The 57,671-nt window shown below is 72.6% G+C and carries 42 protein-coding genes; 26 read left to right on the top strand and 16 right to left on the bottom strand.

Annotation, left to right across the window (positions count from 1 at the left end; genetic code table 11):
- Positions 1 to 141 precede the first annotated feature (141 nt).
- Positions 142 to 588, bottom strand: a complete 447-nt coding sequence (locus ACZ4W9_RS01725; RefSeq protein WP_467932483.1) for an ATP-binding protein — start codon at positions 586 to 588, stop codon at positions 142 to 144.
- Positions 589 to 806: 218 nt separating this feature from the next.
- Here ACZ4W9_RS01725 and ACZ4W9_RS01720 point away from each other — a divergent pair, with 218 nt between their 5' ends.
- The 5 genes from ACZ4W9_RS01720 to ACZ4W9_RS01700 all read left to right on the top strand — a co-directional run bounded on the left by ACZ4W9_RS01720 (position 807) and on the right by ACZ4W9_RS01700 (position 6,321).
- The gene (locus ACZ4W9_RS01720; protein ID WP_467932482.1) at positions 807 to 2,444 is read left to right on the top strand and encodes a restriction endonuclease fold toxin-2 domain-containing protein; all 1,638 of its coding nucleotides are present in this window, start codon (positions 807 to 809) and stop codon (positions 2,442 to 2,444) included.
- 27 nt (positions 2,445 to 2,471) lie between these two features.
- Positions 2,472 to 2,906 (top strand): hypothetical protein, encoded by a 435-nt coding sequence (locus ACZ4W9_RS01715; RefSeq protein WP_467932481.1) that lies wholly within the window; start codon positions 2,472 to 2,474, stop codon positions 2,904 to 2,906.
- A 72-nt stretch (positions 2,907 to 2,978) separates the two neighbouring features.
- On the top strand, positions 2,979 to 3,455 hold the full coding sequence (locus ACZ4W9_RS01710; RefSeq protein ID WP_397952148.1) for a hypothetical protein: 477 nt from the start codon (positions 2,979 to 2,981) through the stop codon (positions 3,453 to 3,455).
- Positions 3,452 to 4,849: a KGGVGR-motif variant AAA ATPase gene (locus ACZ4W9_RS01705; RefSeq protein ID WP_467932479.1), complete on the top strand. Its 1,398-nt coding sequence runs from the start codon at positions 3,452 to 3,454 to the stop codon at positions 4,847 to 4,849. Before ACZ4W9_RS01710 ends, ACZ4W9_RS01705 begins: the two co-directional genes overlap by 4 nt.
- Complete coding sequence (locus tag ACZ4W9_RS01700) at positions 4,846 to 6,321, top strand: hypothetical protein (protein WP_467932478.1); 1,476 nt, start codon at positions 4,846 to 4,848, stop codon at positions 6,319 to 6,321. The genes ACZ4W9_RS01705 and ACZ4W9_RS01700 overlap by 4 nt, the downstream gene beginning before the upstream one ends.
- On the opposite strand, the gene ACZ4W9_RS01695 is transcribed toward ACZ4W9_RS01700, so the two are convergent.
- Positions 6,264 to 7,340 carry a hypothetical protein gene (locus ACZ4W9_RS01695; RefSeq protein WP_467932477.1) on the bottom strand — a complete coding sequence of 359 codons (1,077 nt, stop codon included), beginning with the start codon at positions 7,338 to 7,340 and terminating at the stop codon, positions 6,264 to 6,266. The two genes, ACZ4W9_RS01700 and ACZ4W9_RS01695, sit on opposite strands and share 58 nt — an antisense overlap.
- Positions 7,341 to 7,567: 227 nt before the next feature.
- Here ACZ4W9_RS01695 and ACZ4W9_RS01690 point away from each other — a divergent pair, with 227 nt between their 5' ends.
- Both ACZ4W9_RS01690 and ACZ4W9_RS01685 read left to right on the top strand, forming a co-directional pair.
- Positions 7,568 to 8,410, top strand: coding sequence for a helix-turn-helix domain-containing protein (locus ACZ4W9_RS01690; protein WP_467932475.1), 843 nt, complete (start codon positions 7,568 to 7,570; stop codon positions 8,408 to 8,410).
- Positions 8,407 to 8,607 (top strand): DUF397 domain-containing protein, encoded by a 201-nt coding sequence (locus tag ACZ4W9_RS01685; protein WP_467932474.1) that lies wholly within the window; start codon positions 8,407 to 8,409, stop codon positions 8,605 to 8,607. The genes ACZ4W9_RS01690 and ACZ4W9_RS01685 overlap by 4 nt, the downstream gene beginning before the upstream one ends.
- Positions 8,608 to 8,656: 49 nt before the next feature.
- Here the strand turns inward: ACZ4W9_RS01685 and pglX are convergent, their stop codons facing one another.
- The 6 genes from pglX to ACZ4W9_RS01655 all read right to left on the bottom strand — a co-directional run bounded on the left by pglX (position 8,657) and on the right by ACZ4W9_RS01655 (position 20,944).
- Complete coding sequence (pglX, locus tag ACZ4W9_RS01680; RefSeq protein ID WP_467932473.1) at positions 8,657 to 12,574, bottom strand: BREX-2 system adenine-specific DNA-methyltransferase PglX; 3,918 nt, start codon at positions 12,572 to 12,574, stop codon at positions 8,657 to 8,659.
- A 44-nt stretch (positions 12,575 to 12,618) separates the two neighbouring features.
- A complete protein-coding gene (locus tag ACZ4W9_RS01675) occupies positions 12,619 to 13,827 on the bottom strand; it encodes an LIM domain-containing protein (RefSeq protein ID WP_467932471.1) in 1,209 nt (402 codons plus the stop codon).
- 218 nt (positions 13,828 to 14,045) lie between these two features.
- Positions 14,046 to 18,452: a BREX system serine/threonine kinase PglW gene (gene pglW / locus ACZ4W9_RS01670; protein WP_467932470.1), complete on the bottom strand. Its 4,407-nt coding sequence runs from the start codon at positions 18,450 to 18,452 to the stop codon at positions 14,046 to 14,048.
- Positions 18,453 to 18,643: 191 nt separating this feature from the next.
- Positions 18,644 to 19,351 carry an ester cyclase gene (locus tag ACZ4W9_RS01665; protein ID WP_467932469.1) on the bottom strand — a complete coding sequence of 236 codons (708 nt, stop codon included), beginning with the start codon at positions 19,349 to 19,351 and terminating at the stop codon, positions 18,644 to 18,646.
- 75 nt (positions 19,352 to 19,426) lie between these two features.
- Positions 19,427 to 20,200 carry an SDR family NAD(P)-dependent oxidoreductase gene (locus ACZ4W9_RS01660; protein ID WP_467932467.1) on the bottom strand — a complete coding sequence of 258 codons (774 nt, stop codon included), beginning with the start codon at positions 20,198 to 20,200 and terminating at the stop codon, positions 19,427 to 19,429.
- Between the two features lie 75 nt (positions 20,201 to 20,275).
- Positions 20,276 to 20,944 (bottom strand): MOSC domain-containing protein, encoded by a 669-nt coding sequence (locus ACZ4W9_RS01655; protein ID WP_467932466.1) that lies wholly within the window; start codon positions 20,942 to 20,944, stop codon positions 20,276 to 20,278.
- An 81-nt stretch (positions 20,945 to 21,025) separates the two neighbouring features.
- Between ACZ4W9_RS01655 and ACZ4W9_RS01650 the strand changes: the two genes are divergently transcribed.
- Positions 21,026 to 21,925, top strand: a complete 900-nt coding sequence (locus ACZ4W9_RS01650) for a LysR family transcriptional regulator (protein WP_467932465.1) — start codon at positions 21,026 to 21,028, stop codon at positions 21,923 to 21,925.
- 127 nt (positions 21,926 to 22,052) lie between these two features.
- Here the strand turns inward: ACZ4W9_RS01650 and ACZ4W9_RS01645 are convergent, their stop codons facing one another.
- Positions 22,053 to 22,385: a WhiB family transcriptional regulator gene (locus ACZ4W9_RS01645; protein ID WP_467932463.1), complete on the bottom strand. Its 333-nt coding sequence runs from the start codon at positions 22,383 to 22,385 to the stop codon at positions 22,053 to 22,055.
- A gap of 381 nt (positions 22,386 to 22,766) precedes the next feature.
- On the opposite strand from ACZ4W9_RS01645, the gene ACZ4W9_RS01640 reads away from it, so the two are divergent.
- From ACZ4W9_RS01640 to ACZ4W9_RS01625, 4 genes are all read left to right on the top strand, one after another.
- The gene (locus ACZ4W9_RS01640) at positions 22,767 to 23,378 is read left to right on the top strand and encodes a response regulator transcription factor (protein WP_003948568.1); all 612 of its coding nucleotides are present in this window, start codon (positions 22,767 to 22,769) and stop codon (positions 23,376 to 23,378) included.
- Positions 23,379 to 23,916: 538 nt separating this feature from the next.
- Positions 23,917 to 24,504 carry a sigma-70 family RNA polymerase sigma factor gene (locus ACZ4W9_RS01635; protein ID WP_030601058.1) on the top strand — a complete coding sequence of 196 codons (588 nt, stop codon included), beginning with the start codon at positions 23,917 to 23,919 and terminating at the stop codon, positions 24,502 to 24,504.
- A 163-nt stretch (positions 24,505 to 24,667) separates the two neighbouring features.
- Positions 24,668 to 26,176, top strand: a complete 1,509-nt coding sequence (gene guaB, locus ACZ4W9_RS01630; RefSeq protein WP_467932462.1) for an IMP dehydrogenase — start codon at positions 24,668 to 24,670, stop codon at positions 26,174 to 26,176.
- Positions 26,177 to 26,314: 138 nt separating this feature from the next.
- Positions 26,315 to 27,439 carry a GuaB3 family IMP dehydrogenase-related protein gene (locus tag ACZ4W9_RS01625; RefSeq protein WP_467932461.1) on the top strand — a complete coding sequence of 375 codons (1,125 nt, stop codon included), beginning with the start codon at positions 26,315 to 26,317 and terminating at the stop codon, positions 27,437 to 27,439.
- A gap of 366 nt (positions 27,440 to 27,805) precedes the next feature.
- Here ACZ4W9_RS01625 and ACZ4W9_RS01620 read toward each other — a convergent pair whose 3' ends face one another.
- Positions 27,806 to 29,014: a nucleotide sugar dehydrogenase gene (locus ACZ4W9_RS01620; protein WP_467932459.1), complete on the bottom strand. Its 1,209-nt coding sequence runs from the start codon at positions 29,012 to 29,014 to the stop codon at positions 27,806 to 27,808.
- Between the two features lie 280 nt (positions 29,015 to 29,294).
- Here ACZ4W9_RS01620 and ACZ4W9_RS01615 point away from each other — a divergent pair, with 280 nt between their 5' ends.
- Complete coding sequence (locus tag ACZ4W9_RS01615; RefSeq protein WP_467932458.1) at positions 29,295 to 31,001, top strand: glycerol-3-phosphate dehydrogenase/oxidase; 1,707 nt, start codon at positions 29,295 to 29,297, stop codon at positions 30,999 to 31,001.
- Positions 31,002 to 31,088: 87 nt separating this feature from the next.
- Here ACZ4W9_RS01615 and ACZ4W9_RS01610 read toward each other — a convergent pair whose 3' ends face one another.
- Positions 31,089 to 32,156 (bottom strand): serine hydrolase domain-containing protein, encoded by a 1,068-nt coding sequence (locus ACZ4W9_RS01610; protein WP_467932457.1) that lies wholly within the window; start codon positions 32,154 to 32,156, stop codon positions 31,089 to 31,091.
- Between the two features lie 170 nt (positions 32,157 to 32,326).
- On the opposite strand from ACZ4W9_RS01610, the gene ACZ4W9_RS01605 reads away from it, so the two are divergent.
- The 7 genes from ACZ4W9_RS01605 (at position 32,327) to ACZ4W9_RS01575 (ending at position 45,831) form a co-directional block, all read left to right on the top strand.
- Positions 32,327 to 34,387, top strand: a complete 2,061-nt coding sequence (locus ACZ4W9_RS01605; RefSeq protein ID WP_467932455.1) for a serine/threonine-protein kinase — start codon at positions 32,327 to 32,329, stop codon at positions 34,385 to 34,387.
- A gap of 163 nt (positions 34,388 to 34,550) precedes the next feature.
- Positions 34,551 to 37,304 (top strand): protein kinase, encoded by a 2,754-nt coding sequence (locus ACZ4W9_RS01600; protein ID WP_467932454.1) that lies wholly within the window; start codon positions 34,551 to 34,553, stop codon positions 37,302 to 37,304.
- Between the two features lie 161 nt (positions 37,305 to 37,465).
- A complete protein-coding gene (locus ACZ4W9_RS01595; protein ID WP_467932453.1) occupies positions 37,466 to 39,265 on the top strand; it encodes a serine/threonine-protein kinase in 1,800 nt (599 codons plus the stop codon).
- Positions 39,266 to 39,386: 121 nt separating this feature from the next.
- Complete coding sequence (locus ACZ4W9_RS01590) at positions 39,387 to 41,117, top strand: serine/threonine-protein kinase (protein ID WP_467932452.1); 1,731 nt, start codon at positions 39,387 to 39,389, stop codon at positions 41,115 to 41,117.
- A 48-nt stretch (positions 41,118 to 41,165) separates the two neighbouring features.
- Positions 41,166 to 42,203 carry a serine/threonine-protein kinase gene (locus tag ACZ4W9_RS01585; protein WP_467932450.1) on the top strand — a complete coding sequence of 346 codons (1,038 nt, stop codon included), beginning with the start codon at positions 41,166 to 41,168 and terminating at the stop codon, positions 42,201 to 42,203.
- Between the two features lie 126 nt (positions 42,204 to 42,329).
- Positions 42,330 to 43,943: a succinic semialdehyde dehydrogenase gene (locus ACZ4W9_RS01580; protein WP_467932449.1), complete on the top strand. Its 1,614-nt coding sequence runs from the start codon at positions 42,330 to 42,332 to the stop codon at positions 43,941 to 43,943.
- A gap of 82 nt (positions 43,944 to 44,025) precedes the next feature.
- Positions 44,026 to 45,831 carry a GMC oxidoreductase gene (locus ACZ4W9_RS01575; protein ID WP_467932447.1) on the top strand — a complete coding sequence of 602 codons (1,806 nt, stop codon included), beginning with the start codon at positions 44,026 to 44,028 and terminating at the stop codon, positions 45,829 to 45,831.
- 548 nt (positions 45,832 to 46,379) lie between these two features.
- Here ACZ4W9_RS01575 and ACZ4W9_RS01570 read toward each other — a convergent pair.
- A complete protein-coding gene (locus ACZ4W9_RS01570) occupies positions 46,380 to 46,637 on the bottom strand; it encodes a chorismate mutase (RefSeq protein WP_467932446.1) in 258 nt (85 codons plus the stop codon).
- A 290-nt stretch (positions 46,638 to 46,927) separates the two neighbouring features.
- Here ACZ4W9_RS01570 and guaA point away from each other — a divergent pair, with 290 nt between their 5' ends.
- On the top strand, positions 46,928 to 48,508 hold the full coding sequence (gene guaA / locus ACZ4W9_RS01565) for a glutamine-hydrolyzing GMP synthase (protein ID WP_467932444.1): 1,581 nt from the start codon (positions 46,928 to 46,930) through the stop codon (positions 48,506 to 48,508).
- Positions 48,509 to 48,511: 3 nt separating this feature from the next.
- On the opposite strand, the gene ACZ4W9_RS01560 is transcribed toward guaA, so the two are convergent.
- Positions 48,512 to 48,979 (bottom strand): pyridoxamine 5'-phosphate oxidase family protein, encoded by a 468-nt coding sequence (locus ACZ4W9_RS01560; RefSeq protein WP_467932442.1) that lies wholly within the window; start codon positions 48,977 to 48,979, stop codon positions 48,512 to 48,514.
- A 139-nt stretch (positions 48,980 to 49,118) separates the two neighbouring features.
- Between ACZ4W9_RS01560 and ACZ4W9_RS01555 the strand changes: the two genes are divergently transcribed.
- From ACZ4W9_RS01555 to ACZ4W9_RS01545, 3 genes are all read left to right on the top strand, one after another.
- Positions 49,119 to 49,913, top strand: coding sequence for a class II aldolase/adducin family protein (locus tag ACZ4W9_RS01555; protein WP_467932441.1), 795 nt, complete (start codon positions 49,119 to 49,121; stop codon positions 49,911 to 49,913).
- Positions 49,914 to 50,172: 259 nt separating this feature from the next.
- A complete protein-coding gene (locus ACZ4W9_RS01550; RefSeq protein ID WP_467932440.1) occupies positions 50,173 to 51,453 on the top strand; it encodes a hypothetical protein in 1,281 nt (426 codons plus the stop codon).
- Between the two features lie 123 nt (positions 51,454 to 51,576).
- Positions 51,577 to 52,101, top strand: a complete 525-nt coding sequence (locus ACZ4W9_RS01545) for a DoxX family membrane protein (protein WP_467932439.1) — start codon at positions 51,577 to 51,579, stop codon at positions 52,099 to 52,101.
- Here ACZ4W9_RS01545 and ACZ4W9_RS01540 read toward each other — a convergent pair.
- Entirely contained in the window at positions 52,092 to 52,307 is a 216-nt protein-coding gene (locus ACZ4W9_RS01540; RefSeq protein ID WP_467932438.1) for a hypothetical protein, read from the bottom strand. The genes ACZ4W9_RS01545 and ACZ4W9_RS01540 overlap by 10 nt on opposite strands.
- Positions 52,294 to 53,790: a PspC domain-containing protein gene (locus tag ACZ4W9_RS01535; RefSeq protein ID WP_467932436.1), complete on the bottom strand. Its 1,497-nt coding sequence runs from the start codon at positions 53,788 to 53,790 to the stop codon at positions 52,294 to 52,296. Before ACZ4W9_RS01535 ends, ACZ4W9_RS01540 begins: the two co-directional genes overlap by 14 nt.
- Positions 53,791 to 54,011: 221 nt before the next feature.
- Between ACZ4W9_RS01535 and ACZ4W9_RS01530 the strand changes: the two genes are divergently transcribed.
- Together ACZ4W9_RS01530 and ACZ4W9_RS01525 are read left to right on the top strand one after the other, a co-directional pair.
- Entirely contained in the window at positions 54,012 to 55,301 is a 1,290-nt protein-coding gene (locus ACZ4W9_RS01530) for a PspC domain-containing protein (protein WP_467932435.1), read from the top strand.
- The gene (locus ACZ4W9_RS01525) at positions 55,298 to 56,041 is read left to right on the top strand and encodes a LuxR C-terminal-related transcriptional regulator (protein ID WP_467932434.1); all 744 of its coding nucleotides are present in this window, start codon (positions 55,298 to 55,300) and stop codon (positions 56,039 to 56,041) included. The genes ACZ4W9_RS01530 and ACZ4W9_RS01525 overlap by 4 nt, the downstream gene beginning before the upstream one ends.
- Positions 56,042 to 56,071: 30 nt before the next feature.
- Here ACZ4W9_RS01525 and ACZ4W9_RS01520 read toward each other — a convergent pair whose 3' ends face one another.
- The gene (locus tag ACZ4W9_RS01520) at positions 56,072 to 57,136 is read right to left on the bottom strand and encodes a C40 family peptidase (protein WP_467932433.1); all 1,065 of its coding nucleotides are present in this window, start codon (positions 57,134 to 57,136) and stop codon (positions 56,072 to 56,074) included.
- Between the last annotated feature and the right edge of the window lie 535 nt (positions 57,137 to 57,671).

The raw sequence follows: 57,671 nt of genomic DNA, 5'->3' as shown, positions 1-57,671 counted from the left end.
AGGGAGGAGACAGTGAGCGCTTGCGGCACGGGGGAGCATGGGCGGCCGGCCCCGAGGCCGGCGATCAGGGCCCCGGCGCTCCTTGTCGGCCGTCCGGCTCGGGCGTCCAGCGCCTCGGGCCGGTGCGTCGGCCGGGTTCCGTCACCGGGCCTCACCGGACACGACGGCCCACACGGTCTTGCCGGGCGCTCCGGCGCGGGGTGCCGTGCCCCACTCCTTGGCGAGTGCCGCGACCAGGACGAGACCGCGACCACCGTCCCCGTCGGCCGGGACGGCCCGGGCGACGGGCAGGCGCTCCCCACGGGTGTCGCTCACCTCCACCCGCACCCGTCCGGCCTCGGCGCTCAGCCGCAGCTCGGCATCGCGCCCGGGGACCCGTCCGTGAGTGACGGCGTTGGCGGCCAGCTCGGCGACGAGCAGCTCGACCGTGTCGTGCACGGGTGTGCCGTAGTGCCAGCCCCAGGCGTCCATCTGCTGGGAAGCGAGACGCCTGGCGAGACGGGCGCCGCGCGGAGTCGCCGTGAACCGCAACGTGAAGCCGGTCTCGCGGCCCGGCCCTGGAGTGATGTTGTGGGGAGGGGTGGTCATGCACCCAAGGTTTTCGTTCCCGGACGCGCCTGACCAGGGAAGACAGCCCCACGGCCCCAGGTTGTAGAGGTGGGGTGGCTTGGTGTGGGGGTTGTCGGGGAGCGATTGCTGGAGAGAGATCCTCTTTGGCTTGCCGCGGCGCCGCCTTCCGGACCTCTGTGCGATAGAACGGAGATCTGATCATCCTGCTTGCGGGCGAGTGAGTACTGGGGGAACGCGTGGGGCTGTCACCAGACCTGAAGCTGATCGTGGAGGGCATGGTCAAGGCGTCCATGGGCATGGTGGACACGGTCATGGTCGGCACCCGGGACACGGCCATCGCGCTCTTCCACGAACTCGACCGGCAGCACGGCATGGCCGGGGACGACGACGCGGGACGCGCGTTCGCGAAGGTGTACGAGTCCGCGGCCGCCACGACACTCGACATGATCGGCTTCAGCGCCTACGTGATGGGCGAGACGGGCAAAGGGCTGATGCGCACCTGCCGGGAGCTGATGGCGCAGGAGAGCAGCGTCGCCTCGGCGATCCTCGGCCGGCAGGTGGACGTGACCTACCGGATGGGTGACCCTGCTGCGGACTGCTCCGAGAGTTTCCTGGGGCGCGGGCAGGAGCTTCCGGAGGTCGTCGGCGAAACCGCCTGGTACGACCAGTACGCGCCTGCCGGAATGAGTGACCGCTTCCGCGGTTCTCCGGAGAAGCTGCGGGACGTGGCGGGTACCTGGCGTCGCGGCGCGAAGCTGATGACGCGCTTCCTGGAGGACGCGCAGGCGTACGCCCATACTGCGGACAAGGCCCATTCCGGAGAGGCCGCGGACGCGTTCCGTAGCTACTTCAAGGGCTTCGTCGGCTTCGCCGCGCCGCCGGAGCGGGCCCATCCGGACGAGCCGCTGGTCGCCAACCTCGTGGCGGCCTGCACCCAGCTGGCGAAGGCGTGCGAACGGTACGCCGATCACGTCGAGGCGGCCAAGAGGCAGATCACCGAGGACCGGGTGGACCCCTTCCACGTGGACATGCCGTGGGACTCGCCCATGTTCGGCGGCAACGGTGATGACGGCGGTCTCCTCGACGCCGTGCTCGGCGACCCGTGGATCCACCGGCTCGGCGACGTGGCGCATTCCCTCGACGACTCCGAGAAGCGCGTCAAGCTCCCCCACGGCTCGGCCGGCTCTCCCGGCCTCCCCGGTCTGCCGCTGCTCCCACTGCCCGAACCGGTTCCCGTCCCCGTCCCGCTGGCTCTCGCGTCGTACAAAGGCGGCCTGCCGGGCGTGATACCGGCCGTCTACCGGGACCCCGACCCCAGCCTCCCGTTCAAGGACCCCCTGCCGCCGGAGCCGGGTACCACCCGCTTGCTCAGTACCGGCGAGCGGAAGGAGTTCGAGGCATGGGTGAACACGCTGCGGCCCATGGGATTCGGTGGAAAGGGCACCAGCACGACCGACCCCGCCAACGCCTATCAGTTGCGGACAGCCGGGTATCCCGAACGGCTCATACCGCTCCCCGCGGAAGCTCGTAAGGGAGCCATCGCCGCCGACGGAATGCGGCCGGCCGACGGCTACATGATCGACGCGAAGTACGTCAAGGACACCGACGACGAGTGCAAGAAGAACTCGTGGCGCACGCCCGACACCTTCGCGCTCGAAGACAAGTACGACAAGAACGGCAAGAAGAAGTGGAGCAAGAAGGACATCCTCGTCGGTAAGGACGAGGACGAACTCGACGACTACCGGCAGGCGATGACGCAGCACGAGCAGATCCGCGGCCTGGAGATCGTCACCAACGACAATGACGCTGCCGCGTACTGGCAGACGCTCATGGCGGCACAGGGGGTCAAGGGCACCTCCCGGTACGTGCCCTGACCCCGACGAAGAAGGACGCCTCCCGCTGTGGACCTCGACGAATACCAGACGACCTTCCTGCTCTACGCGCCCGCCAAGGACCCCGCCGGCTGGAACCTGGACCTGGCTGCCTTCGGCGCCGCCCTCGACGCCGCGTTTGCCGAAGTGCGGTACGAGACCCGGCAGGGCAGGCAACTGCGCCTGGCCTTCTGGGCGGTGACGGACGAGGGCATCGAGTTCACCGGCTTCGCCAGCAACGAAGGCAGGGACACGGTGGTCCTCGTGGACAACACCGCCGAAGAGGCGGCCGTGTTCATCGCCTGGCTCCGGGACTCGTACGTCGCTTCCCCGGACCTGATCCGCTTCAGTTCCGAACCGGCCGTGGAGGCGGGCATCGAGACGGACTGGCGCCTACCCCCGACCGGCGACACGGCGAGCATCGCCGAGGAACTGAAGCACCATATCCGCGTCGTCGAACGCTGAGCCGCGGTCCGGGAACCTCTCCGGGGAGCTTCCTTGGGCCGTTCGAGCGAATCAGGCCCTAAGATCCGGAACGTGTCGGTGAAACCAGCGGAGCACCACTTCGCACATGCGGCCCTTCGTCACTTCAAGGACGCCGTCTTTCTCCATGACGCGGCGCGGCTGCCCAACGCGGACCATCACTTCGGGTTCGCGGTCGAGTGCGCCCTGAAGAGTCTGCTGCTCCGCTTCACGGCGGTCTCGATGGATCCCAAGCCCAACGGGAAAGCCGCCACGATGCCCTGGGGCGAGAACCCCACGACCGGCAAGGTGGTCTCCTACAGCCACCTTCCGTGGGTGGCCACCGACGTGGCACTCCTGACGCACGGCAGGTCGGCGACGCGCCTGGCCGCCGCGCTCGGCGGTCTGACGGCTTTCGACACCTGGTCGGTGCACGACCGCTACCGCGACGGCAGCGACGTCGTCGAGGCGGACGTGCGGCAACGGCGTACCGTGGCCGAAAACATACTTCGTCTGCACGAGCAGGCGCTCATCACCGGAAGGCTGCCGTGACCCTCGCTTCAGACCCGTCCGGCGAACCCGTGCGGTTCGCGCAGGCGCGCGTGCGCGCCCTGGACCTGGCCCACGAAGTGGCGGCAGCGGGGGTGGACGTGCTCGCCGTACGGGACGTGCTGGGCCGGTTCACCCTCATCGTCGACGACCGCGCGCAGCCGCTGCCGCCCGCGCTCGCGGGCCTGGAGGACGACTACGGCCCCCGTCTCGCCCGGGAACTCGGCCGGTACGCCGCCGACCGTCCGCTGATGCGGGCGTCCGGCCTCTTCTCCGCCGACGGCCTGCTCGACTCGGAGCGGGCCGTCCGGGACCCGGAGCGGCCCGCGGGCCGGGTACGGATCCTCGACAACACGGTGGTGGGCGAGGACTGGGCGCAGGTGTCCACGCCCGCCCCGGAGGCGGACGGCTCCCGAACCCACCGCACCGCGCTGTACGGGTTCAAGGGCGGTGTCGGCCGCAGCACGGCCACCGCCGTCCTCGCCCGACACCTGGCCGACCAGGGCCACATCGTGCTCGTCGTGGACCTGGACCTGGAGTCGCCGGGTGTCGGCCCGCTGGTCGCCGCCGGGACGGAACTGCCCCCGCACGGCGTCATCGACCAGCTCGTCGAGTCCGCCGTCGGCAACGCGGAAGGCCTGGAGCTGGTGGTCCGCACCGGCTACGAGCCGCGCGGCGGACGGGGCGAACTGTGGGTGGCGCCCGCCCGGGGCCGGGGGACGCCGGGCGTGCCGTACGCCTACGTCGACAAGTTGAACCGGGTGTATGCGGACGTCCCCGGCGCCGACTTCGCCGACCGGCTGGAGCAGGCGGTACGCGCCTGCGAGGACGCGGTGGCCCTGGACGGGGACAGCGGCCGCCGTCCCGACGTCGTGCTGCTCGACAGCCGCGCCGGCATCCACGACATCGCCGCCGTCACCATCTCCCGCCTGTGCGACCTGGCCCTGCTGTTCGGCACGGACAACGCACAGACCTGGGAGGGCTACGGCGACCTCTTCGAGGCGTGGCTCCTCTCCGGGCAGGCACCGGCGATCCGCGAGAAGCTGCGCATGGTGGCCTCGATGGTGCCCGACTCGCCACTGCGCCCCAGGGACGCCTACCTGGAGTCGTTCCGCGAGCACGCCTGGGAGGCGTTCTCGCTGCTGTACGACGACGACGTCCCGGACCCGGAGACGAACGAGCTGGACCTCGACACGTTCTCCCCCTTCCTGGAGGACGAGGCGGCGCCGCACCACCCCATTCCGATCCTGTTCGAACCCGGACTCGTCGGCCTGGATGCCGTCTCCGTCCCCGGCTGGCAGGACCGGGCTTTCGTGCAGGCGGCGTACCGGGACTTCCTGCCCACCGCTACGCTCCTGATCACCGCAGATCCGCAGAGCAGCGAAGGACCGCGATGAGCACCCCACTGGGCGTCGAGGAGTACCGCGACCTCCTCGCCGCGGCCCTCCCGGAGGCCACGGACGCCGACACCGCCGAGCCGAACGTCCGGAGCCTGTTCACGCCGGACACTCACCGTGCCGCCCTCTACGTGGACAGCACGGTGGTCCGCGGCGGCCGCGGCGTCGGCAAGACCTTCTGGTACCGCTCGCTGCTCGACGAGACGCTGCGCGAGGTCGCCGCCCAGGAGTACGGCATCGAACGCCTGCGGCGCGTCAGGGTGTCCCGCGGCTACGGGGCGGCCCTGGAACCCGATCTCTACCCCGGGCCGGGCAACCTGAGGCAGCTGGTGGAGGAGGGCGTCCGCCCCTACGACCTCTGGTACGCCGTCCTGCTGACCGCCTTCGGCCAGCCGGAACTGCGCGAGCTGTCCGAGTGGCGGGACAGGGCGACCTGGGTGCGCAACAACCCGGGCGCGGCCGAGCGCACGGTGCAGACCGTCGACCGGGAGGCGCACGGGAAGGGGATCACCCACCTCATCCTCTTCGACGCCCTGGAACACCTGCACCGGGTCCGCTCCCAGGCCGACCGGCTGGTGAGCGGCATCCTGGAGCTGGCCCTCGCCATGCGCCTGGGCACGCGCAGCATCCGCTTCAAGGTGTTCATCCGCCCCGACATGTACGACGGCGCGCTGCTGCACTTCCCGGACGCGTCCAAGCTGACCTCCAACGCGGCGGCCCTGACCTGGTCCCGCGCCAACCTCTACGGGCTGCTCTTCCACACCCTGGGCAATCACGACGGCGAGCTGGCCGCCCGCTTCCGTGCCCTGACGGGTGGCTGGCAGCCCGAGGCCGACGGCCGGCGCTTCGTCCCCCCGGCACTGCTCAGCGGTGACGAGCAGTCCCAGCAGGAGCAGTTCACCGTGATAGCGGGCCCCTACATGGGCTCCAACTTCCGCAAGGGCCACACCTTCACCTGGTTGCCCAACCACCTGATGGACGGCGTCGAGCAGGTCAGCCCGCGCAGCTTCCTCAGCGCGTTGCAGAAGGCGCTCTCGGAGACCCGCGACCAGTACGCGGGCCACGAGTTCGCCCTGCACCACGAGGGCATCCGCCGGGGCGTGCAGACGGCGTCCGAGACCCGGGTCGCCGAGGTCAGTGAGGACATGCCGTGGGTACGCCTGGCGATCGAGCCGCTGGCCGGCCACCAGGTGCCGATCGAACGGGACAAGGTGGAAGCCCTCTGGCGTGAGCACCGGCTGGTCGACGCCCTGCACAAGGAAGCCGAACGGTACGTGCCCAGCGACCCGGACGACGACTTCCTGGTGCGCACCGGACCGCGCTACCCGGAGGACCCGGCCCTGCTGATCGAGGAACTCGTCGGCCTGGGCGTGATGCGCCAGCGCCGGGACGGCCGCATCGACCTGCCGGACGTCTACCGCATCGCCTTCGGCGTGGGCCGCAAGGGCGGCGTTCCGAGGGTGGCCAACTGAGCCGGTTGGTCAGGCAGCGCTGACAGGGCGTCGACTGCGGCGCAGCGCGGGCAGAGCATCTCGTCCCCGACCGGCCGGAAGAGGACGGACTGGACGTGGTCGCCCTCGCATTCACGGGTGCCGTGGAGGCGGGGGGAGAGGGGGCGGACGGGCGTGGGTTCCTGGGCTGGGGTGGGCTGGGGCTCGGGTGCGGCCGGGGTAGGGACTGGTGGCACCTCGCGGAGCAGGTAGCGCAGCAGACCGCCGGGGCGGTGGACGGGGGCCCCGTCGCCGGGGAGGCCGCGAAGGATGTGCCCGCGGATGGCGGTGGGCGGATGCCCGGCGGCCAGCCAGCGCGCGGTGAGGTCCGTCAGCTCGGCATCCATGGCCCGGGGGATGTGGCGCAGGGCCGGGTCCAGGTCGCGGTAGGCGTGGGCGAGGGCGCGGGACGCGTCTAGGTGAGGGCCGGGATCGGGGCGCTCGCTGCCCCGGTCCACCTCCGGGGCTTGCGCGGCTTGCGGGGCTGCCGTGGCGTGCGCGGCTTCGGGGGCTTCGGCGGGTGCGGAGGCATCGGCGGCGTCCTCGGGGGGCTTGGGGGGTCGGTTGGGGGTGTTCACACAGGTGTCGCCATAGGGATGACCGTCGGCGGGCCGACCGGTCCGCTCACCGACCGCCGGATTGCGGGGACCCGGTGCGACGTGCGCGGATACGGGCATCCGCCCGAGGAGCTTAGCGGCCTCAGCCTCGCTCAACGGCACGTTGGAGACGAGTTGTTGGGTCACCCAGCGACCGCCGGGACCCTGGACGCGCCGCTCGTGCACAAACCCCTCGTCCTTGAGCTGGCGCTTGGCGCGGGTGAAGGCGCAGGCGCCGATGTTCGCGCGTTCAGCCGTACGGGACAGGGATTCTCGCGCCCCCTGGGGGAGCGAGAGTTGCCAGGTGAGAAGGCGTACGGCGTCGGAGGAGAGCCGGGGGTGCCGGATGATGTCGTGGGAGAACTGGGTGTAGGCGCGCAGGGGCGCGATATGGTGCCGGTACATCACTGTGGGAGCCCTACTTCCACTGGTGGTACAGGCCCTCGCTGACGGGTGCAAGCCGTCGCGGGGGCCGTTTTGTGTGTTGCTGCTGGGAGTGACGGTAGCGCACGCAAAGTGGCCGCGCGGACGCGTTGAGTGAAGAAAGCTTTCGTGGGGAGTCGTTCACTCACACGAGGCAACTTGTGCCTGTTGGGGCGTGGGTTGGCGTACTGGCGTCCTAGTGTGCGGCCATGGATACGGGTGCCGATTCGGGTACGGGTGGTGCCGAGCCGGACTCGAACGTCGGGTTCCTGCGCTGCTTCGGCCGGCAGATGAAGCTTCTGCGGGAGGCGGCCGGGCTGACTCAGGCGGAGCTGGGGAGCCTGGTCGGGTACGGCGAGGCGCAGATCGCGGCGGTGGAGCAGGGGCGGAGGATTCCCAAGCCGGAGCTGATCGACGCCGTGGACCGGGTGGTGGGGGCGCGGGGCGTGCTGGTGGCCATGAAGGACGAGGTGGCCAAGGCGCGGTATCCGTCGTTCTTCCGCAAGTTCGTCAGCTATGAGGCCGAGGCAGACGAACTGCATGTGTATGACGCGCACTTGGTAAACGGTCTGTTGCAGTGCGAGGAGTACGCGCGAGCCGTCTTCGAGATGTGGCGCCCGTTATTGGATGCGGAAACGGTGGAGCAGCGCTTGACCGCCCGTTTGGACCGGCAGAAGTTACTCTCGCGCCGTCCCAAACCGCTGCTGAGCTTCGTCATCGAGGAGCACGTCTTCCTGCGGCCCCTCGGCGGCAAGGAAGTGCACCGGGCCCAGCTGGAACACCTGCTGATGATGGGCCACGAACGAAACGTCGAGATCCAGGTGATGCCCACGGATCGCGATGAGCACGGCGGGGTAGCAGGGCCGTTTACGTTGATCCTTACGCGCTCAGGGCGCAGGATGGCTTACACGGAGGTGCAGAGCCACAGCACCCTGCACGCGGAACCGGCGAGGGTCCAGGGGTTCGAGTCGACGTATGGCGTTTTGAGGGCGCAAGCCAAGAACCCCAAGGAATCGCTGGCCTGGATCGAGAAGCTCTTAGGAGAGTTGTGAAGGCCAACGCCGATCAGGTAGCCGGGCTGACCTGGGTGAAGAGCAGCTACAGCGCGGGTGATGGCGGTCAGTGCGTGGAGGTCGCGGACGCGGGTACGGCCGTGCTGGTCCGTGACTCCAAGCGGCCGGAGGAAGCGTTTCTCTCCGTCGGCGCTGATGGATGGGCGGCGTTCGTGCGGATGGCCGCGCGCGGCTGAACAGTGCGACGGAGGGGCGGTCGGCAGTCGACCGCCCCTCTGCGCTTGCTTACTCGCTCTTCTTCTTACGCCCGCCGGTCTTCTTCTCCGGACGCCACTTGACGAGGTCCGTCTCGGATACCTCCGCGTCCGCGCGGCCCGAGTCGAGGGCGGCCTGGAACTCCTCGGCGGGGTTGCCCTCCCACTCCTCGTCGTACTCGCCGTACCACTGGTGGACCCAGGGCATCACTTCCCGGAGCCCGGCGAGCAGGGGCACGAGCCGGGGGTCCTTCTTGTCCCAGCCGCCGACCTCGATCCGGCTGCGGATGAGACCGACCAGGGCGTCGGCCTGGTCCCGGTGGTTCCAGCCGGCCCAGCCGAGGAGGAGGGAGCCGTCCGACTCCAGCGAGGCGCCGGGGTAGGAGATGAAGCGCTCCTTGGGAACGTCGAGCTTGCCTCGGTTGGACCAGTAGGAGTGCTTGATGAAGTCGGCGCCGGTGTACTTCGGCGGCACCTTGATGTCGAGCCGCTGTCCCGTACGGTCCTCCTCCCGCTGCTGCTCCCAGACCTGCTCCCACTGGGCCCGCTTGCGCAGACCGGAGTCCTTGTAACGCAGGGCGGCGAGGTACGGCACGTGCTCGGCGTCGATGACAGCGGCGAGCACGGTGGCGAGGGAGGCGTCACGCTTGCCGAGGTGATCGGTGGCGTACAGCTCGGCGACGGCCTGGACGTCCTTGTCGTGGCGCAGCGCGTCGGCGAGCTGGTTGACGGTGAGCAGCCGGGGCACGGTAAACCCGTCCCGCTCCTCGAACCACAGGTCCTCACGCTCGGCGGCATCGAGCAACCAGCTCCGGAGGGCGGCGGCTTCGCGCTTCTCCCAGGGCTCGATGGACCAGCGCCGCTTGTACTCGGGCCGCTCGATGAGACGGATGTCCTTGTTGGCCTCGATGAGATCGATCCGGGCCTGCACGACCCTCCGGTACGCCTCCGGCCAGTGGGCGGGGATCTCGGTGACAGGGGTGGACCCGTGCCGCTCGAACCACGCGGTCTCGGCTTCCCCGGCGGTCACCTTGCGGGCGAGCACGATCTCGAACGCCCGCTGACCAAGGGCGACTTCGGGGACGTCGTCAGTGGTGGTCCGCGCAACCTCCTCGCTACTGAGCAGCCCGTACGCGCCGTAGACGGTCCAGTCCAGCTCCTCTTGCAGGGCGATCATCCGGGCGCGGATCTGCTCTTGGGCATTGCGGGCCTCACTCAAGGCTTCGCGAGTGGGCACGGCATCGCGGGCGGCGCCAGAAGGCTCAAGCTGAACCAGTTGTTGAGCGAGTGAGTCAATTGCACGGCCGAGGGCAAGGGGGAGTTGCTTGGGGAGCGGAAATTCCTGAAGCTTGTTCCCGGTGAATTCGTAGTACTCCTCCCAGGCCCAACGTCCCGTTGAGCGCTCGCCCCCTCGGTTTCCCCTTCCTTGGCATACTTGCTTGAGCCAAAACTCGGCGGATGACGAGTTCAGCAACCCCATAAGCTCAAGATGCTGGTCCTCGTTAGACCCCTTCGGCAACTTGATCACGGGAGCGTGAGCGTCGAAGACCTTGCCGCCACGGTCGAGGGTGAAATGCAAATGAGTGGCAACATTGGCAAATGTGATGGAAAGCGGGGTGGCGTATGCCGATTTGGTGTGTTGCATGTATTCCCACCAAGCGCGTCCCGCCGCTTCCATGTCTCCTTGGAAAGTTCGCCGAGCGGCAAGCAGTGTGCGCAGCGGCCAAAGTTCGTCCTGCAAATCGCTGCGAACGAGTCCTTCGGATGTGTACGGATACCAGGTGAGTCCAAGGTTGTGCAGCCCCCAGTCGCGCACATTTTCGCCACGCACGATAGGGCGAAGTGCCACGATATCCGTATGGCTTAGCGCTTTCACGGGACGCGGGCGACTGAAGGCATCGTCGGAACCAGCGCGAATCGCTCGCCCGACGGGTGGCTCGATTTTACTTCGGAGTTTGGTATCCTTGTCGAATTTTTGGAGCAGATTGGCGGCGCCACCACCGCTCAACGCCCACGGGTGCTTCGCCAGCCGAGGCCTCTCCAGGTCGTCGACACTCGCCCATTGAGATGACTCGCCCGGTTGCCGGATAAGCTGTTGAATTGCTGTCCATACCAAGCCATGCGCAGCATCCTCGGGCGGCTCTGGTTCGCCCTTAATTCCCATTACTACGCGTACCTGCTCTGCGCTCCGATGGTTCCTGTTTCGTCCGGCCAAGATAACCGTTGGAGTTCCGTGGCCTGGAATGTAAGCGCCTGATGTATCGATGACGTGCGTCAGGTCAACCGTGGCGAAGAACTTCTCGATAAGAAGGCGACCGAACTTGCGCTTCATGAATGAGTTGGCAGTGATTTGCCCTGTGAAACCGCCGTCTCTTTGGCTACCCCCCGCCCGCACTGCCAGCTCGAAGATCCGCTGTGCAAAAGGAACAGAGAGGGCGTACGTGCCTGCACAGGCGTCGTAGGCCCTACGATAGGTCTCGTTTTCGCTAGCGTCCTTCACCGTGATGTAAGGCGGATTCCCCACCACCACGTGATACGACCCTCGCCCGAGAAGATCAACCTCCCGCGCGTACTCCTCCACGTCCTCGGTGCGGAAATAGAAGGGCTGGTTCTCCGCGAACAGGGTGTCCAGCGCCTCGGTAACCGTCTCGGCACCCCGCCCATGCAGCAACGAGTCCGCCACAGCCACCCGAATAGGCAACCCGGGAGCCGCGCTCAAGTCCCGCACGCCGCCCGCCTTCAACGCGGCCACCAACAACCGGAACCGGGCGATGGCCACGGCGAACGGGTTCTTGTCGGCGCCGTGTACGGACTCCAGCGCCCGCCGTACCAGCACCCACGACTCGGTCCCCGGCTCGGCCTCCCGCCACTTGGCCAGCAGCCGCTCGAACATGCCCAGCAGGAAGTGCCCGGAGCCGCACGCGGGGTCGATGCACCGCAGCCCCCGGACGACCTCCTCACCGCCCGGACCGTCGGCCCACACCTCGCCGTCCCAGTCCACCGGCCGGTGCTTCCAGGCCGGCGTCAGCCCGAACTCCTCCACGGCGGGCTCAAGGGTCAGGTCGAGGATGAACTCCTCCACGAACACCGGGGTCTGGAGCAGCGCGTACGTCTTGCGGGCGTGCTCGGACAGGTCCTGGTACAGGTCGCCGAGGAAACGCGTGTCCAGGGAGGGGTCGGTGAAGTCGTGGACGATCTCGCCGTCCGCGCCCCGCTGCCGCCAGAACGCGAGCAGGGCCGTGGCCGCCTCGTACGAGGGCGTCACCTCGTACAGCGGGTTGTGCCCACGGTCGAACAGCCCCTCCACCGTCCGGTGCGACTTCGCCAGCGCGTCGAAGGAGTCCAGCAGCCAGTCCCGGTCGTTCTTCGACGGGTTCTCCCGGAAATACGCGTCGTGCCGGTCCTGCGCCTCGGCCAGCCGATCACCCGGCCCCGAGAGCCACGCGTCCGGGATCAGCCCGTTGTCCTCGCTGAACCGTACGAAGACGCACGCCAGCACCCACGCGGCGGCGATCTGCACGACCCGCTCGTCCCGCCAGGTCTCGTACATCGCGGCCGTACGCTCCGCCGCGACCGCCTTGTCGTACTCTACGCGCAGCGCGTCGCGGAACTCGGGCTCGTTCTCGGTCCGGGCCCGGAGATCGTCCTCAAGGATCCGGGCCTGCGCTTGAAGATCCTTCAGCAGCCGTGTCCTGTCGAGCGAGGCCCCCGCCCCTTGTGTCTCCTCAGGCGTCACCGTCACAGCCGCACCTCTCATCCTGCTCACGGTGCCGCGATCACCGCGGACGCACCGATTTCCCTGCGAACCTCCCGGCCCGCCGTCCCATCCTGCCAGCCCCGATGCACCGCATTCGTTGAAACCGATGCATACCGAGCCGTCCACCAGGCGCGACTCGGTATTCGCGCTGGTCAGACGGTTGCCGGTGCCACACACCAGCGGTCCGGCCATGCGGACCGGGACGGGCGCAACCCCACCGCCGTACGCGCCCTCGCCTACATCCCCCGCTCGTGCTCACGCACGTACGTGAAGCCCCGGGGCAGCTCGTGGGGCCCGGCCAGGCCGGCCCTGGCGTGATCCTCCCGATAGGCGGCTGCCGCCTCCGGGCTCGCGTCCTTGCCGAGGTGGCCGATGCGCATCAGGTGCCCCGCGACCCGGTGGGCGCTCACGCCGTAGCCCGCGCTCGGGTCATCGCGGAGGTCCTCGTGTCCCGCGACCCGGAGCACCGGGGCGTAGCAGAGCAGCGGAACAGGTGTCTCCCCGCGCCGCGCCGGATAGTGCAGCATGGCGGCCCGGTCGATGCTGCCCTGCTCCCACGTGAGGATCCGGCGGGACAGGAGCCGTTCGATCGCCCCGTGAATCTTCTTCACGGCCGGCCGCTCCGACGGCTGCGCGCGCTCGACGGTGTTCCGGACCAGCGCCTCCCGTGGCAGCAGGGCTCGGCCCTTCTCGTCCAGGTAACCGAGTTCGCGCAGCGCGATCAGAACGAGTTCCTCCACCCGGTCCACGCGGGCGTCGAACGCCGCGAGTTCACGGGTCGTGATCCTCGGGTCGTACGCGTAGCGGACCACGGTGCCGCCGAAGACGACGGGCTCGTCCAGCGGGGTGTAGGCCAGGCGCAGCTTCCTCCACGTATCCCACCGCACCGACACGCGGGTGCCGGGCAGGACGAAGGACTGCCACGTCAGACCGGTCAGGACCGGCTCGGTGCCGTTGGTGTCGAGCCTGATGCCCCTCTGCTCGTCCAGGACCCTGATGCGGTGGCGTCCGCGCAGGAACGTCAGGTCGAGCGGTTCCTGGGGAGCGGCCCGGCCGGCCATCTCGGCCGGAACGGGGCACGTGCCGTGCAGGAGGTGCTCGGCCCGCACGTAGAACTTCCACTCCACCGTGAGACCGGTGTTAACCACCGAGTGGGGCAGCCCGCCGTCGAGTTCCCCGACGACTACCCGTGCGAGGTCCTCCGCCTCCGGGGCCGGCGGCTGCGCGTCCGCGACCGGCTCCGGGGCCGACGCCCCCATACGCCCGTAGCAGCCGTTGCAGTACAGGTCGTCACCCCGTACGGCGACCAGCTTCGCCGTCTTCGTCTGACCGCAGCGCGCGCAGGGGAAGGGCGCGACCGTAACCAGCCGCACGAGCTGTGTGTCCCCCCGCGGCGGATACACCTTCACGATCTTCTTGCCGAGGAGGCCCCCGCCCACCTTCATCACAACCGATCCCCTCGGATCTCCCGCCCTCCAGGTCTCCCCTCGGCAGCGGCGGACCGGGAGCGGAACACGAGCCGGACCCAGGGGCGCCGTTTCCCCGAGCGGAAGAGATGATCAGCGTAGATTTCCCCACTTCGCCGGGCAAGGCGTTCCGTCAGGATGGCACTCGGTGTCCGAGGCCTCCGCGGGCGCCGGTACGGTCCACCGACCCCGGACGATCAAGCGGGTGAATCGGCCAGGCGCAGGCTCTTCAGGAACAGCCCGTCCAGCACCTCCCACTCCGTCGCCCGGTCCACCACCTCCACGGTCCGGCCGTCCAGTGTCGGCGTGGCACGCGGATCCTCCGCCGGAAGCAGCAGCCACAGGCCGTGCGGGGCGTCGGCGGGGCGCCGCGCCGACTGCTGGAGCGAGGCCAGCAGCTCCCGGCCCCCGGCCTCCCAGTAGCGGGCGATCAGGCCGGCTTCATGGGCGAGCAGGACGGTGCGCGGGCCGGAGCGCTCCGCGAGGTCCACGAGCCGCTGCCGTACCCGCTCCGCCGCCAGTCGCGTGTAGGAGGCGAGCGCAGCGCCGAGCGTGCCCGTCGAGGTGAACTTGGCGTCCGCCTTCAACAGGGCCTGCCAGCGCACCGACTGCTCCTCGGCCAGCTCCTTCAGCGCGTCCAGGAACATGCCGTTCAGCGGCACGGCGGTGGCGTCGAACCGCTCCGCCAGCCCATCGGCGACATCGGGCAGTTCCGCGCCCTTCAGCGTGAGTGCCAGGAAGCCCCCGCGGCGACGGGTGTGCGCGAGCCGTGCCGACAGCACCTCCCTCGGGTCCCGGCCCTCGGCGATACGGCCCTGGGCGGCGGCGTAGAGGGAACCGGTGCTGGTCAGGATTGAGGAGGACAGGTTCAGACGACTGCCCGCACCCTCCTGCGCCTTCGGTACGAAACGGCGCCGCTCTTGGTCGTAGACCAACGGGAAACCCGCCTCGACCAGCGCATCGCCCAGCTCCACGTACGTCGTCCCGTCCAGCACGGACAGGCCGGGAAACCGTGCCCGGACCCGGGCCAGCAGGTCCGCCGTGGAGATGCCGGTCTCGGGGCGGACGCCCGCCGGGGCCTGCGAGATGCGCAGCGCCCGCTCCAGGCCCAGCGACAGCGGGAACAGTTCCAGCCGGGGGGAGAAGGCCACGCCACCCGCCATGGAAGCGGCCAGCTCCACCAACCGGGTGTCGGCGAGCGGAGCCATGCCGTCGGGCGCGGGCACGGCGCGCAGTTCCCGGAGCACCGTGGCACGGCCGGGCAGGGGGTCGCGTCCGGCGAGGTCCGCCGCCTGCTCGCCCAGCAGGGTCGCGTAATCGGCGAGTTCGGCGGGCGTGGGGTCGTCGGCGCCCGGCTGGTCCTCCAGCGCGATGACGACCCGGCCGCCGCGCCGCTGCACGGCGAAGCGGGGCGGTGCCTCGCCGGCCCCGGCGGGCTCGTCGTCCCGCTTGCGGATCTCCGTCTCCACCGCGGCGCGGACCACGGCCAGCGCCTTGGCCTGGGCCTCGGCCGGGTCACTGGTGCCCGCGCCGTGCCGGGCGCGCAGCTCCGAAGCCAGCTCCTCCGCCGTCGACACACGATTTCGGTCGGTCAGGATCGCCACCAGCTCGTCGCGGACCCGGCCGAGCCAGGACAACTCGGCCCACTGTTCGACCGCGGCCTGCTGGTTCTGCGACACCGTCGGCTGGCTGATGCCCAGGGCCTTCGCGATCAGGCTCTGCGCCGGCCACGGCTCCAGCGGCTCCCCGGCCTCCAGGACACCTGGCAGCTGGAGGGTCGCACGCACCACGTCGGGGCGGGGCCGGGTACGGCGCTTGCCCTCGGGCGGCGTGAGGCGCGCGGCCAGGGTGTCGACCGACTCGAGGACCTCTTCCGGAGCGTCCGGCTCCAGCGCCACCGGCCTCTTGGCAGCGGCCTTACGGCGCAGCGCCTGGGTCCACTGGCGGTGCCGGCGGTTCAGCTCCTTGCGGATCGCGTTGCCCGCGCCGCGCGCCCGGGAGATGTGGTGCGGGGGGATGTCCAGCAACTGTTCGACGGTGTGGGCCTTGAGGCTCTCGGCGACCGACACCGCGCGCGGTGAGAGACCGGCAGCCGCCAGCGGAGTCTTCAGGGTGGCCGCCTCGGCGGCCTGCTCCCGGGCGTCCTCCAAGTCGTCCGCGCTCAGCCCGACCGTGGCCGGTGTCGTCGCCGGGCGGGCCGCGTCCGCCTTCCGGAAGACCTGCCGCCACGCCTCCTGGAGCTGCGCAAGGGTGTCGTAGCGGCGCTCGACGTCCCGGTGCAGTGCCCGCTCGAAGAAGGCTCTCAGTCCTTCGCTCAGGGCCTGCGGGAAAAGCTCGGCCGACACGTGCAGGCTCGCGTCCGCTACCATCCGCGGGTCACCCTGCCCGTCCCCCCACACCGGCCGCTCTCCTGAGGCCATCTCGTGCAGGGTGACCGCAGCGGCGTACCACTCGGCGTGATCGTCGTAGCGTGAACGGCCGGCCCCACCCAGGAACGGATCGAGGTACCCGCGGGTGCCCGCGTGCACGTCGTGGTCCGGAGCGTCCGCCAGGGAGAAGTCGAACAGCATCAGCTGCCATGAGCCGTCACTCCGCTTGAACAGGCCCAGGTTGTCCGGCTTGATGTCGCGGTGCCGCACTCCGCGCGCCGCCAGGGTGTCCAGCGCCTGGAACAGGTCGTTGCCGAACCGCTCCAACTGGTCGTAACCCAAGGGGCCCTGGTCCCGCAGCCGGGAGCCGAGACTCACCGGCTCACGGTCGTCCTCACTCCGGAAGCCGCCCGCGTACTCGATGTCGAGGACCGTGTGGCCGGCCAACTCGCGCGGATCGGCGAGCAGCTTCACGATGTGACCGCCGCCCACCTCCTTCAGCGCCTTCGCCTCCGCCAGCAGGCGCGCATCCTTCTCCTGGTCGAGCGCGACCTTGAAGACCCGGAGGGGCTGCTCCCCGTCGTCCGTATCGGTGCGGCGCACCAGCAGTGCGCGGGCCGTGGCGCCGGTGCCGAGTACACGGACCACCGTCCAGGCACCGTCCAGCGGCTGCCCCGGCTGCACGGTCAGGGGATCGGCGACCGGCCCCCCGTCCGCGGAGGCCGCGGCCGCGTCCGCTTCCGCCGAGCCCAGCCGCTCCAGGAACTCGTCGACCGACGCCAGACGGTCCCGGACGTCCGCCGACGTGGCTCGGAAGACGAGGGTGTCCAGCGCCGCCGAGACGGAGTCGGAGACGGCATAGGGGTGCAGCCCGCCGTCACTCTGCAGGCGTTCCAGCAGCGCGCTGCGCCGGTCCGCCGGCGGGCGGCCCGTGAGCAGCAGGTAGGTGAGGGCGCCCAGCCCGAAGACGTCGAGGTCCACCGGGTCGGCGAACTCCTGGTCCGTTTCCGGCGCCAGGTACACCTGCGCCGTGTCCGCGATCAGCCCCCCGTCCAGGGGGGTGTCTCCGAGCGAGCGGTGCAGCGTCGTCTCGAAGTCACGGGCCGCGGTCTGCCAGTCGGCGATCCGCAGTACCGGTTCACTGCCGTCGTCGCGTGCCGAGACGTAGACCGAGCGCGCGGCCAGGGCCCGGTGGTAAAGGGACCGGTGGTGCGCGTACCGCACGGCCTCGGCGAGCTGCCTCACCAGATCGAGACGCTGCGCGGGAGTGAGACGACCGCCGTACGCGTCGAGGTAGGCGTCCAGCCGGAGGTCCGACTCACGATGCCGGAAGAGGATCGCCGGGCCGCCCTGGTGCTCACGGATCTGCGCCGCCTGCACGATGCCCCGGTGATTGATGCCCTGCAGCACCTGGTACTCACGGCGCGCGGCCCGGTCCACCTTCGCGCGTTGCTCGTCCGAGGCCGCGGCGCCCGCCAGGTATATACGGACCCGCCCACTCTCCTGGACCAGGCCGTCGTCCCGCACCGCCAGCCGGTCCTCCCAGCCGGGACCCGCGTCCAGAGCGCGCGGTTCGAGCTTCCAGTCGTCCCCGAACCGCAGGTGTGCGGTGGAGTGGCTGATCCCGATCTTCTGCATCAGCCGTTCCAGGCGCTGGCTGATCACCGGGGTGATGCGCCAGCTCTCTCGCTCCGGCGGGCGGCCCAGCAGATCGTCCCAAATCCTCGGCAGTCCGCTCGCGCCGTCGTTGCGGCCGTAGACCGAGGTCCGCTGGAACTCGTCCAGCTCACTGAGGAGTCCCGGATCGTGCAAGAACACCGCCGGTTTGATGAACGGAACGTCCCGCACGTTCATGCCCAGCACACGGGCAGCGCGCTCCAACTGTCCCTTCAGTTCCTTGGCCTTCAGATCGGTCAGATAGAGGGGATTGCGCAGGGTGCGCACCCGGTCGCCGTGGAACTGCCAGGTGTCGCCGTGGTTCACCACCCTGCCGGGGTGGCCCTTCAACTCCAGGAGATAGAGCCCCCCCGGAACGGCGATCAGCACATCGCATTCGTTGGTCCGACCAGAGGCCCCTGTGAACTGGAACGTCACCCACGCCCGGAAGGGTTCCGTCTTCGGCATCAGCTCCCGGAGGTGGTCCAGCCCTTCCTGCTCCCACTGGAATCCTGACCGTCGTGGCTGGAACCAGCACTCCCGAGGAGCGGGAGCAGCCGGCTTGGGAACAGCGGGCACCAAGCACCTCCAGAACGGCGGTATGGAAGGAGGAGTGCAGCGGCACGGCCATTGCCCCCTCGATGGCGAGGCCAAAATCCTAGTCTGCGCCTCTGACACCGGTACCAATTAGGTGCAAGCGCCCAGTGATGATGTCAGGAGAAGGACCGGACGTGGAGCAGTCCTCGTGCCGCTTGCAACGGAAGCGACCCCTACCGCTCCAGCTCGTCCAGCGCACCCAGCTGCTGCATCAGCCCCAGCTGGTCGTGCTGCCACCACAGCTCGGTGATCTTTCCGTCGGTGCCGAACCGGAACAGCGTCATCCCGGTCATGGCGGCCCGCCGGCCGGTGGGCGCGATGCCCAGGAAGTCGCCCCGGTGCGTGCCGCGCCACGACCAGCGGGCGCAGGCCCGGTCGTCCTCGGCGAGCACGTCCTCGACGGTGAACGCGAAGTCGAAGGCGGCGCGCCACATCCGGAACTCGGCGCGCGCGTGGTCCAGCCCGACGGTGTCCTGCGGGTTCATCGGATCGCGGCTGTGCACGTCCTCGTCCAGCAGGTCGTTCAGCGGCGGCAGCTCGCCCGCGGTGCCCAGCGCCTCGAAGAACCGGCGCACGACGCGCTCCGCCGGGCGCTCGTCCCGTACGACGTCCAGACCGGTCACCCTCGGCCGTTCGTCGCACAGCGCCCCCAGATCCCGGAAGACCCGCTCCGTCTCCCGGAGGCGCGAGGTCCGCACCGCCTCCTCGTACGAGGCGAACTCCACCACCTCCACCACGTGCGACGCGTCCGCGCGGTCCCGGCCGACCACCGTGTGCGTCGCCGTCCGGCTCCCGTCGGTGTGCCGGGCCCAGTCGTCCATCAGCCGGTTCATCTCGTCCAGCCGGCTCGTCCTGCACTCGATGAGCTGTACGAAGGTCATGGCGCCGCCTCCGGCCCCCCTGGTCCGGTACCGTCCCGCCCATTTTCCCACCGGGACGTCCGCGCCACCCGCGCGCTACCGCGGCCCGTACTTGCGCCCCGTCCGCGAGCTGATCCCGCCGAGCAGCCCGCGCGGCGTCACCTTCACCAGGCCCATCAGCGCCTTGTACCGGGGATCCGGGATGGACACGGTCCTGCCGCGCGCCAGGTCGGCCAGGGCCGCCGCGACCAGCTTGTCGGCGTCCAGCCACAGCCAGCCGGGGATGTTGTCGGTGCCCATCCCCGCCCGCCGGTGGAACTCGGTGCGCACGAACCCCGGGCACAGCGCCATCAGCCGGACGCCGCTGCCCGCCAGGTCCCGCGCCGCGCCCTGGGTGAACTGCACGACCCACGCCTTCGACGCGCCATAGGTGCCGCGCGGCACGAAGGCGGCCACCGAGGCGACGTTCACCACCCCGCCCCGGCCGCGCTCGCGCATCGCCCCGGCCGCCGCCGACGTCAGCCGCAGCACGGCCTCGCAGTGCACCTTCAGCATCCGCAGCTCGTCCGCCATCGACACGTCCAGATAGCGGCCCTTGTTGCCGAAGCCGGCGTTGTTGATCAGCAGGTCGACCGGGTTCTTCCGGTCGCCGAGCCGGGCGGCCACCGCCTCGATGCCCTCGTCCAGGGAGAGGTCGGCGGGCAGCACCTCCACCTCGACGCCGTGCCGGTCGTGCAGTTCCGTCGCCTGTTCGCGCAGCCGCCCGGTGTCCCGGGCCACCAGCACCAGGTCCTGCCCGTCAGCCGCCAGCCGCCGCGCGAACGCGGCGCCGATCCCCGCGGTCGATCCCGTAATCAGAGCCGTTGTCATGGCCCAAGGGTAGTGACCCGGACCGACAGCCCCCGAGGACCGCGCGCCGTCCGTCCCCCGGTCGCCGACGGCCGCTCAGACCCGCTGCTCCGTCACGTACGCGCGGGCCCTGGCCAGCGTCTCCGAGTGCAGTGCCTCGCCCGCCGCGAGCAGCCGGGGCAGCAGTGCGCGCTCGGTGGTCACCGCGCGGAACTGCATCTCCGCCGTCACCCCGTGGTCCGGCCGGTACACGATCTCCACCGGGTCGCCCGAGCGGATCTCACCCGGCTCGATCACCCGGAGGTAGGCGCCCGTCGCGCCCTTCCGGGTGAACCTCTTGATCCAGCCGCGCTCGCCCATGTGGCCCTGGAACGTGGCGCACGGGATGCGGCCCGCGGTCACCTCCAGCACCACGTGCGCGCCGATCCGCCAGCGCTCGCCGATCAGCGCCCCGGAGACGTCCAGACCGTCCGTCGTCAGGTTCTCGCCGAAGCAGCCGTTGGCCAGCGGCCGGCCCAGTTCCCGCTGCCAGGCGTCGAGGTCCTCGCGGGCGTACGCGTACACCGCCTGGTCGTCCCCGCCGTGATGGCGCGTGTCGCACACCGCGTCCCCGGCCAGCCCGCTCGCGCCGACCCCCTTGGGTCCGGGCGCCGCCACCCGGACCGGCCCCTCGGCCGGCTGCTTGCGGATGCCGGTCACACCGTCCGGCTGGCTGGTGTAGGGCACGGGCCGGGGGCGGCCCAGATTGACGGAGAGAAGCTTCATCCCAGCACGCTAAGCGATCGGCGCCCAAAGCGGCGAAGCGTTATCGGGCACATCACCCAAAGGTTGGCTTATGCTCGGAGGGTGATCGAGGCCCGTCATCTCCGCGTCCTGCGCGCCGTCGCCACCACCGGCTCCTTCTCGGCGGCCGGACGCGAACTGGGCTGCACCCAGCCCGCCGTCAGCCAGCAGATGAAGGCCCTGGAGGCCTCGGTCGGCACCCCGCTGCTGGTCCGCAACGGACGCGAGATGCGCCTGACCCAGGCTGGCGAGGCCCTCGTCCGGCACGCCTCCGGCATCCTCGCCGGGCTCACCGCGGCCGAGGAGGAGGTCGCCGCCATCGCCGGCCTGCGCGCGGGCCGGGTCCGGCTGGTCTCCTTCCCCAGCGGCAGCTCCACGCTCGTGCCCACCGCCCTGGCCGCGCTGCGCGCCGCCCACCCCGGCACCCGCGTCTCCCTGGAGGAGGCCGAGCCCCCGAAGTCCGTGGCACTGCTGCGCGAAGGCGACTGCGACCTCGCCCTGGCCTTCCGCTACGAGGGGGCCGCCGTCGCCGAGGAGTGGGACGATCTCGTCGTACGGCCCCTGCTGACGGACCGCCTGGTCGCCCTGGTGCCCGAACGGCACCGGCTCGCGCGGGCGGAGACCGTCGCCATCGGCGAACTGGCCCAGGAACCGTGGATCGCGGGCTGCCCGCGCTGCCGCGGCCAGCTGGTGGAGGTCTGCGAGGGGGCCGGCTTCACTCCGCGCATCGACTTCGCCACCGACGACTACCCGGCCGTGGTCGGCCTGGTCGGCGCGGGCCTCGGGGTCGCCGTACTGCCCCGGCTGGCCGTGGAGTCCGTACGGCCGCGCGGCGTGCGCGCGGTACGGCTGGAACCGGCGGTACGACGCGAGATCGTCGCCCTGACCCTGCCCGACCTGGCCCAGGTGCCGGCCGTGGCGGCGACCCTGGAGCAGCTGGCCCGGGCGGCCGGGCGCATGTGACGCCGGGCGCGCGGCGGCTCGCGGCGCCGCGTCACGGGCACGCGCGTGTGCCCCCGTGCGGGGTCTGCCCCGGGTGGGACGCGCGGATTCACCCGGTGGGCGGGCCCTGGCCTGCTGAAACGTTCCTTCAGTGGTCCTGAGCGGTGTCCCCGCCGGTGGCGGAGGAGGCCGTCACCAGCCGGTTGCGTGCCCGCCCCATCAACTCCTCGCGCTCGTCCTCGGTCAGGCCGCCCCAGACGCCGTACGGCTCGCGCACCGCCAGCGCGTGCGCCGCGCACTGTGCGCGGACCGGGCACCTCATGCAGACCTCTTTGGCCGAGTTCTCGCGAGCGCTCCGAGCCGCCCCGCGCTCGCCCTCCGGGTGGAAGAAGAGCGAGCTGTCCACGCCGCGGCAGGCAGCCAGCAACTGCCAGTCCCACAGGTCCGCGTTCGGCCCGGGAAGGCGGGAGAAATCTGCCATTACGTGACCCCTTGTCGCCGATCTGGGCGGGTACGGTGCCAACGACCGTACATCTCCGGTCTAAGGAGATGAAAATATGACTCATTGCGAATCTAGCCCCAGACACTGCGAAGCGGGAAGAAAAGGGGCCAAATGGGTCATAGGTTGTGATGAAAAGTTGAGAGTCCGCCGGGCATACCGGCACCGTGTCGGTCCCCTCACATAGAGTGCCGAAGACGGCACGCGGCCCCGTAACTCTTTCGAGTGACCGTCGTTGAGAGTGCGGAGGCGGTTGAAAGAAGAAGCGCTCGGGCAGGCGTCCGAGACGGTCGACCGCACAGGTGACGATTCCGTACCAGCCTGGAGGCTCAAGGTGACGCGCATCAGCTGCGGAGGGCGGTCATGACATCCGTCCTCGTCTGCGACGACTCCCCGCTTGCCCGAGAAGCGCTCCGCCGCGCGGTCGCGACCGTGCCCGGTGTCGAGCGTGTGACGACGGCGGCCAACGGCGAGGAAGTCCTCCGCCGCTGGGGCGCCGACCGCTCCGACCTCATCCTGATGGACGTGCGCATGCCCGGCCTGGGCGGCGTCGAGACCGTGCGCCGGCTGCTGTCCGCCGATCCGGGCGCACGCATCATCATGCTCACCGTCGCCGAGGACCTGGACGGCGTGGCCCTCGCGGTCGCCGCCGGCGCCCGGGGCTACCTGCACAAGGACGCCTCGCGCGCGGAACTGCGGGCCACGGTGACGCAGGCGCTCGCCGACCCGACCTGGCGGCTCGCCCCGCGCCGGCTGCGCTCGGCGGAGATGGGCGCGGCGCCCACGCTCACCGCGCGCGAGATCCAGGTCCTGGAGGGCATGAGCCACGGCCGCTCCAACGCCGAGATCGGCCGTGAGCTGTTCCTCTCCGAGGACACGGTCAAGACGCACGCCCGCCGCCTGTTCAAGAAACTGGGCGCCTCGGACCGCGCCCACGCGGTGGCCCTCGGCTTCCGCTGGGGCCTGGTCCGGTAACCCGGCCCCGACCGGACCGGACGCCGCGCTCGACGCCCCCTGCGGCCCCCTCTCCGGGTGACCCCGGCAGAGGGGCCGGGCCGCCCGGGTGCCCGGTCGCCGGGCCCGGGCTCGCGCGAACGGCGTACGTGCGCCGTCGCCGTCCTCCGGTGCGGCGACGGGGCCGTTCCGGGTGTCGCCGCACACATGCGCGTCGGTGTGTGGCCGGTCGTACGCACCGCCGTACGCCCCGGCGTGCGGGAGCCCGCAGGGGTGCTCCGGCGCACGTCGGCGCCGTCGGCATGGCGGGTGCGACCGGTCGTCGTACCCCCGCGGGACGCGCCCCGCGACGGCGCGCGCAAGGCGGCCCGCCGGACGCGCGCTGCTCGTTTCGGCGCGGATGCCGCATCCTTGAGATGTGGAGTCTCTCGGGGACGAGTCGGTCGAGCGGAAGGGGAGGGCGCAGGGGATGAGTGCCGGCGCACCTGCTCATAACGCTTCGGTGCACAACCACGAGCACGATGCGGCGGACCGCACGGCCACAGGGCACCATGGACCGATGCGCGACGACGAGGCGGGCACGGCCCCTGGGGCGATCGGTGCGCTCGTGCATCGTGCCGTCGACGGGGACGAGCAGGCCACGCACGATCTGCTCGCCCGGGTCCACCCGCTGGCGCTGCGCTACTGCCGCACCCGGCTGTCCCGGCTTCCCGGCGACGCCCGCCACTTCGTGGAGGACCTCGCCCAGGAGGTCTGCGTCGCGGTCCTCCTGGCGCTGCCCCGCTACCGCGACACCGGCCGCCCCTTCGAGGCGTTCGTCTTCGCCATCGCCTCCCACAAGGTCGCCGACCTCCAGCGCGCCGCCATGCGCCACCCGGGATCGACGGCCGTGCCCTCCGACGAGATGCCCGAACGGCCCGACGACTCCCTCGGTCCCGAGGAGCGCGCCCTGCTCAGCAGTGACGCCGAGTGGGCCAAGAAACTGCTGGCCAACCTGCCGGAGAACCAGCGCGAACTGCTTCTGCTGCGCATCGCCGTGGGCTTGACCGCGGAGGAGACGGGTCAGATGTTGGGAATGTCACCCGGCGCGGTCCGCGTGGCCCAGCACCGGGCGCTGAGCCGTCTCAGAGCGCTCGCCGAGCAGTAATCCGCCGGGCGGGGGCCGCCGTAGCTTCGCCGCCGCGCCCGCACACCGAGGGTTTCGTACGAAGATACGAAGCCGGAAGCGAGCCCTTACCGTGGAATTTGCTAGCGGCGCTTCCCGTTAGCATGGACATCCGCACCGATCAAGGCCATTTGGGGAAGGTGTCATGACTGCAAACGTCGACGGAGTGCCCGGTAAATTCGCGACACTCGGGCTGACCTACGACGACGTGCTGCTGCTGCCGGGCCCGTCGGACATGGCACCCGACGAGATCGACACCGCCTCGTACGTCTCCCGCAACGTGCGGGTCAACATCCCGCTGCTGTCCGCCGCCATGGACAAGGTGACCGAGTCCCGCATGGCGATCGCGATGGCCCGCCAGGGCGGTGTCGGCGTCCTGCACCGCAACCTCTCCATCGAGGACCAGGCCAACCAGGTCGACCTGGTGAAGCGCTCCGAGTCCGGCATGGTGACCGACCCGATCACCATCCACCCGGAGGCCACGCTCGCCGAGGCCGACGCGCTGTGCGCCAAGTTCCGCATCAGCGGTGTCCCGGTGACCGACGGCGACAAGAAGCTCCTCGGCATCGTCACCAACCGCGACATGGCCTTCGAGAGCGACCGCAGCCGCCGCGTGCGCGAGGTCATGACCCCGATGCCGCTGGTCACCGGCAAGGTCGGCATCTCCGGCCCGGAGGCCATGGAGCTGCTGCGCAAGCACAAGATCGAGAAGCTGCCGCTGGTCGACGACGGCGGTGTCCTCAAGGGCCTGATCACCGTCAAGGACTTCGTCAAGGCGGAGAAGTACCCGAACGCCGCCAAGGACGCCGAGGGCCGCCTGCTGGTCGGCGCGGCGGTCGGTGTGGCCGGCGACGCCTTCGAGCGCGCCCAGGCCCTGATCGAGGCCGGTGTCGACTTCATCGTCGTGGACACCGCGCACGGCCACTCCCGGCTGGTCGGCGACATGATCGCCAAGATCAAGTCGAACTCCTCCGGCGTCGACGTCATCGGCGGCAACGTCGCCACCCGCGACGGCGCCCAGGCCCTGGTCGACGCGGGCGCCGACGGCATCAAGGTGGGCGTCGGCCCCGGCTCCATCTGCACCACCCGCGTCGTCGCCGGCGTGGGCGTGCCGCAGGTCACCGCGATCTACGAGGCGGCGCTCGCCGCCAAGGACGCCGGCGTCCCGGTCATCGGCGACGGCGGTCTGCAGTACTCCGGCGACATCGCCAAGGCCCTGGTCGCGGGCGCCGACACGGTGATGCTCGGCTCGCTGCTCGCGGGCTGCGAGGAGTCCCCGGGCGAGCTGCTGTTCATCAACGGCAAGCAGTTCAAGTCGTACCGCGGCATGGGCTCGCTCGGCGCCATGCAGACCCGCGGCGACCGCAGGTCGTTCTCCAAGGACCGCTACTTCCAGGAGGGCGTCGCCTCCGACGAGCAGCTGATCCCCGAGGGCATCGAGGGCCAGGTGCCCTACCGCGGCCCGCTGTCCTCCGTCGTCCACCAGCTGGTCGGCGGCCTGCGCCAGTCGATGTTCTACGTCGGCGGCAGGACCGTGCCCGAGCTCCAGGCGGGCGGCCGGTTCGTGCGGATCACCTCGGCGGGTCTGAAGGAGAGCCACCCGCACGACATCCAGATGACGGTCGAGGCACCGAACTACAGCGGCAAGAAGTGACGCGCGCGCACGCGTGAGGCTCTTCGAGGGCGGCTCCGGACGGCTCCGGGGCCGCCCTCGCCGTGCGGGTGGGGGGTCGCCGCCGCAGCCGTCGGCGATACTGGAAGACGCTGAAACGCATCAGGGAAAGGCCAAGACGTGACTGAGATCGAGATCGGGCGCGGCAAGCGCGGCCGCCGGGCGTACGCCTTCGACGACATCGCCGTCGTCCCCAGCCGCCGTACGCGGGACCCGAAGGAGGTCTCGATCGCCTGGCAGATCGACGCCTACCGCTTCGAGCTGCCGTTCCTGGCCGCACCCATGGACTCCGTGGTCTCCCCGGCCACCGCGATCCGCATCGGTGAGCTGGGCGGCCTCGGCGTGCTGAACCTCGAGGGCCTGTGGACCCGGCACGAGGACCCGCAGCCGCTGCTGGACGAGATCGCCGAGCTGCCCGCCGAGCGGGCGACCCGCCGCCTCCAGGAGATCTACGCGGCGCCGATCAAGGAGGAGCTGATCGGCGCCCGCATCAAGGAGGTGCGCGACGCCGGTGTGGTCACCGCCGCCGCGCTCTCCCCGCAGCGCACCGCCCAGTTCTCCAAGGCCGTGGTGGACGCGGGCGTGGACATCTTCGTCATCCGGGGCACGACGGTGTCGGCGGAGCACGTGTCGTCCTCGCACGAGCCGCTGAACCTCAAGCAGTTCATCTACGAACTGGACGTCCCGGTGATCGTCGGCGGCTGCGCCACGTACACCGCCGCGCTGCACCTGATGCGCACCGGTGCGGCCGGCGTGCTGGTCGGCTTCGGCGGCGGCGCCGCGCACACCACGCGCAACGTCCTCGGCATCCAGGTCCCGATGGCGACGGCCGTCGCCGACGTGGCCGCGGCCCGCCGGGACTACATGGACGAGTCCGGCGGCCGGTACGTGCACGTGATCGCGGACGGCGGTGTCGGCTGGTCCGGCGACCTGCCCAAGGCGATCGCCTGCGGCGCCGACGCCGTCATGATGGGCTCCCCGCTGGCCCGCGCCACGGACGCGCCCGGCAAGGGCCACCACTGGGGCATGGAGGCGGTCAACGAGGAGCTGCCCCGCGGCAAGAAGGTCGGCCTCGGCACGGTCGGCACCATCGAGGAGATCCTCACCGGTCCGTCCCACACCCCGGACGGCTCGATGAACTTCTTCGGCGCCCTGCGCCGCGCCATGGCCACCACCGGCTACAGCGAGCTGAAGGAGTTCCAGCGGGTCGAGGTGACGGTGGCGGACAGCCAGCACCGGCGGTAACCGCCGGGCGGTCCCGCGACGCCCCGAGGGCCGGTCGTTCCTGGTGAACGGCCGGCCCTTCCGCATGCCCCGGCCGCTCCGCTCGGGGGCGCACTGTGTGACAGGGGGCGCCCATGGGACGCCACCGCAAGCCCACCCGCTGGGACCGCACTCGGCTTTGGCTGGTGAAGTTCCGGAGGAGGTGGATCTTGCGGATCTTCGGATGGTGAGCGGCCACCCCTACAAGAGCTAGGGGTGGACACTCCGTGATCCATCCAGGAGCCTGCCGCAGTGACCCCTGCGGTGGGCTCCGTCTGTGCCCAAGGTAGCGGCGGGGAATTCCCGACGCCACCAGTCCCCGGCCCCCACACTCCCGCGCGCCCCCCTTCACAACCGGTGCGCCGCCCCCGTGGGTGTGGCGCCCCGGGTGTCGAGCAGGAGCTGGGCCTTCACCGACAGGCCCTGCAAGTCGTACGTGCGGTGGTGCTGGAGCAGGATCGTGAGGTCGGCGTCGGCGGCGGCCTCGTAGAGGGAGTCCGCGCGCGGGACCGGGCGGTCCAGGACGTTCCACGCGGGCACGTACGGGTCGTGGTAGCTCACGGACGCGCCGAACTCCATCAGCCGCACGGCGATCTCGCGCGCGGGCGTGCCCTGGAGGTCGGCGAGGTCGGGCTTGTAGGTGACGCCGAGCAGCAGCACGCGGGCTCCGCGCGCGGACTTGCCGTGCTCGTTCAGGAGTGTGGCGGCGCGCTGCACGACGTACCGGGGCATCCGGCTGTTGACCTGCTGGGCCAGCTCGACCATGCGCAGGGTGCGGGTCGCGTGCCCGGTCAGGTCCTGCGCGGCACCGTGCCCGCCGACGCCGGGACCGGGCCGGAACGCCTGGAAGCCGAAGGGCTTGGTCTCCGCGCAGCGGATCACGTCCCACAGGTCCACGCCCAGCTCGTGGCAGAGCACGGCCATCTCGTTGACCAGCGCGATGTTCACGTGCCGGTAGTTGGTCTCCAGCAACTGCACGGTCTCCGCCTCGCGCAGCCCCCGCGCGCGGACCACCTTGTCGGTGAGCCGGCCGTAGAACGCGGCGGCGGACTCGGTGCAGGCGGGGGTGAGGCCGCCGATGACCCTCGGGGTGCCGGTGGGCGTGTGGCCGCGGCTGCCGGGGTCGACGCGGCTGGGGGAGTAGGCGAGGTGGAAGTCGCGGCCGGCGCGCAGGCCCGAGCCGTCCTCCAGGAGCGGGCGCAGGAACTCCTCCGTGGTCCCGGGCAGGATGGGCGACTCCAGGATGACCGTGGTGTGCGGGCGCAGGTGCCCGGCCAGGGTGCGGGCGGCGGCCTCGACCTGGCCGAGGTCGAGGCCGCCGTCGGCGCCGCGCGGGGTGGGCGCGCAGATCACCGCGGTGCGCACCCGGCCGAGCTGGGCCGGGTCGGTGGCGAGCCGGAAGCCGGCGGAGTGCATCCGGCGCAGCTCGGCGGGGCTGAGCGGGCCCGCCTCGGGGCCGGTGGAGTAGCCGGCGGTGCGGACGCCGGCGGCGACGGCGGCCTGGGCGAGCGGCAGTCCGTAGGGGCCGAGTCCGATGACGGCGAGGTCTGCGGGCATGCGTGGGCCGTCCTTCCCAGTAGCCGAAGCGGGACAGGTGCGCAACCGCTGTGGACAGCATGAGCGGGCGCACTGACAGATTAGGTACGAATATGACCGTTATGTGTGATTGTGTTTGTGTGTCTTCCGATGGTTGTGCGCGAGTTGTCCACAGGCGGGGAGCCCGTGGTGGCTGAAGCGGCGCATCGCGGTCATCATTTGGGCATGAGGAGGGCATGAGCGGGGCCACGCCCACCGGGTGCGGCCGACGCGAGCGAGTCAGCGACAGCGGGAGGCAGCGGTGAGGACAGCGACACTGGGGCCGGCGCAGCGCGCCGAGGCACTGGCGGCGATGGCGGAACGCGAGCTGGACGTGCTGGTGGTCGGCGCCGGCGTGGTCGGCGCCGGAACCGCGCTGGACGCGGTCACCCGCGGCCTGTCGACGGGTCTGGTCGAGGCCCGGGACTGGGCGTCCGGCACCTCCAGCCGGTCCAGCAAGCTCATCCACGGCGGCCTGCGCTATCTGGAGATGCTCGACTTCGCCCTGGTCCGCGAGGCCCTCAAGGAGCGCGGCCTGTTGCTGGAACGCCTGGCCCCGCACCTGGTCAAGCCGGTGCCGTTCCTCTACCCGCTCCAGCACAAGGGCTGGGAGCGGCTGTACGCGGGCTCGGGCGTCGCGCTGTACGACGCGATGTCGATGGCCCGCGGCCACGGCCGGGGCCTGCCCGTGCACCGCCACCTGACCCGCCGTCACGCCCTGCGCGTGGCCCCCTGCCTGAAGAAGGACGCGCTGGTCGGCGCCCTGCAGTACTACGACGCCCAGATGGACGACGCCCGCTTCGTGGCCACCCTGGTGCGCACGGCGGCGTCGTACGGCGCGAAAGTGGCCAACCGTGCACGCGTGACCGGCTTCCTGCGTGAGGGCGAGCGGGTCGTGGGGGCCAGGGTGCGCGACGTCGAGGGCGGCGGGGAGTACGAGATCCGCGCCCAGCAGGTCGTCAACGCCACCGGCGTGTGGACCGACGACACCCAGGCCATGGTGGGCGAACGCGGGCAGTTCCACGTCCGCGCCTCCAAGGGCATCCACCTGGTCGTGCCCAAGGACCGCATCCACTCCACCACCGGCCTGATCCTGCGCACCGAGAAGTCCGTCCTGTTCGTCATCCCCTGGGGCCGGCACTGGATCATCGGCACCACCGACACGGCCTGGGACCTGGACAAGGCCCACCCGGCCGCGTCCAGCGCCGACATCGACTACCTGCTGGAACACGTCAACTCGGTGCTGGCCGTGCCGCTCGCCCGCGACGACGTGCAGGGCGTGTACGCCGGGCTGCGCCCGCTGCTGGCCGGCGAGTCCGACGCCACCAGCAAGCTGTCCCGCGAGCACACGGTCGCCCATCCGGCGCCCGGGCTGGTGGTCGTGGCCGGCGGCAAGTACACGACCTACCGGGTGATGGCCAAGGACGCCGTCGACGAGGCGGTGCACGGCCTGGACATGCGTGTCGCCGACTGCGTCACGGAGGAGATCCCGCTGCTCGGCGCGGAGGGCTACCAGGCGCTGTGGAACGCGCGGGCGCGGATCGCCGCCCGCACCGGACTGCACGTGGTCCGCGTGGAACACCTGCTGAACCGCTACGGCTCGCTGGCCGAGGAGGTCCTGGAGCTCATCGCCGCCGACCCCGCGCTCGGCGAACCGCTGCACGCCGCCGACGACTATCTGCGCGCCGAGGTGGTGTACGCCGCCTCGCACGAGGGCGCCCGGCACCTGGACGACGTCCTCACCCGCCGCACCCGCATCTCCATCGAGACCTTCGACCGCGGCACCCGCAGCGCCCGGGAGGCGGCCGAGCTGATGGCACCGGTCCTCGGCTGGGACGCGGACCGGATAGCGCGCGAGGTCGAGCACTACGAGAAGCGGGTGGAGGCCGAGCGCGAGTCCCAGCTCCAGCCGGACGACCAGACGGCGGACGCCGCCCGGCTGGGGGCCCCGGACATCGTGCCGCTGTAGGCCGCCGCTCCGCCCCGGCGGCGGAGCGGCCGACACTCACTCGAACGAGCGGCCGGTTTCGGGATCTCCGCTCCGGCCCCGGGCGTTCTACCGGGTGCGGGGGCAGAACTCCCCGGCGAGCAGGGCCGCGTCGAGGCGGGGGTGCACGATCGCGTCCGTGTTCACCCGGAAGGTGAGGACACGCCGGCCGTCGGCGGTGGCGGCGCTGCGCACGTAGCTGCCGGAGATCCGGCCGCTGTGTCCCCACACGGTGGTGCCGCACGGCAGTTCCGCCCGCATCAGGCCCATGCCGTACGCGCCGTGTGCGGCACGGGTGTCCAGCATCTCGCGCAGCCGGCGCGCGGGCAGCAGCCGGCCGCCGAGCAGGGCCGCGTAGAAGCGGTCCAGGTCGGCCAGGGTGGTCACCAGCTCGCCCGCCGCGCCGGCCACGCGCGGGTCCAGTTCGGTGACATCGGAGCCGTCGGCCGCGTAGGCGCGGCCGTGCGGCGAGGGCAGCGATCCACGGGACCCGGGAAAGGAGGTGCCCCTCAACCCCAGCGGGGCGATGACACGGCGTTCGGCCTCGGCGGCGTAGGAGCGGCCGGTGACCCGGCCGACGACCAGACCGAGCAGGACGTAATTGGTGTTGGAGTAGGAGTAGCGGCCCGGGCGGGACGGGGGGAGCGAGGAAGCGACCCGCACGGCCTGAAGCGGGGTCAGGGGCACGGCGCCCCGGGTGGCCCCGGTGAAGTCGGCCAGCCCGCTGGTGTGGGTGAGCAGGGCCCGCAGGGTGATGCGCCGGCCGTCGGTGCCGCGCCCGCGGAGCAGCCCCGGCAGGTGCCGCTCGACGGTGTCGGAGAGGGAGAGCCGGTGCTCCTCGGCCAGCTGGAGCACGACCGTCGCGAGGAAGGTCTTGGTGATGCTGCCGGCGCGGAAGTGGTCGGCGCGGGAGATGCCCCGGCCGGCCGACGCGTACCGCAGGCGCGCTCCGCCGCCCTCGGCGTCCCGGGTCAGCAGGGCCGCCGCGGGTGCCCCGCCGTCGCTGACGAGCAGCGGCAGGACCGTGTCCGCGGCCGCGACCGGAAAGGGGTGCGGGGAGGTGTCCTGAAAGGCCGCCGGGGCGAGCAGCAACACCAGCGACACCGGTATGGACAGGACTGTCCGAAGCGTCGGCATACCGGTTCCTCCCCTCTTACGGCCCATCATCCCGGTAAGCGGAGCGCCCGGTTCAAGAGGGCTCGCGGGGCGGGGAGGGCGGGGCCCGGCCAGGGGCACCCTGGGCGCCGGGCACTTGTCGGGTGAGAGACAATGGAGGCTCTGTCAGGGCGGGTTGTATGAGGGGACGCATGTCGGAGGCGGAGCGGGCGGGTTCATCTCGTCAGGAGACTCGTCAGGACAAGAGCGAGCGGCGTCTCCTCGCCGGGCGGTACCGGCTGGGGGACGTGCTGGGCCGCGGCGGTATGGGCACGGTCTGGCGCGCCGAGGACGAGACCCTCGGCCGGACGGTCGCCGTCAAGGAACTGCGGTTCCCGTCGAACATCGACGAGGAGGAGAAGCGGCGCCTGATCACGCGCACCCTGCGCGAGGCCAAGGCGATCGCCCGGATCCGCAACAACAGCGCCGTGACGGTCTTCGACGTGGTCGACGAGGACGACCGGCCCTGGATCGTCATGGAGTTGGTCGAGGGCAAGTCGCTGGCCGAGGTCATCCGCGAGGACGGGGTGCTGACGCCGAAGCGCGCCGCCGAGGTGGGACTCGCCATCCTGGACGTGCTGCGCTCCGCGCACCGGGAGGGCATCCTGCACCGGGACGTGAAGCCGTCCAACGTGCTCATCGCCGAGGACGGCCGGGTCGTGCTCACCGACTTCGGCATCGCGCAGGTCGAGGGCGACCCGTCCATCACCTCCACCGGCATGCTCGTCGGCGCCCCTTCCTACATCTCCCCGGAGCGCGCCCGCGGCCACAAGCCGGGACCGGCGGCCGACCTGTGGTCGCTCGGCGGTCTGCTGTACGCGGCGGTCGAGGGCACGCCGCCCTACGACAAGGGCTCGGCGATCGCCACGCTCACCGCGGTGATGACCGAGCAGCTGGAGGAGCCCAGGAACGCGGGGCCGCTGCGGGACGTCCTCTACGGCCTGCTGACCAAGGACCCGGCCAAGCGGCTCGACGACGCCGGGGCCCGGGCCATGCTCAACGCGGTGATCCACGCGCCCGAGCCGGAGGCGATGGACGCCACCCGGGTGGTTCCGCTGCCGGTCCGGCCCGGCGGGCCGGAGGGCAGGCGGGGCGAGGAGGCCGGCGAGAAGCTGCGCGGCGCGCTGCGGTCGGTGCGCAAGGCGGCGGGGGCGGCCACCGGCGCCGCGGCCACGCGGACCAGGAGCGGGAGCGCGCCGGCCACGTCGTCCGTACCGCCTCCGCCTCCGCCGCTCGCTCCCGGCGCGCTGCCGGGCGCCGGGGGTGCCGCCGCCGGTGCTGCCCGGCCCGGTGCCGCCGGTTCCCCCGGCGGGGCGCGGCCCGGTGCCGTCGGTGGGGCGCGAGTGGGTGCCGTGGGGCCGGACTCCGGCGCGAACCGGCCGGCTTCCGGCTGGCCCGTGGTGCCGCCGCCGGACCTGCCGCCGCGGCCGGTGCCGAGGGCGCCGCTGACCGATGTGGTGCCCAGGCGCACGCTGGTGATCATCGTCGCCGTGGTCGTGCTCGCGGTGCTCGGCACCGTGCTGGCCTTCGCCCTGACCGACAGCGGCGACGACGGCAAGACCAGCGGGGCCGGGGCCGCCACCGCTGACGCGACCGCCAAGCGGGACAAGGACGCGGCCGGGGACACGGACACCGGGGCACGGACGGACGGCGCGAGTGCGGCGTCCACCGCCACCGGCTCCGCCGCGGACGGCGCCGCGAGCCCGTCCGCCGACGCCCGGGACGAGTCCGACGACTCCGGCGACTCGGGCGCGTCCGGCGGCAAGGACGGCGGGAGCGCGCCGGCCGAGAGCACCCGCAAGGGCGAGCAGGGCTACTCGATCGGCCTGCCCAAGGGGTGGAAGTACAAGACCACCGGGCGCTCCGGCGACCGCTACACGGGGCCCGGCGGGCAGAAGCTGCTCGTCGCCTGGACCGGTACGCCCAAGGACGACCCGGTGGCGGACTGGCGGAACCAGGAGCGGTACATGGTGCGCTCCCAGTACCACAAGGTCCGCATCGAGAAGGTGGGGTACCGCGGCTGGAACACGGCCGACTGGGAGTTCACCTACGTCGACGGCGGCACCAAGTTGCGGACCATCGACCGGGGATTCGTGGTGAACGACCACCTCGGTTACGCGCTGATGTACACCGCGCAGGACGCCGACTGGCACGGCGACCTGCGCAAGGACACCTGGAAGACGCTGACGAAGTCCTTCGTGCCCAAGCCGTAGGCGCCGCGCCCCGGTTTGCCGCCCGGGAATCCGTCATCCGCGCCGTGCGGGTTGCCTCCGGCACGTATCGTGAAGGGTCGCGGACCGTACGCGGCCGCAGGCGGGTACGCGACGGGTCGTGCCACGGACGGACATGACCAGCCGGGCGGCCGAGGGAGGCACAGTGGACGACTACGCGGGTCGGGTGCTCGCCGACCGCTACCGCCTGCCGCTGCCGCCGGCCGACGCCTACGAATTCACCGAGGTCCGCGCCTTCGACACCTACAGCGGCCAGGAAGTCCTCATCCGCCAGGTGCCGTTGCCGGAGGTCGTCGAGGCCGAGGTGCTGGACGCCGAGGGACTGCCCGAGGGGTTCACCGCGCGCGAGCGTCCGTACCGGCCGGCCGCGGACACCCGGGCCGCCACCCGGCGGCCCGCCGATCCGGCGGTGCGGCGCGCCGTCGAGGCCGCGCAGGCGGCGGCCCGCGTCCCCGACCACCCGCGCCTGGACCAGGTCTTCGACGTCTTCGCCGAGGGCGGGTCCCTGTGGATCGTCAGCGAGCTGGTGGCCGCGCGCCCGCTGGCCGCCCTGCTCACCGAGCGGCCGCTCACGCCGTACCGGGCGGCCGAGGTCGCGTCCGACGTGCTCATGGCGCTCCGGGTGCTGCACGCCCATGGCTGGGTGCACCGCAACGTCACCGTCCGTACGGTCCTGGTCTGCGACGACGGCCGTGTGGTGCTGACCGGCCTCGCGGCCGGCGCGGCGGAGGAGGCGCTCTGCGGGTACGACCCGGTGCCGGCTCCCGAGGACGCGGAAGGCGGCGGGGGCGCGGGGGAGACCTTCGGCGCCGGCCCGGCCGGGTGGACGGGGACGCCGGGGGAGGTCACGGAGGACACCGGGACGCCCGCCGCGCCCGCCGGTTCCGGTGGTGCGGCGGATGCCGATCCCGAGGCCGCGCGGCGGGCCGCCATCCAGGCCCGCGCGGCCGGGGGGCTGTCGGCACCGGGGCCGGGGCCGCACGAGACGTCCGGCGGGGCCGGGCAGCCGGCGCTGGAGACCGGGGCGGACGTCCGGGCGGCCCGGGCCGGCGCCATCGCCGCGTACCGGGCGGGCGCCCGTGCCGCCGCCCGGGTGCACGAGGCCCGGCCGGGCCTGCGCCCCGCCCTGCCCGGGGCCCGTCCGCCCGCCGGCACCGACACCGGCACCGGTGCGGACCGGGCCGACGGCACGGCACAGCCGTCGTACCCCTCGGACCCGGGCAGCGCGGTGCCGCCCGGCCGGATCGCCGACCCGTACGGCGTGCGCGGCGCCCCCTGGCACGGCGCCGCCCCGCGCACCGGGCCCGGCGGCACCCCCCAGGCCCTGGAGGACGGCACGCCCCAGGCCCTGGACGGCGCCACCCGGCGGCTGGGCCTGCCCCCGGCGCGGTCACGGCCCGACCGGGTCCCGGCCCAGGCCCACGACACGCCCCGGCCCCCGTACGACACCCCCGGGCGACCGGCCCCGGACCCCACCGGCCCCGGCGGCGGGACGGAGCCCGGGCGTGCCTCCGGTTCCGGCGAGCCCGGTTTTGGGGGGTCCGCTCCCCGCCCCGACCTCGCCCCCGTCCGCCCCTACGACACCGGACGCGCCCCGGAGCCGGTGCCCGGCCGTTCCCCGGAGTCCGCCACGGCCCCGGGCTGGGACGCTCCCGGGCCCGTGCGCCGGGGGCCCGGCACCGCGCTGGCCGCCGAGCGGGCGCGGCAGGTGCGGATGACCGTGGTGGGGCCGGTGACCGAGCGGTGGGCGCCGGAACAGGCCGGGCCCGTGCACGAGAACTGGCAGCTGGCGGCGCCGATCGGCCCCGCCACCGACCTGTGGGCGCTGGGCGCGCTGCTCTTCCGGGCCGTGCAGGGGCACGCGCCGTACCCGGAGGAGTCCACGGCCGAGCTGGTGCAGCTGGTGTGCGCCGAGCCGCCCGCCTTCGCCGAGGAGTGCGGGCCGCTGCGCCCGGTCGTGGAGTCCCTGCTGCGTCAGGACCCCACCGAGCGGCCGGACATGGAGGAGCTGAGCGGCTGGCTGCGCTCCCTGGTGCGGTCCGCGCCGGAGCCGGAGGCCGGCAGCCGGGTCGTCCCCGTGCCGCCCGCCGACCCGAGCCGGCTGCCGATCGTGCGGCGCCGGGGCGAGCTGGTGCGCCGGCGCCGCGCCGGACTGCCCGTCGCCCACCCGCACGGCCGGCACAAGCGGGGCCGGGAAGGCGCCGGTTCGCCGCGCAGCCTCGGCCGGACCCTGCTCCTGCTGGTCCTGCTCCTGCTCGCGGGCGGGATCGCGTACGCGATGCTCTTCCTGCCCAAGCAGGAGACCGGCGGGGACCGTAGCGGCAGCGCCGGGCGGACGAGCCCGCTGCCCGCGCACACCCGGCAGCCGTCCGCCGGGCAGAGCGCGCCCGCCGAGGGCACCTCCGCGCCCGCCACCGAGACCCAGACCGGCGGAAACCCCTCCGTGCCCGACGGGTTCACCCTGCGCGAGGACGCCGCCGGCTTCCGCATCGCCGTCGCCGAGGGCTGGGGCCGCACCCCGAGGAACGGCAGCGGACAGGTGGTGTACGCACACGGGGAGTTCGAGCTGATCGTCGTACCCGGCCGGGACAGCGCCTCCGCGTACGGCGCTGATCCGATGGTCTACCAGCGGGACAAGGAGCGGGAACTCCAGCCGTACCGCGACTCCAGCTGGGCCACGGCGACCGGGCTGCGGACCACCGAGGTGGGCGGACGGACCATGGCCGAGGGCCAGTTCACCTGGACCGACGGGCAGGGGCGGGACCGGTTCGTGCGGAACATGGCGCTGCTGCTGAACGGCCGCTACCACATCGTCCAGGTGCGCGGTCCGGAAGGCGAACGGGACGAGGTGTCGCGGCTGTACGAACAGGCCGTGGCGACGTACCGCCACACGGGCTGAGCGGCGCGTGCCCGGGGCGGTACGCCACCGTCCGGTTCGCCCTCTCGCGGCGAAATGACCATCGTCACAGTGCTGTCACCGGTGCACCCCGCCGGTTCCCTGGGTGGGGGCCGGTCCTTAGTCTGGCCCTGTCAAGAGCATTGCGGGGCAACGTGAATCAGATGCAGGGCCTGCTCATAGCAGGCCGCTACCGGCTCGCCGACTCCATCGGCAGCGGCGGCATGGGCCGGGTGTGGCGCGCTCACGACGAGGTGCTGCACCGGATGGTCGCCGTCAAGGAGTTGACCGCCTCGCTCTACGTCTCCGACGGCGACCGGGCCGTACTGCTCGCCCGTACCCGCGCCGAGGCGCGGGCCGCCGCGCGCATCAACCACTCCGCCGTCGTCACCGTGCACGACGTCCTCGAACACGACGGCCGGCCCTGGATCGTGATGGAGCTGGTCGAGGGCGACTCGCTGGCCGACGTGGTCAAGGAGCGGGGCCGCGTGGAACCGGCGGAGGCCGCGCGGATCGGGCTGTGGGTGCTGCGGGCGCTGCGCGCGGCACACGCCGCCGGTGTACTGCACCGGGACGTCAAACCCGGCAACGTCCTGCTCGGCACGGACCGCCGGGTGCTGCTCACCGACTTCGGCATCGCCCAGATCGAGGGCGACTCCACCATCACCCGCACCGGCGAGGTCGTCGGCTCCGTCGACTACCTGGCCCCCGAGCGGGTGCGCGGCCACGACCCGGGCCCGGCCTCCGACCTGTGGGCCCTCGGCGCCACGCTGTACACGGCGGTCGAGGGACGCTCGCCGTTCCGCCGGACCTCGCCGCTGAGCACCATGCAGGCGATCGTCGAGGAGGACACGGAGGAGCCGCGCCAGGCCGGTCCGCTCGGACCGGTCATCGCCGCCCTGCTGCGCAAGGACCCGGCCGACCGGCCGAGCGTCGAGCAGGCGGAGCAGATGCTCGCCGAGGTGGCGGAGGGCCGCAGACCGCGCACCGCGCAGGAGTTCCTGCCGACCCAGGGCGCGGGCGTGCACACCGGCCCGCCCGGGGCCCACGGCGCCCACGGCACCCCTGGAACGGCCGGCCCGGGCCACGGGTCCACCGGCCACCCGGCGGACGGCTCCACCGCTTACGGCTCCGGCGGCGCCACCGGTTACGGCTCCGGCGGCGCCACCGCTTACGGGTCCGGTGGCGCCACCGGTCACCCGGCCGGTGGCACCTTCCCCGGTTTCCCGGCGGGCGCGACCGGTGCCGTCACCGGTCCGACGGCCGTGGGGCCCGTGCCGTCCGGCGGGGCCGGCGTCCCGGCCCGGCCCCGCCGCCGGCTGCGTACCCTCGCGCTCGTCGTGGCCGCCGCGGCCCTGCTCGGCGCCGGCGCCGCGGTGGCCGTCCAGAAGTGGGGCGCCGGCATCGAGGAGACCGGTGGATCGAGCGGGGGCCCGGCCACGCCCTCCCCCTCCGTGAGCGGCTCCGCCACGCCCGGCACCGACGGCACGATCCCGGCCTCCTGGCGGCGGTACGACGACGAGTGGGGCTTCAGCGTCTACCTGCCCGAGGGCTGGTCACGGAAGGTCGTCGGGGTCTCCGGCGACCTCCGGCAGGTCGACTACACACCCGACGGCGGCAAGCACTTCGTCCGCATCGCCGTCGACACCTCGCCCGACTTCAAGGACGCCTACTCCCACCAGCTCGACCTGGACGGCCAGCTCGCCCGGCGGCTGGCCGACTACCGGCGGGTCCGGCTGGAGAAGAACGTCTACCGCGACCTCGGCGGCTCGGTCTGGGAGTACACCTGGAACGCGCTCGCGAAGGACTCCGCCTTCCCGGGACCGCGGCGTGCCATGGAGGAGACCTACATCGCCCGCGACGGCACCGAGTACGTGCTCTACATATCCTCGCCCGCCGCGGACTGGGACCGGACCGGCAAGCAGTTCAAGGCGGTGCTCCAGGGCTGGCAGGAGCCGCGCTGAGCCCTGCGCCCCGCACCGCGCCGCCCGCGCCGGGAACGGCTGTCCGACCGGTGATGCGCACACCCCCGCACCACGACCGGATTTCGAGGACGCGGGCCCCCGCTGCGGCATGATGGGGCGCATGGGGACCGAGGGAGCCGGCTTCCGGCTGATCGCGGGCCGTTACCGCCTGGAGGAACGCGTCGGGCGCGGCGGCATGGGCGTCGTGTGGCGGGCCAGGGACCAGGTGCTGGGCCGTCAGGTGGCGGTCAAGGAGTTCCTCCCGGACGACTCGCTCCCGGACGACGACGCGCGCCGCCGCCGCGACCGCACCTTCCGCGAGGCCCGCGCAGTCTGCCAGTTACGGCACCCGCACATCATCGTGGTGCACGACGTGGTGGAACACGACGGCCGGCCGTACCTCGTGATGGAGCTGGTCGACGGCCCCTCGCTCGCCGAGCGGATCGCCCGGGACGGCCCGGTCGACGCCGCCGAGGCCGCGCGCATCGGCATCGCCCTGCTGAGCGCGGTGCACACCGCGCACGAGGCGGGGGTGCTGCACCGGGACATCAAGCCCGCGAACGTCCTGATCGAGTCCGGCACCGACCGGGTCGTCCTCACCGACTTCGGCATCGCCCAGGTGGAGGGCGCCACCACGCTCACCGAGACCGGCGCCTTCGTGGGCTCGCCCGAATACACCGCGCCGGAGCGGATGTCCGGGCTGCGCACCGGGCCGGAGTCCGACCTGTGGTCCCTGGGCGCGCTGCTGTGCACGGTGCTCAGCGGCGAGTCGCCGTTCCGCCGCGACTCGCTCGGCGGCATCCTGCACGCCGTCGTCTCCGACGACATCCGCCCGCCGGCCCAGGCCGAGCCGCTGCTGCCCGTCGTCCTCGGGCTGCTGGAGCGCGACCCCGACCGGCGGCTGGGCGCGGCGGACGCCGAGCGGTTGCTGCGGACGTACCTGGAGACCGGCCGCACCCCGGCCGCGCCGGGCGGCCCGGGTACGGGAGCCCACGGCATCGGGCGCCTGTACCCGCACCGGATCGGCGGCGGCCGTACGCACCGGATCCCGGCGGCCCACTCGCCGACCCGGCCGGACCCGCCGCACGGCGGGCCGCCGCCGCTCGGCCCCGCCCTGCCGACGGCGCAGCCGCCCCCGGTCCGGCAGGCCCCGCGCGGGGTGCTGGTCGCGGCCCTGCTGGTCGCCGCGCTGACCGGGGCCGGGGTGTCGGCCGCCACGCTGCTGCTGCACCAGAGCGGGGGCGGAGGCGGCACCCCGGGCGGCACGGCCACCACCCCGGCGACCCGCACCGGGACCGGCGCCACGGGGACGACACCGTCCCCGACGGCACCCGCGCCACCGGTCACGCCCCCGCCCGGCCCGACCACCACCGGCACCGCGGCCGTGCCCGGCACCGGCTCGCGCACCGCGCCCTCCGGTTACCGCACGGCCCGCGACCCGGCCGGCTTCTCCCTCGCCGTCCCCGAGGACTTCGTCCGCAGCCCGCGCGACGAACGCGTCTTCTACTTCTCCCCGAACCAGACCTTCCGCCTGGGCGTCAGGGTCGGCGGCCCGCAGCCCGGCGGCCCCCGGGGCGTCCTGGAGCGCTCCGCCGCCGCCGGCGCCGACAACAACCCCGGCTACCGCGACGGCCGGGTCACCCCGGCCACGCACCGCGGACACCGGGCCGCCTTCTGGGAGTTCACCTGGAACGGCTTCAGCGCGGCGGAGGGCCCGCGCCACACCTACGACCTGTGCTGGGAGGAGGGCGGCCGGCTCTACGACGTGTGGGTGTCGGCGCCGGTGGGGAAGGTGCGCGAGGCCCGGGAGTACTTCGACGTGGCCGTCGACACCTTCTCGGCCGGCGGGTGAGAGCCGGCCGCTTCGACAGCGGCGCCGTGCGCGCGGTACTGATGGAGCATGACCGAAGACGGCGCACACCCGCCCGACGCACGTCTGATCGGCGGCCGTTACCGGCTGACCGGACGCCTCGGGTCCGGCCCGGCCGGCACCGTCTGGCGGGCCCTGGACGAACGGCGGCACCTGCCGGTCGCGCTCAAGGAGCCGCTGCTGCCGGGCGATCCGGTGACCGACGAGGAGAGCGGACGCCTCGCCCACCGGCTCCACCACGAGGCCCGCGCCGCGACCAGGGTGCGGCACCCCTCGGCCGTGACGGTGTACGACGTGGTCACCGAGGCCGGACTGCCCTGGGTCGTCATGGAGTTGGTCGAGGGCGAGTCGCTGCGCGAGGTGCTGGGGCGCGGGCCGCTGCCGGCCGCCGAGGCCGCGCGGATCGGGCTCGCCGTGCTCGGCGCGCTGCGCGCCGCCCACGCCGTCGGCATCGTGCACCGGGACGTCAAACCGGCCAACGTCCTGCTGGAATCCGGTACCGGACGCGTCGTCCTCACCGACTTCGGCATCGGCGCCGGGCAGGTGCCGGCCGGTTTCGTGGCCCCCGAGCGGGCGGCGGGGCCCGGTGCCGGTCCGGCCTCCGACCTGTGGTCGCTGGGCGCACTGCTGCGCACCGCCGTCGGGGACACCGACCCCGGGCCGCTGGGCCCGCTGCTGGACCGGCTGCACGCCGAGGAGCCGGCGGCCCGGCCGGACGCGGCACGGACCGAGGCCGCGCTCCGCGACTGCGCGGGCCTCACCGCCGTACCGGACCCACCCCGCGCGCCCCACGCCCCGAGCGCCGCACCGGAACCGCCACCGGACTCCGACGCCCCGGCAGCCCTACCCGAGCAGGCGCCTGCGCCCGACGCCCCGGCGGCCGCACCGGAACAGGCGCCTGCGCCCCACACCCCCGCGGCCGTACCCGAGCAGGCGCCCGAGTCCGATACCCCCGCCGCCGTACCCGGGCCGGCACCGGATGCGCCCGTTCCGGCCCCCGGCCCCCGCCGCCGCGCCGCCCTGGGCCCCCTCGCCCTGCTGCTGGCGAGAAAACCGGGAGCCGACTGAGCTTCCCCCCGTCAACGCCCTGATCAGCGCTTTCCTGCCAGTGATCACTGGCAGGGTGTGAGCGGTCGGTGAATCCGCGTTACCGACGGGTACACAAAGGGCGCGCCGCGGCATACCCTGCGCGTCATGACGGACACGCAGGCCCCGGACATCGCCGGTACCAACCCGCTCGCGCCCGCTCCCGACGGCGCCCGTACCGCCGCCGACGTGGTCACCCCCCAGCTGGTGGCCCGGCTCACCAAGGGGGTCGCGGGCTCCGGCCGTACCGCGAACCACACCCCGCTCACCGGCGAGAAGCTGGCCGACCTGCCCGAGTCCACCCCGGACGACGTCCGCGACGCCTTCGCGGCGGCCCGCGCCGCCCAGACCGTGTGGGCGGCGACCCCGCTGCGGCAGCGCGCCACCGTGCTGCTGCGCTTCCACGACCTGGTGCTGGAGCGGCAGGCCGAGGTCCTGGACCTGATCCAGCTGGAGACCGGCAAGGCCCGGCTGCACGCGCACGAGGAGGTGCAGGCCGTCGCCGTCGCCGCCCGGCACTACGGCCGCCGCGCCGCCGCCTATCTGCGGCCCAAGCGGCACGCGGGCGCCGTGCCGGCCCTGACGAAGGTCACCGAACTGCGCCACCCGCGCGGGGTCGTGGGCCAGATCGCCCCCTGGAACTACCCGCTGGAGCTGTCCGTCGGCGACGCCCTGCCCGCCTTCGTCGCGGGCAACGCCGTGGTGATGAAGCCCGACACGGAGACCTGCCTCACCGCGCTGTGGGCGCGGGACCTGCTGATCGAGGCCGGGCTGCCCGGAGGCGTCTTCCAGGTCGTCCTCGGCGAGGGCCCGGTCGTCGGCCCCGAACTGGTCCGGCACGCCGACTACGTGTCCTTCACCGGCTCCACCCGCACCGGCCGCGAGGTCGCCGTCGGCGCCGCCTCCCGCCTGGTCGGCGCCTCCCTCGAACTCGGCGGCAAGAACGCCATGCTGGTGCTCGACGACGCCGACGTCGAGAAGGCCGCCGCCGGCGCCGTCCGCGCCTGCTTCTCCTCCGCGGGCCAGCTGTGCATCTCCATCGAGCGGCTGTACGTCCACGAGTCCGTCGCCGACGCCTTCCTGGAGCGGTTCGCCGCCCGCACCAGGGCCATGCGGCTCGGCAACTCCCTCGCCTACGGCGCCGACATGGGCTCCCTGGTGGGCGAGCGGCAGCTGAAGACCGTCGAACGGCACGTCGAGGAGGCCGTCGCCAAGGGCGCGAAGGTGATCGCGGGCGGGGTGGCACGCCCCGACATCGGCCCCTACTTCTTCGAGCCCACCATCCTGGACGGCGTCGAGCCCGCCATGGCCGTCTGCGAGGAGGAGACCTTCGGCCCCGTCGTCTCCGTCTACCGTTTCCGGACCGACGACGAGGCGGTGGATCGCGCCAACGCCACGCCGTACGGCCTGAACGCGTCCGTGTGGACGACGAACGCCCGCCGCGGCCGGGACATCGCCGCCCGCCTGCGCACCGGCACCGTCAACGTCAACGAGGGCTACGCCCCCGCCTACGGCAGCGTCCAGTCCCCGATGGGCGGCATGAAGGACTCCGGTCTCGGCCGCCGCCACGGCTCCGAGGGGATCCTCAAGTACACGGAGGCCCAGACGGTCGCCCAGCAGCGGCTGCTGCCGATGGCGCCCTCGCTGGGCATGGACGACGAGGCGTACGCCCGGTTCATGAGCACGAGCCTGCGCCTGATGAAGGCCTTCCGGTTCCGCTAGCGGCACCCGCCCGCGAGTCTCCCGGCAAGCAGCCGTTCGCAAGCACCCGTTCGCAAGCACCCGTTCTCACCGAGGAGAGCACGTGTCGAAGGAGCAGTCCGTCCAGACCCGGGACGAGGACGGGTACGACTACGACGTGATCGTCGTCGGTTCGGGGTTCGGCGGCTCGGTGTCGGCCCTCCGGCTCACCGAGAAGGGCTACCGGGTCGGCGTCCTGGAAGCGGGCCGCCGCTTCACCCGCGCCACCCTCCCGAAGAACTCCTGGGACCTGAAGAACTACCTCTGGGCGCCCCGGCTCGGCATGTACGGCATCCAGCGCATCCACCTGCTGGGCAACGTCATGGTGCTGGCCGGCGCGGGCGTCGGCGGCGGCTCGCTCAACTACGCCAACACCCTCTACGTACCGCCGAAGGCATTCTTCGACGACCCCCAGTGGCGGCACATCACCGACTGGCAGGAGGAGTTGACGCCGTACTACGACCAGGCCCGGCGCATGCTCGGGGCGCGGCTCAACCCCACCATGACCCCCTCCGACGTCCATCTGAAGGCGGCGGCCCGGCGGATGGGCGTCGGCGACACCTTCCACATGGCCCCGGTGGGCGTGTTCTTCGGGGACGGCGAGGACGCCGACGGACGGACGACGGCCGCGCCCGGCGGGCGGGTCGCCGACCCCTACTTCGGCGGGGCCGGACCCGACCGGCGGGCCTGCACCGAGTGCGGCGAGTGCATGACCGGCTGCCGGCACGGCGCGAAGAACACCCTCAACGAGAACTACCTCCACCTCGCCGAGAAGGCGGGCGCGGTCGTCCACCCCATGACCACGGTGGTGTCCGTCACCGACGACTCGCGCGGCGGCTACGCGGTGGCGACCCTGCCGACGGACCGGAAACGGAAGGCCGAGGGCCGGATCCTCACCGCCCGCCGGGTCGTCCTCGCGGCCGGCACCTACGGCACCCAGACCCTGCTGCACCGCATGAAGGCGGGCCGCCAGCTGCCGTATCTGTCCCCCCGGCTCGGCGACCTGACCCGCACCAACTCCGAGGCGCTGGTCGGCGCGCAGACCGACGACCGCCGCTACCGCCGGGCGACCGGCACGCCGCGGGCCGACTTCACCCGGGGCGTCGCCATCACCTCCTCCATCCACCCCGACGAGAACACCCACATCGAGCCGGTCCGCTACGGCAAGGGCTCCAACGCGATGGGTGGCCTGTCCATCCTCCAGGTGCCCTACACGGAGGGCTCCTCGCGCGTGCTCGCCTGGCTGGCGAACGCGGCCCGGCACCCGGTCCAGGTCGCCCGCTCGCTGTCCAACCGGCGCTGGTCGGAGCGGACCATCATCGGCCTGGTCATGCAGTCCCTGGACAACTCGCTGACCACCTACCTGAAGCCGGCCGGGCCCGGCCGGGGGCTGCTCACCGCCCGGCAGGGGCACGGCGCGCCCAACCCGAAGCAGATCAGGGCCGCGACCGAGGCGGCCTCCGCGCTCGCCGCCGAGATCAACGGCTTCGCCGGCAGCAACGTGGGCGAGCTGATGGGCACCCCGCTCACCGCGCACTTCCTCGGCGGCTGCCCCATCGGCGACTCCCCGCAGACGGGCGTGATCGACCCCTACCACCGGCTCTACGGCCACCCCGGCATCTCGGTCGTGGACGGCTCCGCGGTCTCGGCGAACCTGGGCGTGAACCCCTCGCTGACGATCACCGCCCAGGCCGAGCGGGCGATGTCGTTCTGGCCGAACAAGGGTGAGAAGGACCCGCGGCCGGCGCAGGGAGCGGCGTACGAGCGGCTGGCGGCGGTGGAACCCAAGGCGCCGGTGGTGCCGGCGGACGCGTTCGGCGCGCTGCGGCTGCCGTTCCTGGGGATGCCGGCGGTGCCGCCGAAGAAGTGACCGAAACGGCGGACGGGACCTGCATCCCCCTCCGAAAGCAGGTCCCGCCCACCGTTTCTTGATCCGGCAGGTTTGATCAGCGGAAAGCTGGAAGGGTTGCTCTGAAGCGCCCGATTTGAAAAGTGATCTGGGTCACATTTCGGAGGGGGTGGGGCCGGAGTCGGGGCCGGTCGCCGGGCGGCAGGGGGGGCGGCGGGTCCGGGCGCGACGAAGGGCCCCGCGGGACGGAGGGGCCGCGGGGCCCTTCGCACGGTCGGCGCCGATGCCCGGGACCGGCGCCGCGCCCTGCGCTGTCCGGGGTTTTCCGCCGGCCGGCCCCGGGCGTCCCCGGAGCCGGCCGTTCTCTCGCGTGACCGGGCTGCTGTCCCCTGCCGTCCGGCCACTTCCCCGGAGCGAGGTCCCACGGCGTACGGCACGACCCGTACGCCTCATCGCTCCGGCGAGCCACGCGTGGTGCTGACGCCCGCCCCTGGCTGGCACGGACACACCCTCAACGAAGGGGCGCGCGGGCCGGTCACGGCACCGTACGGGTGAGAGCGGGACCGAACTCAGATGCGACCCCGGCACAGCTCCAGGAGGGTCATGGCGAGGCCGGTGCCGGGCCTGCCGAGGGCGTCCCGGTAGCGGCCGAGGATCTCCATCTCGCGGGACAGGTGCACGCGCCGCCCGCCGGAGGCGATGCGGGTCTGCTGGACGACGGCGGAGACGGCCATCCGCTCCTGGATCAGGCCGATGATCCGGTCGTCGAGCGCGTCGATGCGCTCGCGGGCGTCGGCGATGGTCGCTTCCGGTGTGGTGGTGGTCATGCGGGGCTCCTCGATCGGGGTGACGCGAGCCCTGGGACGACGGAACCCGGTGAACGACAGGCGCCCCGGGCCTTGTCGGCCCGGGGCGCCTGGGAAGTCGCTTGGCGGTTGGCTCAAGCAGCACGACCATGGCAGCCGGCGGGCCGGATGCCATAGGTAAAGACGAAGGTCGGGTGCTTGCGCATGCGGTCAGTATGCCACGGCGGCCCGTCTTCGGGGTTCGGAGGTCCGGCGGCCACCCCGTTAGAATCGGAAGCACAGACCCCCGCCCGACCACCAGAAGGCACCCCGTGTCATCAGCGACCCAGTCTGCCGCCACCCCCGACACCGTCCTGGTCGTCGACTTCGGCGCGCAGTACGCCCAGCTCATCGCCCGTCGCGTCCGCGAGGCGCGGGTCTACAGCGAGATCGTGCCGAGCACCATGCCGGTCCGCGACATGCTCGCCAAGAAGCCCGCGGCGATCATCCTCTCCGGCGGTCCCTCGTCGGTGTACGAGGAGGGAGCCCCCCGCCTCGACCGCGAACTCTTCGAGTCCGGCGTCCCCGTCTTCGGCATGTGCTACGGCTTCCAGCTGATGGCGCAGGCCCTCGGCGGCACCGTCGACAACACCGGCGCCCGCGAGTACGGCCGTACCGACCTGCACGTCTCCAGGGCCTCCTCCACCCTCTTCGAGGGCACCCCGGAGGAGCAGCACGTGTGGATGTCCCACGGTGACGCCTGCTCCGCCGCCCCGGAGGGCTTCACGGTCACCGCGTCCACGGCCGTCGTCCCGGTCGCCGCGTTCGAGAACGACGACAAGAAGCTCTACGGCGTCCAGTACCACCCCGAGGTCATGCACTCCACGCACGGCCAGCAGGTGCTGGAGCACTTCCTCTACCGCGGTGCCGGGCTGAAGCCGGACTGGACCACCGGCAACGTCATCGAGGAGCAGGTCCAGGCCATCCGCGAGCTGGTCGGCGACAAGCGCGCGATCTGCGGCCTGTCCGGCGGGGTGGACTCCGCCGTCGCCGCCGCCCTCGTGCAGAAGGCCATCGGCTCCCAGCTGACCTGCGTCTACGTCGACCACGGCCTGATGCGCAAGGGCGAGACCGAGCAGGTCGAGAAGGACTTCGTCGCGGCCACCGGCGTGCAGCTGAAGGTCGTCGACGCCGAGGAGCGCTTCCTGAAGGCGCTCGCCGGGGTCACCGACCCCGAGGAGAAGCGGAAGATCATCGGCCGGGAGTTCATCCGCGTCTTCGAGCAGGCGCAGGCCGAGATCATCGCCGACGAGGGCCCGGCCGTGGAGTTCCTGGTCCAGGGCACCCTGTACCCGGACGTGGTGGAGTCCGGCGGCGGCACCGGCGCCGCGAACATCAAGTCGCACCACAACGTCGGCGGCCTGCCCGAGGACCTCGAGTTCAAGCTGATCGAGCCGCTGCGCAAGCTGTTCAAGGACGAGGTCCGCATGGTCGGCAAGGAGCTGGGCCTGCCGGACGAGATCGTCCAGCGCCAGCCCTTCCCCGGCCCCGGCCTCGGCATCCGGATCGTCGGGGAGGTGACGAAGGAGCGGCTGGACCTGCTGCGCGAGGCCGACGCCATCGCCCGCGAGGAGCTGAGCGCGGCCGGCCTGGACCGCGACATCTGGCAGTGCCCGGTGGTCCTGCTCGCGGACGTCCGCAGCGTGGGCGTCCAGGGCGACGGCCGCACCTACGGCCACCCGATCGTGCTGCGCCCGGTCTCCTCCGAGGACGCCATGACCGCCGACTGGTCCCGGCTGCCCTACGACGTCCTGGCCCGCATCTCGACCCGGATCACCAACGAGGTCCGCGACGTCAACCGGGTCGTGCTCGACGTGACGAGCAAGCCCCCGGGGACGATCGAGTGGGAGTAGGCCCTAGGCGCGCCTGAGCGTGCGCGGGGGCTCACCGGGCTTCCAGACCTGGACGACCAGATACGCGTCGTCCTCGACGTAGGTGCGGACGACCTCCGTCAGCTCGGTGCGGAAGAGGTGGAACGGCTGCGGCGGTTCCACCTCTTTCACGTACGCGGCCTTGGCCGGGCCCTCCCCGACCTCGTACGCCCGCCCGCTGATCCGGACGTCGCCGCCGCCCAGGTCCGTACCGCCGCCGGGATTGGCCTGGAGGGTGAAGCGCGGGTCGCGCAGCAGGTCCAGGGCCTTGAGGGAGCGCGGCATCATCCCGAGCCACAGTTCCCCGTCCACGAACCGCACCTCCAGACCGGAGGTGCGGGGCGAGCCGTCCCGGCGCAGGGTCGCCAGGACGTGGTGCCGGTAGGCGCCGAAGCGCTCCTCGGCGACGGCCGCCAGCCCGGGCGCGGCGGTGCGGAAAGCTGTCCAGTTCATACGCACCAGCCTGCCGCCCAATCCGGACATCTCCTGTCGGGTATGCACCGCGCACATCATCTTTACCGGCCGGCGCTGCCCATGTGGGCCGACCGGGGGTACGTTCCGGCCCGTACGGCCATTCCCTGCTGGAGGTTCCATGCACGGATCAACCCCGCCCCTGCCGCTGCCCACCGACCGGTTGCGGTTCGCCATGCCGCCGATGCACGAGTCGGTGGAGGACGAACGCCGGCACCGCAAGGAGCGGCTCGCGGGCGCCCTGCGGATCTTCGGACGGGCCGGCTTCGAGGACGGGGTGTCCGGGCACATCACGGCCCGGGACCCGGAGTACACCGACTGCTTCTGGGTCAACCCGTTCGGCATGCCCTTCAAGCACGTCACCGTCAGCGACCTGGTGCTCGCCAACCGGGACGGGCAGGTCGTCGAGGGCCGCTACCACGTCAACCAGGCCGCGTTCACCGTGCACGCCCAGGTGCACGCCGCCCGCCCCGACGTCGTCGCCGTCGCCCACTGCCACTCCGTGTACGGCCGCGCCCTCGCCGCCCTCGGCGACCTGATCGACCCCATCACCCAGGAGAGCTGCGCCTTCTACGAGGACATCGCCCTCTACGACGCCTACACCGGCGTCACCGTCGACGCCGGGGAGGGCCGCCGGATCGCCGCCACGCTGGGTTCCCGCAAGGCGCTGGTGCTGCGCAACCACGGGCTGCTCACCGTCGGCGACTCGGTGGACGCCGCCGCCTGGTGGTTCCTGTCCCTGGACCGGTCCTGCCAGGTGCAGCTGACGGCCAAGGCGGCGGGCCGGCCGGTGCTCATCGACCACAAGGCGGCCGTCGCCACCCGCGAACAGCTCGGCGGCGACCTGGTGGCCTGGATCAACTACCAGCCCCTGTGGCAGGACATCAGCCGCGCCGAACCGGACCTGCTCGACTGAGGCACCGGCCCGGGTGCGCGTCCGGCCCCCGCGACCGGGGCGGCGGCACGAGGCGGTGACCGCCTCCCCGCTACGGGGACGCGCGACCGGGTCAACACGGCGCCTGACGGGTTCACCCGCCCTGACCCGGACCGGCCACCCCGAGGGGCCCGGAGTGCGGCACAATTCGCTGTCGTCGCAGGGGAGTTGCCGGACCGTCACGCGCGCCGCGGAGGGCGTCGGCGGGGCCGGCGGGTCGTGGGGAAGGCGGGCGTCGGACGTGACGGTGCGGCAGGCAAGGGGGGACACGGGGGCCGGGGAGGACCACGAGGGCGGCTGCGCCTGCGGGGACTGTCCGCACGGCGCCCGGGAGGGACATCGGCGCGCCGTCGCCGCGTTCCTGCGCCGACGCGACGAGTTCGCCGCCGGACGGGGACTGCCGGCGGCCGTGGCGCACTCGGCCTCGGCGTCCCGCCAGTGGGTGTCCGAGGAACTGACCCAACGGGCCGAGGCCGTCGCCGAACGGGACCGCGCCGAGGGCGCGGCCCGGCTCGCCCGGCTGTGGCTGCGCACGGTGTGCGCGGTGTGGGGCACGGTCATCGCGCTGCTGCTCGCCGAGGCACTCACCGCGATCGGCGCGGGCTGGACCGGCGCCCGCACCGCGGCCCTGCTCGCCGCGCTCGCCGTCGCCGGCGCCCTGACCGCCGCCTGCTTCCTCCACCGGACGCGCGGCGGAGCGCTCGCCCCGGTGATCGGCGAGGACAACCGCATCTCCACCTCCCGTGTCGTTGCCGCCTGCTGGGTGCTGTTCCTCGGCTACGCCGTCCTGCTGCTGGCACTCCGCCTGGCCGCCGCCTCCGACCCCGCCGAGCGCGACGCGCTGATCGCCGGCCTCGGCCTGGCGCACGGCGCGGGCATGGTGTCCGTCCTCGCCGTCGTGTGCGGCATCGCCGTCCTGGTCCGCCGGGTGGTGGTCGTGCGCGTCCACGCCCAGCGGCTGCAGAAGGTACCGGCCCACCGCCCGCGCGCCGCCGACCTGCTCACCGACGACTCCGGCCGGGGCGCCTTCACCGACATCCAGTACGTCGCCGTCGGCGCCGTCGCCCTGCTGTTCGCCGCCGTACGGCTGGCCCGCCGCCCCGACCGACTGCCCGACCTGCCCTGGGGCCTGGCCGTGGTCGTGCTGATCTCGGCGGCGACCTATCTGGCCGGCAAGTACGCCGAGGGCGGCCGGCCGGTGATCCTCTCGGTCGTCCGCGCCCGGGAGCCCGGCGACCTCGACGGCCCGGTCCGCACCGGCGACGACATCGAGATCCGCGGCAGCGGCTTCGTCCCGCCCGGAGCCCAGAGCCCCGACCGGCTCTCCCGGACGGTCGTCCGCATCGGCACGGTCGACGTCCACGTCCCGCTGATCCCCGTCACCGGTGGCTTCCGCAACCCCACGGACACCACCCTGACCGTGCCCGTACCCGCCGACGTGGAGCCCGGACCGGTCGACGTCCAGGTGGTGACGGCGGCCGGCGTGACGACGAACCGGTACCCGCTCCAGGTGGCGGAGTGAGAGGCGGGTTCGCCGCGGGGGGCCGAAATCCGGAAAATCATCTGGGACAGGATTGAACGGGCTCCCTTCGTCATACGTATCGTCACATCAGGGGGCACTGCGGGTGAAAGGCGGCTTGTAGCGATGACTCAAGGCATGCGGACGGAAACGCGCATTCCCCGGCTGAACGAGCCCCGCAGCCTCCGGGACACCCTCACCCACTACGCCCTGCTGCCACTGCGCCTCTTCCTGGGCGTCACCTTCCTCTACGCCGGCCTGGACAAGCTCACCGACAGCGCCTTCATGCACTCCTCCGGCGCCGGATCGATCGGCGACACCATGCGCGCGGCCCGCGACTCCGCGGCCATCCCGGCCCTGATCGACCTGGCCCTGAAGAGCCCGGTCGGCTTCGGCTACGCCATCGCCCTCGGTGAACTGGCCGTCGGCATCGCCACCCTCCTCGGTCTCCTCGGCCGCCTCGCCGCGCTCGGCGGCGCGCTGATCTCGCTCAGCCTCTGGCTGACGATGAGCTGGGCCACCACCCCCTACTACTACGGGAACGACCTCGCCTACCTGATGGCCTGGCTCCCCCTGGTCCTCGCCGGAGCCCCCTACTTCTCCGTGGACGCGGCCTGGCGCGCCCGGCGGTGGCCCGGCGGCTACCGCTGACCCTCCGCGGCGCCGCGCCGTCTGCGGACCCCCCGGGCCAGCACGGCCGTGGCGCCGGCCAGGCACAGGGCACCCACGACGAGCGGAACCATCAGGAACCACGGGGTCTCCCACAGACCGGCCGCGTCCCCCGCGTAGGCCGCGGCGATGCCGGTGAGGCAGAGCCCGGCGACCAGCCTCCCGGGCTGGAACTCATGACGCAGCACGGCCGACCTCCACCTGTCCCACTCCGACGCCGAGCGTGAGATCCAGCGTGCCCGGCGTCCCCGAACCCTTGGCCGCGGCCTTGGCCGGTGCCAGCGTCACATCCCGATGCCTGCCGGGCCGCATGTCCACGTCCTTCCGCCCGTCCCCCGGCAACCGGATGTCGCCCAGCCCCACATCGATGTCCATCCGCACGGTCACGTCCGCCGGCACGATCACCTTCAGCCGCCCCGCGCCCACCCGGGCGTCCGTGGCGACCGCCCGCCCCGTGGCCGGGCGGACCCGGCTCAGATCCAGCGTGGCCCGCCCCGTGCCGAGGTCGTAACCGGACCGCACCTGCGCCACAGCGGCCGGCCTCCAGGACGCCTCCTTCCAGTCGGCGGTGATGTCCCGGGGCAGGGCCGCCGCCCCGGCGAGCAGGGCCGCCGTGATCACGGCCAGGAACACCGTCCCGGCGCCGGTCCGGCCCAGGAACGCGCTGAGCGCTATGCCCAGGCCGAACACCGCCAGCGCGCAGGCCAGGCCGGTCTGGAGGTTGGTGCCCAGCGGTTGGGTGTGCCAGCCGCGCCAGGTGCCCAGGCCACTCGCCAGCAGGGCGAGCAGGACCACCCAGTCGCCGATCCAGCGCGGGCCGCGCGGTCTCGGGGGCTTTGCCTCGAGTGCGGGTATCGCCCCGGGGTGCGTCCAGGGGGTGGTGATGCCGACGTCCAGGACCGACGTCAGATCCCGTTCCCCGGCGTCGCCGGGCCCCCACAGATAGCCGGTGCCACCGACATGGGTGCCGTCCTTGACGATCGGGTCCCGCCACCACGAGGGGTAGGCGGTGACGACCGGCGGCGCCTGGGCCTCCGGCGGCGCGTCGGCGGCGGCCTGCGCCGCCAGGGGATCGTGGTCGGGGGCGTCTCGGCGCCGCGACCAGTACCCCGCGCCGGCGAGCAGCAGCGAGAGCACCGCGGCGAACGCCAGCACCCCGCCGTTCCTCAGCATCGTCAGGAAGATTCCGCAGCCGACCAGGGCGAACAGCACCGCGGCCAGCGCATGGCCGTCGACCCGGCCCGTGAACAGCTTGCGGACCTCGTTCTCCTCCTCGTCCTCGTACGGCACCAGCAGCCAGGCGAAGCCGTAGAAGATGAGGCCCAGGCCGCCCGTCGCGGACAACACGGCCAGCGTGATCCGGAAGATCACCGGGTCCATGTCGGTCTGCCGGCCGAGTCCCGCGCACACGCCCGCGATCATCCTGTGTCCGCGGTCCCGCCGGAACCGCTCGGGGAGCCGGTGGCTCTCCCGCCCCTCCGCATCCCTCGCGGGGGAGGGGCCGCCACTCCGCGAACGGGGGCCGACGCCGGCATGGGCGTGGGAGCCGGCACCGGCCGCCGCGTTCTCTCCCGTCGCGGCGGGCGCGGCATCCGTCGGCCCGGTGCCCGGGGCCGGGCGCGGGCCGGGGCCGGGTCCCGGACCCGTCGCGGCGTGCTCGTGATCCGTCATGCGTCCATGGTGACCGGCCGGCGGCCCGGGCGGCAGTCGGGACGACCCTGGGCCAACCCTGAAATCGGCCCTGACACCGGGCGGGGAAGCGTTCGAACCGCACCGCCCGCCCGGATCCGGCGTCCGAGCGGCCCACCCGGACCGGCCCTGACGGAAGATCAGGGGCGTCTCCGGGGCCGACCCTGATGCTCCGCCCCGCCGCCCGTGTGACCATCGTTGGCATGCCGGAAGCCGCAAGCCTGCCACTCGACGACCCGCGGCCCCCGCGCAAGCTCTACCGCAGCAGCGACGGACGCTGGCTCGGCGGAGTGGCGCGAGGGCTCGCCGGGCATCTCGGGCTGCCCGTCGTCTGGGTGCGGCTCGTCTTCGCCGGCCTGCTCACGGCCGACGGGCTCGGAGCGCTGCTCTACGCCGCGTTCTGGTTCTTCGTCCCGCTCGGCGTCGGCGGCGTCGGCGACCAGAAGCCCGCTCCGGTGGGCGCGGAGACCTCCCCGGACGGCAGGCGCAGACTGGTGCCGCGCAAACCGGACCGCGGGCAGATCGCCGCCCTGCTCCTCATGGTCATCGTGTCCATGGTCTTCGTGGGCAGCGTCAACCTGGGCAGCGCGACCAAGGCCTATCTGGTGCCCGCCGTGCTCGTCGCGGCCGGCGTCGCCCTCGTCTGGCGCCAGGCGGACAACGCCCGCCGGGCCCGCTGGGTCGAGGCCGGCCGGCGGCGCCGCACCCTCACCCTGCTGCGCACGGTCGGCGGCGTCCTGCTCGTCACGGCCGGTGTCACGGCGGTCTTCGTCCTCCAGGGCTCCGCCGCCCACCTGGGCGCGGTGCTGCAGGCCGCGCTCGTCGTCCTCGTCGGCATCACCCTGCTCGCCGGTCCCTACCTGGTCCGCATGACCCAGGACCTCTCCGAGGAACGCCTGATGCGCATCCGCGCCCAGGAACGCGCCGAGGTAGCCGCCCACGTCCACGACTCCGTGCTGCACACCCTCACCCTGATCCAGCGCAACGCCGAGAACGCGGGCGAAGTGCGCCGCCTCGCCCGCGCCCAGGAACGCGACCTGCGCACCTGGCTGTACAAACCCGAGGGCACCGGCAAGGACGAGGCCGACGACCCCGGTACGGTCGCCGAGGCGGTGCGGCGCAACGCCGCCGAGGTGGAGGACAAGCACGGCGTGCCCATCGAGGTCGTCCTCGTCGGCGACTGCCCCCTGGACGAGAGGACGGCGGCACAGATGCAAGCCGCGCGCGAGGCTATGGTGAACGCCGCCAAGTACGGTGGCGAGGGCGGTGCCGTACAGGTCTACGCCGAAGTCGAGGGAAAGTCGGTCTTCGTCTCCGTACGGGACCGCGGCCCCGGCTTCGAGCTCGACGCGATACCCGCCGACCGCATGGGTGTCAGAGAATCGATCATCGGCCGCATGGAACGCAACGGCGGCACGGCCCGGCTGCGGGCGGTGCCCGACGGCGGCACCGAGGTCGAGCTGGAGATGGAGAGGGCGGAGAAGACGTCATGAGCGACGCGACCGAGGCGAACGGCACGGCGGGGACGGCGGAGGCGGCCGGGTCCGGCCGGCCCGGTGCCGGCGCGGACGGGCGGCACGTACGGGTGGTCCTCGTGGACGACCACCGGATGTTCCGCACCGGCGTCCAGGCCGAGATCGGCCAGACCGCCGAGACCGGCGTCGAGGTGGTCGGCGAGGCCGCGGACGTCGACCAGGCCGTCGCGGTCATCACCGGCACCCGGCCCGAGGTGGTCCTCCTCGACGTGCACCTGCCGGGCGGCGGCGGGGTCGAGGTGCTGCGCCGGTGCGCGGCGCTGTCGGCCGACGCCGAGCGGCCCGTCCGCTTCCTCGCGCTGTCCGTGTCGGACGCCGCGGAGGACGTCATCGGGGTGATCCGCGGCGGCGCCCGCGGCTATGTCACCAAGACCATCACCGGCGCCGACCTGATCGACTCCATCTTCCGCGTCCAGGAGGGCGACGCCGTCTTCTCCCCGCGGCTGGCCGGGTTCGTCCTGGACGCCTTCGCCTCGACCGACGCCCCGCCCGTGGACGAGGACCTGGACCGCCTCACCCAGCGGGAACGCGAGGTGCTGCGCCTGATCGCCCGTGGCTACGCCTACAAGGAGATCGCCAAGCAGCTCTTCATCTCCGTGAAGACGGTCGAGTCCCACGTCTCGGCGGTGCTGCGCAAGCTCCAGCTGTCCAACCGGCACGAGCTGACCCGCTGGGCGACCGCGCGCCGGCTGGTCTGACGTCCCCACGGGCCCGTCCGGGCCCGCCCCTCACGCCACCCGGGTCGCCCCCGCGAACGGCATCTGGTCGATCGGCGCCAGCCGGACCGGAGCCGACGGGTTGGGGGCGTGGATCATCCGGCCGCCGCCCACGTAGATGCCGACGTGACTGATGCCGGGATAGAAGAACACCAGGTCTCCCGGCCGCAGTTCGGAGCGGGAGACCTGGCGGCCCGCGTTGATCTGGGCGTAGGAGGTGCGCGGCAGGGTGAGACCGGCGGCACGGTAGGCGGCCTGGACCAGGCCCGAGCAGTCGAAGGCGTTCGGCCCGGTGGCGCCCCACACATAGGGACTGCCGAGCTTGCCGTACGCGTAGGCGACGGCTACCGCGGCGCGCCCGCCGGGTGCCGGGACGGATCCGGCCCGCTCCAGCGGCTCCCGTAGATCCGCGGCCGACCGGGAGACGTGTCCGGCCGGGGCGTCGGCGGTGGTGGCCTCGGCGCGCTGCCGGGCCGTGAGCCGCGCGAGCAGCCGCCGGGCCTCGTCCAGCTTGCCGGTGACGGTCCTCTTCTGCCGGCGCAGCTCGGCCTGCCGGGACCGCAGCGACCTCACCTCGACGCGTGCGGCACCGCGCAACCGCTCGATCTCGTGCAGCTGCCGGCGCACCCGCGACACCGCCGCGGCCTGCCGGTCGCCGGCCCGCTCCGCGAGCGCGGCACCGTCCAGATACCGGTCGGGGTCGCTGGAGAGGGCCAGTTGCCAGGCCGGGGCGATGGCGCCGTCCCGGTACTGCGCGGCCGCGATCGAGCCCAGGGCGTTCCGGGCCGCGTCGAGCCTCACCTGCCTGCGGGCGGTCTGGTCCTGCAGCGCGCTCAGCCGCCGCTGTGCCGCGTCCGCCTCCTCCTTTGCCCCGTTGTACTTCTCGGTCGCGGCCTCGGCCTCCCGGTACAGCGTGTCCACCCGGGCCTTCACCTGGGCCGGCGTGAGCCGGGGCTCGGCGTGGCCCGTCCCGTCGAAGCAGGTCGCGGTGGCCGCGCCCGCCAGGGCGAGCGTGGCGACCGTCCGGACCGTATGGCCGGTGAGGGGGCGTTGCGGGGGCTTGCGGTGGGCTGCCACCTGGAACCGTCACGTCCTTCCGTACGACTCGTACGACCGCTCGGTCGTACGCGCGCCCCGGGGCGGCCCGTGCAGGGGGAGTGGCCGCCGCCGGGTCCTTCTAGGCGGTGGTGGCCGGTTGCCGCCCCTGGTCCGGGCGGCAATGGGGAGCCGGTCACCCGGGGGAGGACCTTAGAACGGATGGTGACCGGATGGTGACACGGTGTGCGGAACTGGCCCTCGCTGATCGTGGTGTGGCCAGAGGTGATCATGTGGTCGTTCCGGAGTCGTCGTTTTCACGGAGCGCGGTGATCGAAACGGGGAAGCGGTGGCTGGCGGGGCGGTGGGGTGCTACGGGACGCCTTTGCGCATCATCCGGCCGGGGCTTGGCGAAGGCGGCTCCGAGGGTGGGCGCCGGCTGTCGGCAGGGGCCGGTGGCGGGGTGACGGGTGGGGGCTGGCTAGACGCCTCACGCCCCCAAGCCGTCAAGTCGGTTGCCGAGACGCGCGTGTAGCTTTGCTGCCGGTTCGATTACGGACGCAAGGGGGCTTCGGTG

The sequence above is a fragment of the Streptomyces sp. NPDC029296 genome (genome assembly GCF_055569255.1).
Note: the sequence above shows the minus strand (reverse complement) of the source record. Positions and strands in the feature narration are given on the sequence as shown.

Coding starts and splice junctions, on each gene's coding strand:
- ACZ4W9_RS01725 (WP_467932483.1), bottom strand. CDS start 588: ATGACCACCCCTCCCCACAACATCACTCCAGGGCCGGGCCGCGAGACC.
- ACZ4W9_RS01700 (WP_467932478.1), top strand. CDS start 4,846: ATGAGCACCCCACTGGGCGTCGAGGAGTACCGCGACCTCCTCGCCGCG.
- ACZ4W9_RS01695 (WP_467932477.1), bottom strand. CDS start 7,340: ATGTACCGGCACCATATCGCGCCCCTGCGCGCCTACACCCAGTTCTCC.
- ACZ4W9_RS01690 (WP_467932475.1), top strand. CDS start 7,568: ATGGATACGGGTGCCGATTCGGGTACGGGTGGTGCCGAGCCGGACTCG.
- pglX (WP_467932473.1), bottom strand. CDS start 12,574: ATGGCCGGACCGCTGGTGTGTGGCACCGGCAACCGTCTGACCAGCGCG.
- ACZ4W9_RS01675 (WP_467932471.1), bottom strand. CDS start 13,827: ATGAAGGTGGGCGGGGGCCTCCTCGGCAAGAAGATCGTGAAGGTGTAT.
- ACZ4W9_RS01665 (WP_467932469.1), bottom strand. CDS start 19,351: ATGACCTTCGTACAGCTCATCGAGTGCAGGACGAGCCGGCTGGACGAG.
- ACZ4W9_RS01660 (WP_467932467.1), bottom strand. CDS start 20,200: ATGACAACGGCTCTGATTACGGGATCGACCGCGGGGATCGGCGCCGCG.
- ACZ4W9_RS01655 (WP_467932466.1), bottom strand. CDS start 20,944: ATGAAGCTTCTCTCCGTCAATCTGGGCCGCCCCCGGCCCGTGCCCTAC.
- ACZ4W9_RS01645 (WP_467932463.1), bottom strand. CDS start 22,385: ATGGCAGATTTCTCCCGCCTTCCCGGGCCGAACGCGGACCTGTGGGAC.
- ACZ4W9_RS01640 (WP_003948568.1), top strand. CDS start 22,767: ATGACATCCGTCCTCGTCTGCGACGACTCCCCGCTTGCCCGAGAAGCG.
- ACZ4W9_RS01635 (WP_030601058.1), top strand. CDS start 23,917: ATGCGCGACGACGAGGCGGGCACGGCCCCTGGGGCGATCGGTGCGCTC.
- guaB (WP_467932462.1), top strand. CDS start 24,668: ATGACTGCAAACGTCGACGGAGTGCCCGGTAAATTCGCGACACTCGGG.
- ACZ4W9_RS01620 (WP_467932459.1), bottom strand. CDS start 29,014: ATGCCCGCAGACCTCGCCGTCATCGGACTCGGCCCCTACGGACTGCCG.
- ACZ4W9_RS01610 (WP_467932457.1), bottom strand. CDS start 32,156: ATGCCGACGCTTCGGACAGTCCTGTCCATACCGGTGTCGCTGGTGTTG.
- ACZ4W9_RS01605 (WP_467932455.1), top strand. CDS start 32,327: ATGTCGGAGGCGGAGCGGGCGGGTTCATCTCGTCAGGAGACTCGTCAG.
- ACZ4W9_RS01595 (WP_467932453.1), top strand. CDS start 37,466: ATGCAGGGCCTGCTCATAGCAGGCCGCTACCGGCTCGCCGACTCCATC.
- ACZ4W9_RS01590 (WP_467932452.1), top strand. CDS start 39,387: ATGGGGACCGAGGGAGCCGGCTTCCGGCTGATCGCGGGCCGTTACCGC.
- ACZ4W9_RS01585 (WP_467932450.1), top strand. CDS start 41,166: ATGACCGAAGACGGCGCACACCCGCCCGACGCACGTCTGATCGGCGGC.
- ACZ4W9_RS01580 (WP_467932449.1), top strand. CDS start 42,330: ATGACGGACACGCAGGCCCCGGACATCGCCGGTACCAACCCGCTCGCG.
- ACZ4W9_RS01570 (WP_467932446.1), bottom strand. CDS start 46,637: ATGACCACCACCACACCGGAAGCGACCATCGCCGACGCCCGCGAGCGC.
- ACZ4W9_RS01560 (WP_467932442.1), bottom strand. CDS start 48,979: ATGAACTGGACAGCTTTCCGCACCGCCGCGCCCGGGCTGGCGGCCGTC.
- ACZ4W9_RS01555 (WP_467932441.1), top strand. CDS start 49,119: ATGCACGGATCAACCCCGCCCCTGCCGCTGCCCACCGACCGGTTGCGG.
- ACZ4W9_RS01545 (WP_467932439.1), top strand. CDS start 51,577: ATGACTCAAGGCATGCGGACGGAAACGCGCATTCCCCGGCTGAACGAG.
- ACZ4W9_RS01535 (WP_467932436.1), bottom strand. CDS start 53,790: ATGACGGATCACGAGCACGCCGCGACGGGTCCGGGACCCGGCCCCGGC.
- ACZ4W9_RS01530 (WP_467932435.1), top strand. CDS start 54,012: ATGCCGGAAGCCGCAAGCCTGCCACTCGACGACCCGCGGCCCCCGCGC.
- ACZ4W9_RS01525 (WP_467932434.1), top strand. CDS start 55,298: ATGAGCGACGCGACCGAGGCGAACGGCACGGCGGGGACGGCGGAGGCG.